The organism is Streptomyces sp. NPDC005866 (assembly GCF_040629895.1).
Classification (GTDB): Bacteria; Actinomycetota; Actinomycetes; order Streptomycetales; family Streptomycetaceae; genus Streptomyces.
Genome location: NZ_JBEXWP010000042.1, coordinates 1 through 55,104, shown reverse-complemented (window position 1 = coordinate 55,104; position 55,104 = coordinate 1). Strand labels below are relative to the sequence as shown.

The window sequence follows — 55,104 nt, the reverse complement described above, 5'->3', positions numbered from 1 at the left end:
CGCCTCAGCATGGATCCACAGCGATCAGAGCCAGCCCTTGACTAGCCCACCTGCGGCTTAACTACGCGGCATTGGCTTTAGCGCCGGGTAGTTGAGGAACCCGACGACCCCGGTGGTCGTGAACCTGATCTCCGCGCTGAAGACCCTGAAGGCCAGGTACGGCTCGAAGTTCGTCCTGTCCATGGCGCCGGAGACCTTCTTCGTGCAGATGGGCCACCAGTACTACGGCACCGGCAAGTGGGGTGGCCAGGACCCGCGCTGCGGGGCGTACCTCCCGGTCATCCACGCCCTTCGCGAGGACCTGACCCTGCTGCACGTCCAGGACTACAACTCCGGCCCGATCATGGGCCTCGACAACCAGTACCACTCCATGGGCGGCGCCGACTTCCATATCGCCATGACCGACATGCTGCTCACCGGCTTCCCGGTCGCGGGCGACGCCAACAACGTCTTCCCGCCGCTGCGCCCCGACCAGATCGCGATCGGCATGCCGGCCTCGACCAACGCGGGCAACGGCTATGTCGCCCCGTCCGAGGTCACCAAGACCCTGGACTGCCTGACGAAGAAGACGAACTGCGGCTCGTACGCGACCCACGGCACCTGGCTGGCGATGCGCGGCCTGATGACCTGGTCGGTCAACTGGGACCGGTACTCGAACTGGGAGTTCCAGAAGGGCTTCGACGCGTACTTCGGGTGAGCAGCAGTCTCAGCGCCGTCAGCAGGACGGTGCACAGGCACCAGCTGGCCGCCACGTCCAGCGGCCAGTGGTAGCCGCGGCGGACCAGCCCGTAGGAGACGGCGAGGACGACGGCCGCACAGACGGCGACGAGTGTGCGGCGGGCGGCGCGGGAGCGGAGCCAGGGGAGGAGAAGCAGGGTCGCGGAGCCGTACGCGATCGCCGCCGTCGCCGTATGGCCGGAGGGGAAGTAGCCGACCGCCGGGGGCATCACCGGGGTCCCCGGACGGGCGGTCCAGTCCTTGACCGGCACGACGAACGCCGGGACGAGAGCCATCAGGACGGCGGCCGCCGTGGGCTGCAGCCACCAGTGATCTATACCAGACTTGTGGCCGCGCCAGGCGACGTATCCGAGGACGGCCGTCAGGACCGGGACGGCGACCTGCACGTTCCCGAGGCCGGAGAGGAGCTCGGAGAACCGGTCCGGGCGGACGAGTGCGCTGCTCAGACGGCTGTCCAGGCGCAGCAGGGGGCCGTCGGCGACCACCTGCCAGGTGATCAGCGCGAAGAGAAGGGCCGGGAGACCCAGAAGGAGAAAGAGAAGAAAGGAGGTCGGCCGCCCCGGAACAGGGGGGGTCGTTCCGAGGCGGCCGTCCGGATCGGAACGCCGCGCGCCCCGGGGGGTTTGGGGCGAGCGACCGTCCGATCGGTGAGGAGATCCGGGGCCAGAGGCACCGGTTGTGTGCGCGAGGGCACGACCAGGTCGAAGCTGGGGAGGCCCCGGCCTGAAATCGCCCACAGTCCCCTGTGGGCGGGGTGTATCTCTCATCTGGTTAGAACCTACGGCAGGGTTCGGCGCGGCGACAGGCGGAATCGGGTCCCGTCATCCACCTCGCACACCTTCTTCACACGGCCTGACGGGGGCCGCCCCAGCCCCCCACATCACGCCAGGTGGGAGGGCTGGGGCGGCTGTGACACACGGGTTCGACACCCCTTTGAGGGGGCTATGAGAAACCTGTGGCTCAGATCCGGGCGAAGGCCTGCTCGATGATGTCGAGGCCCTCGTTGAGCAGGTTCTCGCCGATGACGAGCGGGGGAAGGAAGCGGAGCACGTTGCCGTAGGTGCCACAGGTCAGGACCAGCAGCCCCTCCTGGTGGCAGGCCTTGGCGAGGGCGGCGGTCGCCTCCGGGTTCGGCTCCTTGGTCGCACGGTCCTTGACCAGTTCGATGGCGATCATCGCGCCACGGCCCCGCACCTCGCCGATGACGTCGAACTTCTCCGCCATGGCGGAGAGGCGGGCCTTCATGACGGCCTCGATGTTCTTCGCCTTCGCGTTGAGGTCGAGTTCCTTCATGGTCTCGATGGCACCGAGCGCACCGGCGCAGGCGACCGGGTTACCGCCGTAGGTGCCACCGAGGCCGCCGGAGTGGGCGGCGTCCATGATCTCGGCGCGGCCCGTGACGGCGGCCAGCGGCAGACCGCCGGCGATGCCCTTCGCCGTGGTGATCAGGTCGGGAACGATGCCCTCGTCCTCGCACGCGAACCACTGACCCGTACGGCAGAACCCGGACTGGATCTCGTCTGCCACGAACACGATCCCGTTGTCCTCGGCGAACTGGCTGATCGCCGGCAGGAAGCCCTTGGCAGGCTCGATGAAGCCGCCCTCGCCGAGCACCGGCTCGATGATGATCGCGGCGATGTTGTCCGCGCCGACCTGCTTGGACATCTGGTCGATGGCCTGGGCGGCGGCCTCCGGACCCGCGTTCTGCGGCCCGGTCGGCCAGCGGTAGCCGTACGCCACCGGCACCCGGTACACCTCGGGCGCGAACGGCCCGAAGCCGTGCTTGTACGGCATGTTCTTCGCGGTCAGCGCCATGGTGAGGTTCGTACGGCCGTGGTAGCCGTGGTCGAAGACCACCACGGCCTGCCGCTTGGTGTACGCACGCGCGATCTTGACGGCGTTCTCGACGGCCTCGGCGCCGCTGTTGAACAGCGCGGACTTCTTGGCGTGGTCACCCGGGGTGAGCTCGGCCAGCGCCTCGGCGACGGCCACATAACCCTCGTACGGGGTGACCATGAAACAGGTGTGGGTGAAGTCGGCCAGCTGGGCGGAGGCCCGGCGTACGACGGCCTCGGCGGAGGCGCCCACGCTGGTCACCGCGATACCGGAACCGAAGTCGATGAGGCGGTTGCCGTCGACGTCCTCGATGATGCCGCCGCCCGCGCGGGTCGTGAACACCGGCAGCACGGAGCCGACGCCCTGCGCGACCGCGGCGGTACGGCGGGCCTGCAGCTCCTGCGACTTGGGGCCGGGGATGGCGGTGACGACGCGGCGCTCCTGCGGAAGTGCGGTCATGGGGGCTCCCTGATGAATCGTGCGTTCCGGGACGCTGTACGTGTCGTCCTGCGAACCCGGGGCGGCTCCGGCGGCGCGTGTCCGGACGCTCTCCTTCTTTCTTCGCAGGCTAGAGCCGGGTGCGGGACCTGGGCATGCTCCATGTGGGTGTTGTCAGAAGGTCACATTGTCCGCGATGGACATAGCGGGGGCGACCGGACGGCGGCGCAGCCCTGCCTGCCGAGGGCCGGTTGCCCTGCCACCTCACCGTCCCGTTTCCACGCCGTGTCAGAGGTGAACGTCCGGTCCACGCCGTGTCAGAGGTGAACGTCCGGCCATATCCGGAGCGTGTCGACCGGCTCGGCCGCGCAATCGGTGAACTCCCTTGGCCGGGGCGTTAGATTGACCGCTGAAGGTCGACGGAACGGCTGGTCAGGGAGCGAGGGCGATGGACAGCGACGGGACGCGGGACGCACGGGGCACGCACGCGAATCCTGTGCCGCGTCCGGCGGGGCCGCAGGATGCGGGCGCGGTGCCGCCGCGGCCGACGGCGCCGCCGACGGTGCCTCCGCTGCCGGACGGCTCGGCATTTCTGAACTGGCTGCGGGCGCCGCGGCCGGAGGCGGCGCCCGGGCTGTGGCGGTTCGGGTACCGGCCCCGGCCCGAGGAAGAGCCCGACCAGGCCCCGGCCCGGCAACTTCTGAGCGGGGCGCTGATCGCCTTCCTCGTGGGGTGGCTGGTCTGGTCCCTGCTGACGCACGGCTACCTGGGCGCGTGGTGGGGCCTGCCGCTCCAGCTGTTCCTCCCTGACTCGTGGCAGGGGGAGAACGGCACGATCGGGAAGACCACAGCTCAGTTCATCTATCAGGGATACACGTACCTCGTCGCCCTCACCATCATGGTCGTGGTGGGCAAGCTCGGTCGATGGGGAGAGGTGTGGAGGCGGTTCGTCGCACCTCGGTTCAAGTCTTCGGTGTCTCGCCATGAGCCCTCCCTGACCGCGGAGGAGGACCCCGCCCGGTGGCCCCACCTCCGCGCCGCCGGCGCGCACGACGCCGCCGACCGGCTGGCCGCCGAGGCGCGGGCCGGGCTGATGCGGGACGTGGACCACGCCCGGATCGCCCGGGCCTGGCAGGGCGTACGCAGCGGCCGGCACAGCATGGCGACCTTCTCCGCCGCCGTGGTCAAGGACGGTGCAGCCGCCTGCCTGCACCCCTCCGGGGAACGCGACCTGCCCGCCCGGCACGCCCAGCACGACCTGGTCACCGGTCAGGTACGGCTCGGCACGACCGCCGACGACCCCCGCAACCCCTACCTCTACCGGGGCACCGGTCTCGCCCTCGGCCCCGAACTGCTCGGCACCTCCCTGCTCGCCGTCGGCCCGGCCGGCTCCGGGAAGACCAGCGCGCTCATGCGCCCGCTCGCCGAGTCGCTGTGCCTGCACGCGCTCGCCGGCCGCGCCAGCGTGGTCGTCGTCGGCGCGGCCGGCGCCGGGCTCGGACCCGCCGACTCCTACGACGTCGTGGTCCGCATCGCCCACCCCGAGTCCGTGTACGACCTGGACCTGTACGGCGGCACCACCGACCCCGACGAGGCCGCCGCCATACTCGCCGAGGCCCTCGTCGGCGACCTCGCCCACCCGCACCCCGGCAGCGACAGCCGCCGCTCCACCACCGTCCTCGCCCAACTGCTCGGCCCGTTCAAGGCGGTCCACGGCCGCTTCCCCTCCGTACCCGAACTCCGCCAGCTCCTCGACGGCGCCTCCGGCCCCGTGGCCGCGCTCCGCAAGGCGCTGACGGCCACCGGCCACGAGTCGCTGCTGCGCGAGATCGACGCGAGGGAGCGGCAGATGGGTCAGCCCGGGGACGTGGGCACGGTCCTGGCCGACCGCATCGCGCTGCTGGACCGACCGGCCTTCGCCGGCTTCTTCGACACCTCCGGCCAGTCCCGACCCTTCTCCCTGAAGGCCCTCGACCACCCGGTCCGGGTCCGTATCGACCTGCCCGAACGCGGGCACGCGGACGCCTCCCGCATCCTCGCCCGGCTGGTGCTCGCCCAGTTCACGGCGAGCGTGACGGTACGGGACGACCGTTCGCTCTTCACCTGCCTGCTCCTGGACGACGCGACGGGTGTCGTGACACCGGAGGCGGTACGCGGCATCCAGCGTCTGCGGTCGGCCAACGCGGGCGTGGCGCTGACCCTGCGCACGCTGGACGACGTACCCCGCCCCCTGCGCGGGCCGCTGCTGGGGGCCACCGGCTGCCGTATGGCCTTCGCCGGCCTCACCCCCTGGGACGGCCAGGACTTCGCCGAGGTGTGGGGCAAGGAGTGGACCGAGACCCGGGACGTCACCGACCGCCAGATCATCGCGGAGACCCCGGCGGGCAAGGCACTGCACGTCGTACGGCGGGTCATCACCGGCAAGGCGCCCACGGCCCGCGCGGTCACCGTCCGGCAGGTGGAACGCGAGCGCTGGTCGGCCTCCGAGCTCGCCCACGGCGTGCCGGCGGGCCATGCGGTGCTCTCCCTGACAACCGTCAAGGGCGAGCACGCGCCCCCGCTGCTGGTGGACCTCAGGGGCGGCGCAGGCCGGGTCTGACCCCGGCCGGGTCTGAACACGGAGGCACAGGCGACCGTACAGTGAGGCAGAATCGATAGAGGCCGTTCATACGAGACGGCCAAAGGCCCCCTGGCGCTGTTCGCCCCCGTTCGCTCCCGTGCACCCGTGTTCACGACCGAAGAGAAGACCTGACGGCCCGATGCCCCCGACGCTCGCCTCGCTCGTCCACCATTCCGCGCTCAAACTGACCGTGCGCGCGGGCGAGGACCGCCTCGACGTGCCCGTGCGCTGGGCCCATGCCAGCGAACTCGCCGACCCCGTGCCGTACATGGAGGGCGGGGAACTCCTCCTGATCACCGCGCTGAAGCTGGACGCGGACGATCCCGAGGTGATGCGGCGATATGTGAAACGCCTGGTGGGTGCGGGTGTGGTGGGCCTCGGCTTCGCCATCGGGGTCCACTACGAGGAGATCCCCAAGGCCCTGGTCGACGCGGCCCGACAGGAGGGCCTGCCCCTGCTGGAGGTACCGCGCCGCACGCCCTTCCTCGCCATCAGCAAGGCCGTGTCGGCGGCGATCGCGGCCGACCAGTACCGGGCGGTGACGGCGGGCTTCGCCGCCCAGCGCGAACTGACCAGGCAGGCGCTGAACGCCGGGCCGGAGGGGCTGCTGGCCGCGCTCGCCTCGCAGGTCGACGGCTGGGCGGCGCTCTACGACGCCTCCGGCGCGGTCGTCGCCACGGCTCCGGAGTGGGCGGGACGCCGGGCGGCGCGGCTGACGGCGGAGGTGGAACGGCTGCGGGAGCGCCCGGCACCGGCCTCGTCGGTGGTGGGCGGCCCGGACAACGAGGACCGGGTGGAGCTGCACTCGCTGGGCACGGGCCGCAGGCCCCGGGCGGCCCTGGCGGTCGGCACCGCGGCGACCCTGGGCACGGCCGAGCGGTACGCCGTCCACTCGGCCATCGCGCTGCTGACTCTCACGACGGAACGCTCCCGTTCGCTGCATGCGGCCGAGCAGCGGGTGGGCGCGGCGGTGCTGCGGATGCTGCTCGCCGGGCAGCCGGACCACGCCCGGGGGGTCGCCGGGGATCTGTACGGCGGACTTCTCGACGCACCCTTCCGGATGATCGTCGCCGATGCGGGCGCCGAGCTGCTCGCCGGTCTTGCCGAGACGGTCGAGTCGGCCGCGGCGCGCTCCGGGGAGGCGGTGCTGGTGGTGCCGGAGGGGGAGCGGCTGGTGGTGCTGGCCGCGGACAGGGGCGCGGCGGTGGGCGCGTGCGCCGACCACGCGGCGGCGCGCGAGTCCGCGCGGGCCGTACCGGAGCAGGGCGCCGCCGAGGAGGACGACCTGGTCGTGGGGATGTCCGCCCCGTCCGGCACGATCGGCGCGGCGGCCGCCCACAAGCAGGCCGAGCAGGCGCTGTCGGTGGCCCGGCGGCGGGGCCGGGTGCTGGTCGAGCACGAGCAACTGGCGGCCGGATCGGTCCTGCCCCTGCTGGCCGACGACGCGGTGAAGGCCTTCGCGGACGGTCTGCTGAGGGCGCTGTACGAGCATGACGCGACGGGCCGCGGCGACCTGGTGGCCTCGCTGCGGGCCTGGCTGTCGAGGCACGGCCAGTGGGACGCGGCGGCCGCCGACCTGGGCGTCCACCGGCATACGCTGCGGTACCGGATGCGCCGGGTCGAGGAGATTCTGGGCCGTTCCCTGGACGACCCCGACGCCCGGATGGAGCTGTGGCTGGCCCTGAAGGCGACATCGGCGGACTGACCCGACACCGGGACTCCGCCCCCGCTCCGCGCCCTGCCAAACCGGCGCACCCCCACCCCCCACCACTACACCCCGGACAAACGCCGCTGCCCCTTCCCGCGCCTACGGTGGACCTCGCAAGCCAAGAACATCCCCACACGCGGAAGGGCCGGGACTCTCATGACCGCCACCCACGCCTTCTGGCTCGCCGGCCGTCAGGTCACCGGCGAGGACACCTTCGACGTCACCAGCCCGTGGGACGGGCGCCTCGTCGGCAAGGTCAGCGTGCCCACCGAGGCGCAGGTCGAGGAAGCCGTCGCCGCCGCGTACGCCGTACGGGACGAGTTCGCCGCCACCCCGGCACACGTCCGGGCCGCCGCCCTCGACCACGTCAGCCGGCGCCTCGTCGAGCGCACCGAGGAGATAGCCCAGCTGATCTCCGCCGAGAACGGCAAGCCCATCAAGTGGGCGCGCGGCGAGGTCGGCCGTGCAGTCTCCGTGTTCCGGTTCGCCGCCGAGGAGGCCCGCCGCTTCAACAGCGGCGAGGCCCAGCGCCTCGACACCGACCTGGGCGGCCAGGGCCGGCTCGCGCTCACCCGCCGTTTCCCGAAGGGCGTCGTCCTCGGCATCGCACCCTTCAACTTCCCGCTCAACCTCTGCGCCCACAAGATCGCCCCGGCCATCGCCGCCGGCGCCCCGATCATCCTCAAGCCGGCGCCGGCCACCCCCCTCTCCGGCCTGATCATCGGCGACCTGCTCGCCGAGACGACGGGTCTCCCGGCCGGCTCCTGGTCGATCCTGCCGGTCTCCAACGACCGCATGCCCGCCCTCGTCCAGGACGAGCGGCTCCCGGTCATCTCCTTCACCGGTTCCGAGAAGGTCGGCTACTCGATCATGGACTCGGTGCCCCGCAAGCACTGCACCCTGGAGCTGGGCGGCAACGGCGCGGCCGTCGTCCTCGGCGACTACGCGAGCGACGCCGACCTCGACTGGGCCGCGACCCGCATCGCGACGTTCTCGAACTACCAGGGCGGCCAGTCCTGCATCTCCGTGCAGCGGGTCATCGCCGACGCCTCCGTCTACGACCGTCTGCTCCCGCGTATCGTCGCCGCCGTCGAGGCCCAGGTCACCGGTGACCCCGCCGACGACAAGACCGACGTCGGGCCGCTGGTCAGCGAGGCCGCCGCCGAGCGCGTCGAGGCGTGGGTGAAGGAGGCCGTGGAGGCCGGCGCCACCCTGGTCACCGGCGGCGACCGCGACGGCGCCAGCTACGCGCCGACCGTCCTCACCGACGTCCCGGCCGACACCACCATCTCCTGCGAGGAGATCTTCGGACCCGTCCTCACCGTGCAGAAGGTCAACGGCGAGGCCGAGGCCTTCGCCGCCGCCAACGACTCCAAGTACGGCCTCCAGGCGGGCGTGTTCACCCACGACCTCCAGACCGCCTTCCGCGCCCACCGCGCACTGGAGGTCGGCGGTGTCGTCATCGGCGACGTCCCCTCCTACCGCGCCGACCAGATGCCGTACGGCGGCGCGAAGCAGTCCGGCGTCGGCCGCGAGGGCGTCAAGTTCGCGATGGACGACTACACCTACGAGCGAGTCCTGATCCTCACCGGCCTCGCCCTCTGACCTGCCACGGACAGGCCGGAACAGAACGGCCGCAGCCCGCTGTGCGGGGCTGCGGCCGTCTCCGTGACCGCTGGGGGCGGAAACCGCGCTCAAGGCCTGCCGGCGGTTCACCGCGGTCAGCGCTCCTCGGGGAACCTGTCGCCGTACATCGGCAGTCCACTCGCCGAGTTCGTGCGGGAGACCTCGTCCTCGATGATGTCCCAGTGCTCCTTGAGCAGCCCGTCCTCCATGCGGACGAAGTCGGCGGCGATCCACCGCCCCGGCTGGGCGTGCCCGGAGAACCGTCCGCGGACCATCACCATGTCGCCCTCCGCCATGACGAGGTCGACCTCGTGCCGCAATTCGTCCGGCAGGACCTTGACCAGGTTGAACAGGCCCTCGCGGCCGGGCTCGATATGAGCGCTGTGCTGGATGTAGTCCGGGGACCAGAACCTCTCGGCCGCCTCGTAGTCACGCTTGTTGAACAGCGTGTCGAACGCCTCCCGGACGATCTCCTTGTTCCGCTCTTCCACGGTCTGTCCCATGAGAACTCTCCCTTCGGATGCGATCGGCCCTGCCGCTGCGGGCGCTGACCGCGTTTTCGCGAGGCGGTCTCCTCGCACTCGGGGAGGAGCCGAGATGCCCCGGATGGCTGGGCCTCGGCCTCAGACCTGGGCCATGCCGCCGTCGACGCTCAGTTCCATGCCGGCACAGAAGCTGCTCTCGTCGGATGCCAGGAAGAGAGCGGCCGCGGCGACCTCCTCGGGGCGTCCCATGCGTCCGAGTGGGATGACCGAGGCGAAGGCCGCTCTGATGGCGTCCGCGCCTTCCTTGGAGTCCGCCTGGCTGTCCATGATCGGGGTGTCGATCGGGCCGGGGCTGAGGGTGTTGACCCGGATGCCGCGGTCCTTGAGCTCCTTGGTCCAGCTGCGGGCGTAGGAGCGGACGGCGGCTTTGGTGGCGCTGTAGGTGGTGTACCCGTCGACGCCGATGTAACCGGCGATCGATCCGACGAGGATGATCGAGCCCCCGTCGTTCATCAGCGGCAGCGCTCTTTGGGCGGTGAAGAGGGTGCCGCGGGCGTTGAGGTCGAAGGTGCGGTCGAAGCCCTCTTCCGTGATCTGCCCGAACTCCTGAGGAACGACCAGACCCGAGTTGGCAACGACGACGTCGATCCGCCCCTTCTCCGTTTCGATGGTCCGGAAGAGCCGGCCGAGGTCGGCGGCGACCGTGACATCACCCTGAACCGCCGTGACGTTCCTGCCGATCTCGTCCTTCGCCTTGTCCAGTTCGGGCCGACGCCGTCCGGTGATGAACACATGGGCGCCTTCCTCCACGAACCTCTGCGCGATCGCCAATCCGATGCCGCTGCTGCCGCCGGTGACGAGGGCGACCTTGCCGTCCAGCCTGTTCATGGCTACGACCTTTCATCGATGAGGTCGAACTCGTTGCCTTCGGGGTCGGCGAACGTCGTCCAGCGGGCGGAGCCCTGCGCCATGTCGCGGATCCGGGAGGCGCCGAGCCGGAGCAGCCGTTGTGACTCCGCCTCGAAGGCGCGGCTGAGGAGATCGAGGTGCAGCCGGTTCTTCGCCGACTTCGGCTCGGGAACCCGGTGGAAGCTCAGCCGAGGGGCGGCCCCGTCCGAGTCGAGTGCGGCGAATTCGGGGCTCGCACCCGAGGCGACGTCCCTCCCGAGTACCTCGGCCCAGAAGCGGGCGAGTTTCTCGGCATCGGCGGCGTCGACGCTCAGGCCGTAGACGGTGGTGCTCATGACTGTCGTCCTCTTCGTGCGGGTGTTCGCCGGAGTCTTCCGGTGCGGTGGTCCGGCGAACACAGGTTCAGATGGCCGTGCGGCCGCCGTCGACGGCGATGGTCGCGCCGGTGATGTAGCCGGCCTTCGGCGAGACGAGGAATGCCACGGTCTCGGCGATCTCGGCGGGCTCGGCGGCGCGCTTCATCGCGGTGGTCTCGGCGAGCGCGTCGAACAGGTCGCGGGCCTCGGGCCTGGTGTAGACCGGGCCGGGAGCGACGGTGTTGAAGCGGACGCCCCGGCCGCTGTACTCGGCGGTCCAGCCTCGGGTCAGTGCCGCCAGGGCGGCCTTGGTCGCGCCGTAGGCGGCGCCGGTGGCGAGGCCGAGGCTGCCGGCCATACTGCCGATGTTGACCACGCTGCCCGACCCCTTGGCCGCCATCGCCGGGGCGAACGCGGCCACGAGGAAGAACGGCGCGCGGACGTTGCCGGCGAACATCGCGTCGTAGTCGGAGACCTTCATCTCCTCGGTCGGGGCCCAGACGGCTCGCCCGGCGTTGTTGACCAGGACGTCGATGTCGCCGACCTCCGCGGCGAGCCGGTCGATGCCGGCCGGGTCCTCCAGGTCCGCCTCGACGAACCGGGCGTGGCCGCCGGCCGCGGTGATCTCGTCCACGGTCTCGGCGCCGCGCTGGGCGTTGCGGCCGGTCACGACGACGGACATGCCGTCGGCGGCGAGCCGTTCGGCGATCGCCCGGCCGATGCCGGAAGTGGCCCCGGTCACCAGGGCCGTAACGGGATGCGGGTCGAGCTTGTCTTCGGGCTCCACAGACATGGGATGTACCTTCCGGTGTTGTTATCCAGACCGGTCTGTCTGGCAACGTCTCCAACCTAGGCAGACCGATCTGTCTGTGTCAATGCGCGTCGGGAGCCCATTGAAGACAGACAGACCTGTCTGCTATTTTTGTACGTATGTCTGAGAAGGTGCTCTCACCACAGGAACGCAGTGCGGCGGCGCGGGCGCGACTGCTGGCCGCCGCCGACGAGCTGTTCTACGCCGAAGGTGTCCAGTCCGTCGGGATCGACCGGGTCATTCAGCACGCCGGGGTCGCGAAGGCAACCCTGTACAGCGCCTTCGGCAGCAAGGACGGCTTGGTCCGCGCCTACCTCCAGGCACGGCACACCGCCACCGTCGAGCGCATGACGCGCGAGCTCGAAGCACGGTATGAGACCCCGAAGGAGCGTCTGGTCGGCGCGTTCGAGGTGCAGGGGCTCTCGTTCACCGAGCCGGGGTTCCGCGGCTGCGCGTTCATCGGCGCGAGCGCCGATGCCCCGCCCGGCGGCGTCGTCGAAGACACGGCCAGCGACTATCGCACCTGGCTGCACGAACTCTTCTTCGGCCTCGCCCAGCAGGCAGGCGCCAAGGACGCGAAAGCACTCGCCCAGCAACTGGTCCTGCTCTACGACGGCGCCGGGATCAGCGCCTGGCTGGACCGCGACCCCAGCGCCGAAACAGCCGCCCGCACCGTGGCCGCCGCCCTGGTCGACGCCGCCGTCCCGGACTGAAGCCCGGAAGCGCCCGTACGGCGGACTACGGACGCAACGCCTTCTCGGCGCAGGCGGCCCCAAGTGCTGAGGACGGCCGCGCCTGACGGAGGTATCAGCTCTTGCCAATGGGAACCATTTTCAGATACGGTCGTCCGTGACGCACGATCGTCGTCCCTCGAAGGGGCCCGGCACCGATGCCTTCCGGTGCCGGGCCCCTTCTCCGTGCCGACCGCTCCGGACCCTCAACCGGAGAAGCCGACGTGCGCGAGCCGCAGTGGGCCGCGCAGTCCGAGGTGGACGTCATGCACGCCCTCGGCGACGATGCCGGCGGTGAGCGAGGTGTACGCATAAGGGTCCGGCGTCGGCTCGGCGAGGGTCAGCACCGCCAGCAACGGGCCGCCGTCCAGGGACCAGAAGTGGGCGCGCTGCTCGGCCAGGATCTCCGAGAGATCGTCGGTGCGCAGGAACCGCACCAGGCCCTCGGCGGACACCTCGACGGTCAGGCTCCCGACCGTCAACCGCCCTTCACCGTCAACAATCCTGACGGTCGACTCGGTGGCCGGCGGCTCGTCGAGCAGGGCGCCCGGCAGATCGTCGAGGACCGGACCGCCGAGCCGGGCACGCACCCGGACCGCGTCCGGCCCCCACGGCTCGATCCGCAGCGTCTCCTGACGGCCGCTCCACTCCAGGGCACCGTCCCGCTCACGGAAGGTGCCGACGGTGGGGGACGACTGCGCGAGACTGACCTTGGGCTGCGCTTCGGCGGACTCGGTTTCGGCAGGCTGATTCACGAGGCGTGCTCCTGAATGAGTGCAGACATGGGGGTGCCCCGGCGTGCGGGCACGGGTGGCCCCGTACCGGCGGGGCACTGCGGGGACGCGAGGGTCAGGACCCGGCCGGTGCCGGTCCCGTGCTCGCCCGTACCGTCAACTCGGGCGCGATCAGCACGACTTCGTCACTGCCCCGGTCGTCCAGCTTGGCGACCAGGTGCTCCACGGCGTACCGGCCCATCTGCTGGGCGGGGATGGCGACCGACGTCAGCCGCACCGAGGCGTGGACGGCGACCTGGTCCGGGCAGATCGCGACCACCGACACGTCCTCGGGCACGGCCCGGCCCTGCTGGCGCAGCAGCGCGAGCAGCGGCTCCACCGCGGACTCGTTCTGGACGACGAAGCCCGTGGTGCCCGGGCGCTCGTCGAAGATCCGGGCCAGCGTGACGGCCATCGCGTCGTACCCGCCCTCGCACGGCCGGCGCAGCACCCTCAGGCCCAACTCCCGGGCCCGGGACCGCAGTCCGTCGAGAGTGCGCTCGGCGAAGCCGGTGTGCCGCTCGTATACCGCGGGCGCCTCACCGATGACAGCGATGTCGTGATGGCCGAGTTTCGCGAGGTGCTCCACGCACAGCGCGCCGGTCGCCCCGAAGTCCAGATCGACGCAGGTCAGCCCGGTGGTGGAGGCGGGCAGACCGATGAGCACGGAGGGCTGGTCGGTCTGCCGGAGCAGCGGCAGCCGTTCGTCCTCCAGCTCCACGTCCATCAGGATCATCGCGTCGGCCAGCCCGCTGCCGGTGACCCGGCGCACCGCGTCGGGGCCCTCCTCGCCGGTGAGCAGCAGGACGTCGTAGCCGTGGGTGCGGGCCGCGGTGGCCACCGCGATCGCGATCTCCATCATCACCGGCACATACATGTCCGTACGCAGTGGGATCATCAGCGCGATGATGTTCGACCGGCTGCTGGCCAGGGCACGGGCGCCCGCGTTCGGGTGGTAGCCCAGCTCCCGGATGCTCTGCTCGACCCGCTGCCGGGTGGTGGTGGAGATGGACCGCTTGCCGCTGAGGACATAGCTCACCGTGCTCGCCGAGACTCCGGCGTGCTGGGCGACCTCGGCGAGGGTGACCATCCAGCTCTCCAAGCTTTGTGAAGCGCTTCGACAGTACGCATTGCTGACAAGAGTGAGTGAGGGTGCATCGACAGTAGCTTCAGTGGAGGTGGGTGTCCATAGGCTGTCGAAGCGCTTCGACAGCGAATTGACGGTGCGGCCACGGCAACCTTGCGGAGGGGTGGCGGCACAAACAGGTCGTACGGCCGTCATTCGACACCATCACGCTCGGCAAGTACCACCTCGACAACAACCTCTGGGGCCACGACAGGGCACCGACTCGGACGTCAGGCCGTACGCCAATACCGTCCTCGGCCGGCACTGTGATCGGGGCGGCTGGACACCAAGTCGTACTCGGTCGACATCGGCTGAGACCTTCTCGGGAACGGCCCGGGCGTACACCGAACGGACCGCGAGGACTGGTGGGGGCGGCCCGTTTCGGGTACCAACGATCCAGTAGCACTGATCGGTAGCGAACGGTCCTTAACATCCCCTTTTGTGGCGAGGTGAGCCTCAATGTCCGCCCCCACCACCAAGAAACCCGCCGTCACCGAGCGGGAGGCCCGTCAGGTGGCGGAGGCCGCCCGAGAACAGGACTGGCACAAGCCCAGTTTCGCCAAGGAACTGTTCCTCGGGCGCTTCCGGCTCGACCTCATCCACCCGCATCCGCTCCCGGCGGACGAGGACGTGCGCCGCGGCGAGGAGTTCCTCGCACGGCTGCGCGAGTTCTGCGAGACGAAGATCGACTCGGCCCGCATCGAGCGCGAGGCGCGCATCCCCGACGAGGTCGTCACCGGCCTCAAGGAACTCGGCGCCCTCGGCATGAAGATCGACACCAAGTACGGCGGCCTCGGCCTCACGCAGGTCTACTACAACAAGGCCCTCGCCCTGGTCGGCTCCGCGAACCCGGCGGTCGGCGCGCTGCTCTCCGCCCACCAGTCGATCGGCGTACCGCAGCCGCTGAAGATCTTCGGCACCCAGGAGCAGAAGGACGCCTTCCTGCCGCGCTGCGCCCGCACCGACATCTCGGCGTTCCTGCTCACCGAGCCGGACGTCGGCTCGGACCCGGCCCGCCTGGCCACCACCGCCGTGCCGGACGGGGACGACTACGTCCTCGACGGGGTGAAGCTCTGGACCACCAACGGCGTGGTCGCCGACCTGCTGGTGGTCATGGCGCGGGTGCCCAAGGCCGAGGGGCACAAGGGCGGTATCACGGCCTTCGTCGTCGAGGCCGGCTCCGAGGGCATCACCGTCGAGAACCGCAACGCCTTCATGGGCCTGCGCGGGATCGAGAACGGCGTGACCCGCTTCCACCAGGTCCGTGTCCCCGCCGCCAACCGCATCGGCCCCGAGGGCGCGGGGCTCAAGATCGCCCTCACCACCCTCAACACCGGCCGCCTCTCGCTCCCCGCGATGTGCGTGGGCGCCGGCAAGTGGTGCCTGAAGATCGCCCGCGAGTGGTCGGCCGTCCGTGAGCAGTGGGGCAAGCCGGTCGCGCTGCACGAGGCGGTCGGCTCCAAGATCAGCTTCATCGCGGCGACCACCTTCGCCCTGGAGGCGGTTGTCGACCTGTCCTCCCAGATGGCCGACGAGAACCGTAACGACATCCGTATCGAGGCCGCCCTCGCCAAGCTCTACGGCTCCGAGATGAGCTGTCTGATGGCGGACGAGCTGGTCCAGATCCGCGGCGGCCGGGGCTTCGAGACGGCGGAGTCCCTGGCGGCGCGCGGGGAACGCGCGGTCCCTGCCGAGCAGATCCTGCGCGACCTGCGCATCAACCGCATCTTCGAGGGCTCCACAGAGATCATGCACCTGCTGATCGCCCGCGAGGCCGTGGACGCCCACCTCTCAGTCGCCGGCGACCTCATCGACCCCGACAAGTCCTTCCAGGACAAGGCGAAGGCGGGCGCGAACGCGGGCGTCTTCTACGCCAAGTGGCTGCCGAAGCTGGTCGCGGGTCCGGGCCAACTCCCCACGTCGTACACCGACTTCAAGCACGGAGCGGACCTCTCCCCGCACCTGCGCTACGTCGAGCGGCACGCCCGTAAGCTCGCCCGCTCCACCTTCTACGCCATGTCCCGCTGGCAGGGCCGGATGGAGACCAAGCAGGGCTTCCTGGGACGGGTCGTGGACATCGGCGCCGAACTGTTCGCGATGAGCGCGGCCTGTGTCCGCGCCGAGTTGCTGCGCAGCCAGGGCGACCATGGCCGCGAGGCCTACCAGCTCGCCGACGCGTTCTGCAGGCAGGCCCGCATCCGCGTCGACGAGTTGTTCACCCGCCTGTGGTCGAACACCGACGACCTGGACCGCAAGGTCGTCAAGGGCGTTCTCGGTGGCTCCTACGAGTGGCTGGAGCGGGGGATCGTCGACCCGTCGGGCGAGGGCCCATGGATCGCCGACGCGACCCCCGGACCGTCCGCACGGGAGAACGTCCGCCGCCCGATCGGGTGACCGACGGCGCTACAGGCTGCCCGGTGGCATCAGCCACTGGGCGGGCTGGCCGGTGACCGACGCGATGGTCTCGAAGTCGTTGTCGTAGTGCAGCACGGTGAGGCCCTGTATCTCGGCGGTCGCGGCGACGAGCAGGTCGACCGCGCCCGCCGAGCGGTGGTGCCCCTTGACGGTCAGCTCCTCCTGAACATGCCATGCTCGCGTCAGCGCACGGTCGTCCACGGGTGTCCAGCTGAACAGGGTGTCCAGACGCTGGATCATCTGCTCGCGATCCTCGGCGTTCTTGGCGCTGTAGAGGAACTCGATCTCGGTGACCGGGCAGCGAGCGATGAGGCCCTCCGCCAAGGGCTTCTGCCAGTCGGCGCGTGCGGGCTCCCTGAGGATGCGGACCAGGGCGCTTGTGTCGATGAGGAATCTGGCCGTGGTCATCGACGATAGTTCGCCTTGTCCAGAAGGATGTCGAAGTCGCCCGCGTCGGCCTTTGCGGCCAGCCAGGCCAGCGCGAGAGCGCGCTTCTTGCGCTCGACGCCGTCCCGCAGGGCCGCGTTGACGGTGTCCTTCTTCGTCTTGGTCCCGAACGCTATGGCCGCCTGCGCCAGCAGTTCCTCGTCGATGTCGATCAACGTCTTGGCCATGGCGACACTCCCTGTATATCTAGCCGGGTCTTGCGTATATAGACTACTGCAGCGGCTACGAGGGGGACGCCCTGTCCTCCCGGCCACCCGTTGCGGCAACAATGGGGGAATGACCGACAGTCCTGCCAGTCCGGCCCCCCTCGCCGACCCGCACCTCGTCTACGACCCGCTCGCGGGCGACGGCCCCAAGGACGTGGTGATCCTCGGTTCCACCGGATCCATCGGCACCCAGGCCATCGACCTCGTCCTGCGCAACCCCGACCGCTTCCGGGTCACCGCCCTGTCCGCCAACGGCGGCCGGGTCGCCCTCCTCGCCGAGCAGGCGCACCGGCTGCGGGTACGGACCGTCGCGGTCGCCCGCGAGGACGTCGCACCGGCGCTGCGCGAAGCGCTGACGGATCTGTACGGCACCGGCGAACCCCTCCCCGAGATCCTCGCCGGGCCCGACGCTGCCACCCAGGTCGCCGCGTCCGACTGCCACACCGTTCTGAACGGCATCACCGGCTCCATCGGCCTCGCGCCGACCCTCGCCGCCCTGGAGACGGGCCGCACTCTCGCGCTCGCCAACAAGGAGTCGCTGATCGTCGGCGGCCCGCTGGTCAAGGCGCTGGCCAAGCCCGGCCAGATCATCCCGGTCGACTCCGAGCACGCGGCGCTGTTCCAGGCGCTGGCGAGCGGGACCCGCGCCGACGTCCGCAAGCTGGTGGTCACCGCCTCCGGCGGCCCCTTCCGCGGCCGCACCAAGGCAGAACTGGCGGACGTCACCGTCGAGGACGCCCTCGCCCACCCCACCTGGGCGATGGGACCGGTCATCACGATCAACTCCGCCACCCTGGTCAACAAGGGACTGGAAGTCATCGAGGCACACCTCCTCTACGACATTCCCTTCGATCGCATTGAGGTGGTCGTGCACCCACAGTCGTATGTCCACTCGATGGTCGAGTTCACGGACGGTTCCACGATCGCGCAGGCGACGCCCCCCGACATGCGGGGGCCGATCGCCATCGGTCTAGGCTGGCCCGAACGGGTCCCGGACGCGGCCCCCACCTTCGACTGGAGCAAGGCCTCCACGTGGGAGTTCTACCCGCTGGACAACCAGGCCTTTCCCTCCGTGAACCTCGCCCGGCACGTCGGTGAGCTCGCGGGCACCGCGCCGGCGGTGTTCAATGCGGCCAACGAGGAATGCGTCGAGGCGTTCCGGAGCGGTCTCCTGCCCTTCAACGGGATCATCGAGACAGTCACCCGGGTCGTCGAGGAACACGGCACTCCTCGTACGGGAACTTCGCTGACCGTGCCGGACGTACTCGAAGCGGAGACCTGGGCCCGGTCCCGGGCCCGGGAACTGACAGCACAGAAGGCGACCGCGGAGGCGCGTGCATGACAGCCCTGATGATGATCCTCGGCATAGTCGTCTTCGTGATCGGCCTGCTGGTCTCGATCGCCTGGCACGAACTGGGGCATCTTTCCACCGCCAAGCTCTTCGGCATCCGTGTCCCGCAGTACATGGTCGGCTTCGGCCCGACCATCTGGTCACGGCGGAAGGGCGAGACCGAGTACGGCTTCAAGGCCATCCCGGCCGGCGGCTACATCCGCATGATCGGCATGTTCCCGCCGGGCGCGGACGGCCGTATCACCGCGCGCTCCACCTCCCCCTGGCGCAGCATGATCGAGGACGCCCGCTCGGCCGCCTTCGAAGAGCTCCAGCCCGGAGACGAGACCCGCCTCTTCTACACGCGCGCCCCCTGGAAGCGCGTGATCGTGATGTTCGCGGGCCCCTTCATGAACCTCATCCTCGCGGTGGCGCTGTTCCTCACCGTCCTGATGGGCTTCGGCATCTCCCAGCAGACCACCACCGTCAGCTCGGTCTCCCAGTGCGTGATCGCCCAGAGCCAGAACCGCGACACCTGCAAGAAGACCGACGCCGCCGCCCCGGCCGCCGCCGCGGGCCTGAAGGCCGGCGACAAGATCGTCTCCTTCAACGGGGTGCAGACCACCAGCTGGAACCAGCTCTCCGACCTGATCCGCGCCACCCCGGGCAAGGAGGTCGCGATCGTCGTCGACCGCAAGGGCCAGGACGTCACCCTGCACGCGAAGATCGCCACCAACCAGGTCGCCAGGAAGGACTCCCGCGGCCAGATCGTCCAGGGCCAGTACGTCACCGCCGGCTTCCTGGGCTTCAGCGCCGCCACCGGCGTCGTCCACCAGGACCTCGGCGAGTCGGTGACGTGGATGGGCGACCGTCTCGGCGAGGCCGTCGACTCCATCGCCGGCCTGCCCGCGAAGATCCCGGCCCTGTGGAACGCGGCCTTCGACGGCGCCCCGCGCCAGCCGGACTCGCCGATGGGCGTGGTCGGCGCGGCGAGGGTCGGCGGCGAGATCTTCACCCTCGACATCCCGCCCACGCAGCAACTGGCCATGGCCCTGATGCTGGTGGCCGGCTTCAACCTCTCCCTGTTCCTCTTCAACATGCTTCCGCTGCTGCCGCTGGACGGCGGGCACATCGCGGGCGCCCTGTGGGAGTCGCTGCGCCGGAACCTGGCGAAGGTGCTGCGCCGCCCGGACCCCGGCCCGTTCGACGTGGCGAAGCTGATGCCGGTGGCTTACGTGGTGGCGGGCGTGTTCATCTGCTTCACCCTCCTCGTGCTGATCGCCGACGTGGTTAACCCGGTGAAAATCTCGTAGCCATACGACGTTCGAAGCGGCCCGGAACACTGTGTTCCGGGCCGCTTCCATTGAGTGGGTTTACGGGTGGGGGATGTGCTCGCGCCCGGCCCGGTGCCGTAATCTCGGAGTCTGGAACCGGCTTTCGACGGGACCCGGACCTAGATCCACGACTTGGGGTTGCACAGCAGATGACTGCGATTTCTCTCGGCATGCCGTCCGTTCCGACCAAGCTCGCCGAGCGCCGGAAGAGCCGGCAGATCCAGGTCGGCTCCGTGGCGGTCGGCGGAGACGCCCCGGTCTCGGTCCAGTCGATGACCACGACCCGTACGTCGGATGTCGGCGCCACCCTCCAGCAGATCGCCGAGCTCACCGCCTCCGGCTGCCAGATCGTCCGGGTGGCCTGCCCCACCCAGGACGACGCCGACGCGCTCGCCACGATCGCGAAGAAGTCCCAGATCCCCGTCATCGCGGACATCCACTTCCAGCCGAAGTACGTCTTCGCGGCGATCGAGGCCGGCTGCGCGGCGGTCCGTGTCAACCCGGGCAACATCAAGCAGTTCGACGACAAGGTCAAGGAGATCGCGGCGGCCGCCAAGGACCACGGCACCCCGATCCGCATCGGCGTCAACGCCGGTTCCCTGGACCGCCGGCTGCTGCAGAAGTACGGCAAAGCGACCCCCGAGGCGCTGGTCGAGTCGGCCCTGTGGGAGGCGTCCCTCTTCGAGGAGCACGACTTCCGGGACATCAAGATCTCCGTCAAGCACAACGACCCGGTCGTGATGATCGAGGCGTACAAGCAGCTGGCCGCGCAGTGCGACTACCCGCTGCACCTGGGTGTGACGGAGGCGGGCCCGGCCTTCCAGGGCACGATCAAGTCGGCGGTCGCCTTCGGCGCGCTGCTGTCCCAGGGCATCGGTGACACGATCCGCGTCTCCCTGTCCGCGCCTCCCGTCGAGGAGGTCAAGGTCGGCAACCAGATCCTGGAGTCCCTCAACCTCAAGCAGCGCGGCCTGGAGATCGTCTCCTGCCCGTCCTGCGGCCGCGCCCAGGTCGACGTCTACAAGCTGGCCGAGGAGGTCACGGCGGGCCTGACCGGCATGGAGGTCCCGCTGCGCGTCGCGGTCATGGGCTGTGTCGTGAACGGCCCCGGCGAGGCCCGCGAGGCCGACCTCGGCGTGGCCTCCGGCAACGGCAAGGGCCAGATCTTCGTCAAGGGCGAGGTCATCAAGACGGTCCCCGAGTCGAAGATCGTCGAGACCCTCATCGAGGAGGCCATGAAGCTGGCCGAGCAGATGGAGGCGGACGGCGCGGCTTCGGGGGAGCCCTCGATTTCGGTCGCCGGCTGAGCCCCGCAAGGGGGCGCGGGGCTGTATAGATGTGCGGCTCCCCCGCGTGGGCGCGACCAGCCCCGCACGACCCGCACCCGCGAGCTGACCAGGTTCCTCCGGGCCGGTGGGCGCTTGAAGGCGGGGTCCTGGGGTGAGAGCCCCAGGACCGGGACTGCGGCCAACGGCAGCTGCGAGCCAACGGTCACCCACACGGGGCGGCACCGCCAAGCTTCCGCAGGTACAGTGCGGAGATCAGCAGAACCCCTCAGCGTGAGGTCCCGCACGTGTTGACGCAGACCACCTCTCGGGTGCTCGGACCGAGCGACCTGGAAGCCGCGCTCGCCGTACTCGACCGCGAGCCGGTCACCAACGCCTTCGTGACCTCACGTGTCCAGGTGGCCGGCCTCGACCCCTGGCGCCTCGGCGGCGAGATGTGGGGCTGGTACGAGGACGGCATGCTCACGAGCCTCTGCTACGCCGGCGCCAACCTCGTCCCGATCTGCGCCACCCCGCGCGCGATCCGCGCCTTCGCCGACCGCGCGCGCCGGGCCGGCCGCCGCTGCTCCTCGATCGTCGGCCCCAACGAGGCCACCAGCCAGCTGTGGCGCCTGCTGGAACCGCACTGGGGCCCGGCCCGCGAAGTCCGCGCCCACCAGCCCCTGATGGTCACCGACCGCATGCCCGCCGACATCGCCCCGGACCCGTACGTCCGCCGCATCCGCAAGGACGAGATCGACACGATCATGCCGGCGTGCGTCGCGATGTTCACCGAAGAGGTGGGCGTCTCCCCGCTGGCCGGCGACGGCGGCCTCCTCTACCAGGCGAGGGTCGCCGAACTCGTCGGCTGTGGCCGCTCGTTCGCCCGGCTCGACGACAGCGGCAGGGTGGTCTTCAAGGCGGAGATCGGCGCGGCGACACCGGACGCCTGCCAGATCCAGGGCGTATGGGTCGCCCCCGAGTACCGCGGCATGGGCTTGGCGGCCCCCGGAATGGTGGCGGTGCTGCGCTACGCCCTGGCCGACGTGGCCCCGATGGTCAGCCTCTACGTCAACGACTTCAACACGGCGGCGAGAAGGACGTATCTGAGGGTGGGCTTCAAGGAAGTCGGCGCGTTCATGAGCGTCCTGTTCTGACGGTTCTCCTGCGACAGGCGCCAGCGGCAGCAACCGAAACCTCCCTGTACCCTCCCCACATGGACCTCGTGATCGGCCCCCTGGACCTCTCCTCCCACGTGGACGAGGCCCTGGCGGTCCAAGCGATCGCCTTCGGCCTGGGCCCCGACGAGGTAGCCGTACGCCGCCAGATCGTCGTCCGTCACATGCAGTACCCCGGAGCGAGGGCCCTCGGTGCGACGGCCGACGGCCTGCTCGTCGGCTTCGTCTACGGCATGCCGAACAGCCGCACCCACTGGTGGTCCACCGTCGTGGAACCCTACCTCCGCGCCCAGGGCCACGCCGACTGGCTCGACGACTCCTTCGTGATCACCGAGCTGCATGTGCACCCCCGCTACCAGAACCGTGGCATCGGCCGCCGGCTGATCACGACGATCACCGACAACGCCACCGAGCCCCGCTCCATCCTCTCCGCGATCGACACCGACAGCCCGGCCCGCGGCCTCTACCACTCCCTCGGCTATGTGGACCTGGCCCGCCAGGTCCACTTCCCGAGCGCACTCAAGCCGTACGCGGTGATGGGCGCCCCGCTGCCCCTGCGCCCCGGAGGAAGCGAACGAAGCGGTCGCCGTTAACGGATTTCCACCGGCACAGCAAGCCCGGCTAACCTCCTAGCCATCAACCTTTCCCGGCAGGAGTACGAGAACCATGGCGAACGCACCGGTCCAGCGCATGTCCCAGTTGATGGCGAAGACGCTGCGTGACGACCCGGCGGACGCCGAGGTCCTCAGCCACAAGCTCCTCGTCCGCGCCGGCTACGTCCGCCGTACGGCGGCCGGCATCTGGTCCTGGCTGCCGCTCGGCCTGAAGGTGCTGTCCAACGTCGAGCGGATCGTCCGCGAGGAGATGGACGCGATCGGCGCCCAGGAGGTGCTGCTCCCGGCCCTCCTGCCCCGGGAGCCGTACGAGGCGACCGGCCGCTGGGACGAGTACGGCGCCGAGCTGTTCCGCCTCCAGGACCGCAGGGGCGGCGACTACCTCCTCGGCCCGACCCACGAGGAGATCTTCACCCTCCTGGTGAAGGACCAGGCGTCCTCCTACAAGGACCTGCCGGTCATCCTCTACCAGATCCAGAACAAGTACCGGGACGAGGCCCGTCCGCGCGCCGGCATCCTGCGCGGCCGTGAGTTCCTGATGAAGGACTCCTACTCCTTCGACCTGGACGACGACGGTCTGGCCAAGTCGTACGCCCTGCACCGCCAGGCCTACCAGAGGATCTTCGAGCGCCTCGGCCTCGACTACCGCATCTGCGCCGCCACCGCCGGCGCGATGGGCGGCTCCAAGTCGGAGGAGTTCCTGGCTCCGGCAGAGGCCGGCGAGGACACCTTCGCCGACTGCCCGAACTGCGACTTCGCGGCCAACACGGAGGCGATCACCTACGTGCTGAAGCCGGTGGACGCCACCGGCGTGCCCGCGCTGGAGGAGATCCCGACCCCGGACACCCCGACCATCGAGACCCTCGCCGCCCACCTCGGCGTCCCGGCCTCCGCCACCCTGAAGAACCTCCTGGTGAAGGTCGACGGCGAGATCGTGGCCGTCGGCGTCCCCGGCGACCGCGAGGTCGACATGGACAAGGTCGAGGCGCACTTCGCCCCGGCCGCCGTCGAACTGGTCACCGAGACCGACTTCGCCGCCCGTCCCGACCTGGTCCGCGGCTATGTCGGCCCGCAGGGTCTCGGCGAGAAGGTGAAGTACATCGCCGACCCGCGCGTGGCCCCCGGCACCGCCTGGATCACCGGCGCCAACAAGGACGGCACGCACGCCAAGAACGTGGTGTCCGGCCGTGACTTCGAGGTCGACGAGTTCGTCGACGTCGTCGTCGTGCGTGACGGCGACCCCTGCCCGAAGTGCGGTACCGGCCTCAAGCTGGACCGCGCCATCGAGATCGGCCACATCTTCCAGCTGGGCCGCAAGTACACCGACGCCCTCAAGCTGGACGTCCTCGGCCAGAACGGCAAGCCCGTCCGCGTCACCATGGGTTCCTACGGCATCGGCGTCTCCCGCGCCGTCGCCGCCCTCGCCGAGCAGACCGCCGACGAGCACGGCCTGGTCTGGTCCCGCGAGGTCGCCCCGGCCGACGTCCATGTCGTCGCCGCCGGCAAGGCCCTGCAGACCGAACTCGCCCTGGAGGTCTCCGAGAAGCTGCGGGCCGCCGGGCTGCGCGTCCTGGTCGACGACCGGGCCGGGGTCTCCCCGGGCGTGAAGTTCACGGACGCCGAGCTGATCGGCGTACCGCAGATCCTGGTCGCGGGCCGCCGCTCCGGCGAGGGCGTCCTTGAGCTCAAGGACCGCAAGACGGGCGAGCGCGAGGAGCTGACGGTGGACGAGGCGATCGCCCGCCTGACCGCGAACTGACCCAACTCCCGCCGCGGCGGCCGCCGGTGACCCACCGGTGGCCGCCGCCGCGAAGTCCGGGTGGTGCAGGCCCCCTTGCCCTGGCCAGCCCCGGCCCCCAGGGCACCACCGGTGCCGAAATGTCCCGCTGGGCGGGCCTGATGGAGGGCCGAGGCGCCTGTCACCACCGGACGGCACGGTCCGCGGGGGCTACCCCGTCGTCGACCGCAAGCCCCCACCACCCCGCACAAGGAAACGAGCCCGCAGAGCAGCAGCGGACTGTCCGGTCCTCGCCTTGAGACTGAGGGAAGGCTGAGCGCCCCCGTAGGGGAACCGCCCTACAGCCACCCAGCGAACTCCAGCAGCAACTCGCCGTCCTTCGGCCGCCCCACGCGAAGCGCGCGCACCCCCGACTCCACAGCCCGGAACAACGTCCACCCCCGCAACCGCTCCTGATCCACCTCAAGAGACTCCGCGAGCCGTTTGATCCGCCGCCGGGTGATCGCCGCCCCCGACGGCGAGGCGATCAGATCCTCCACCCGGTCCCGCACCAGCCGCGCCAGATCGAACGCACACTCCCCGACCACCGGATCCGGCCCCACCGCCAGCCACGGCAGCCGCTCCCCGGCCAGCACCTTGCTCTGCCGAAACGTTCCATGCAGCAGCCGTCGCTCCGGCGGGGCGGCCAGCAACTCGTCCCGGGCCACGAGCGCCGCGTCGACCAGCGGTGTCATCTCCGGGTCGGCGGCCCCGCGCATCGCCGTGGCCTGCCGCCCCGTCCGCTCCGCGACCGTCTCGAAGACCGGCCCCTGGGGCGGCTCCACCCAGAGCCGCCGCAGCGTCCCCGCCGCCTCCAGCAGCGCCTTCGCCTCGGGCAGCGACCGCACCGAGACCTCCGGATGCAGCCGCTCCAGCAGCAGCACCCCGCCGGGCGCGTCGGCGTCCAGCAGTTGCACGGCCCCCAGCCCGCCCCAGTGCGCCAGCGCGGCCGCCTCGCTCTCCGGCCGGGCCCGCCGCGGCGCCAGCTTCAGCACCGCAGGTGTCCCGTCCGCCCGCCGCACCAGCAGGACGACGCTGCTGCGCCCGCCCGGCACCTGCACCCGCTCCACGGTCAACTCGCGTAGCGCGACGGCCCGATCCACCACACCCGGCAGCTTTTCCAGCCACTCGTCACCGTCCGGCGCCGCCTCACCGAGCGCCTTCACCAGGCGCCGCGGCGGTTCGAAAGCCATACGCGAGTCGTTCCCTTCCTGCGTCCTGTTCTAGTCGTGCTCTAGGGAGTTGCCGAAGCCGAAGGCGAGGCCGAGCCACCGGCCCGGCCCAGCGGCGCGTCCCGCTCGGCGAGCCCAGGGAAGGCTACGCTCTCCCCGCTCCAGCGCACCGCCCGCACCGCGGCCTCCCGCAGCGCCCCGGCCGCCGACCCGCGCCGCTCGCCGGAGGATGCCCGGACCAGGTCGGAGTACACGGCGGCCACCCGTTCCTCCAGTTCGGCGGCGAGCCGTACGGCCGTCGCCGCATCGGTGACGGCGAACGGCAGCGCGTACGCCGCGCTCGCGGCCAGGGGCACGGCGCCCAGGTCCCGCACCTCGCGGGCCAGCGCGTCCCGGCGGGACCGATGCGCGTCGTACGCGGAGCGGGCCTCGGTCAGCCGCTGCGCGCCGATCCGGCCGCCGACGACGCCGTACCCGTAGACCGCCGCGTGCTCGGCCGCCAGTGCCGCCTGGAGCGCCTTCAGCACCCCGGCTGAGGCCTCGTCGCTCACTTGTCACCCTCCGTCAGCAGGTACGCGTGCCCGGCCCCGGCCGCCGCCACCCCGGCCAGCAGCCGCGCCAGTTCGCCGGGCACGTCCAGCAGTGCTTTGGCCCGCCGGTCGGCCAGGCTGCGCTCGGCGGCGGCCAGTGAGACGAGCGCGGACCTCTCGTCGGCCGGTACCGCAGGGGAGGCCGCCGCGGACGCCGTGGCCGACGGCGAGCCCGTCGTCGTACCGGCCTCGGAGGAGTCCTCGGAAGCACTCTCGGAAGCGCCCTCCGTGAAGGCCGCCGCGTGCGCCGCCACCTGCGCCCGCAGCGGACGCAGCCGCTCCGCGAGCCCGGGGTGGGCGGCGAGGACGGCGTCGTACTGCCGGAGCAGCCCCTGGCTGTCCCGGGCCGCACGCGCGCGTGCCCGCGCGGAGGCCGACGGGCCGCCGCTGCCGGCGGAGTCGGGGCCGGCGGAGCAGCCCGCCAGCAGGGCGGCCGGGGCCGCCGAGACGATCAGGCTCCTTCTGCGTACTCCCCAGGGGGTACGCGACGGCGGGGGGAACGGCACGGCAGACGTCCTCGGGGAGCTGGATACGAAGAAATGCGAAAGGAATTGGGCACGGGTCGGACCCGTCCGTGATCACCGTACCCGCGCACTTGTCCGGAGCCACTCATCGGCACCGTGCGTACCCGGGTGGACGGCAACACACCCCGCGACCGGATACCCTTTGACCAGACACGCGACCCATCCCACAACAGCACACGCGGCCGAGGAGTCACCCGGATGAGCACGACCCAGAGCGAGAGGCTGCGAGAGCTCCTGGAACCGCTCGTCACCTCTCAGGGCCTGGATCTCGAAGAGATCGTTGTGGACTCCGTCGGACGCAAGCGGGTGCTGCGCGTGGTCGTCGACTCCGACACCGGGGCCGACCTGGACCAGATCGCCGATGTGAGCCGTGAGCTCTCGGCGAAGCTCGACGAGAGCGACGCGATGGGCGAGGGCGAGTACACCCTCGAGGTCGGCACCCCGGGCGCTGAGCGCCCCCTCACCGAGCACCGGCACTACGTGCGTGCCGTGGACCGCCTGGTGAAGTTCCAACTGGCCGAGGGCGGGGAACTGGTCGCCAGAATCCTGGGCGTCGACGACGAGGGCGTCGACCTCGAAGTACCCGGTGTGAAGGGCCGCAAGGCCACCAGCCGCAGACTCGGCTTCGCCGAGATCGACAGGGCGCGCGTGCAGGTCGAGTTCAACCGCAAGGACAAGAAGGACATGAAGGAAGAGGAGGAGGCGTAGCCGTGGACATCGACATGAGCGCCCTGCGGGGCTTGGTTCGGGAGAAGGAGATCTCCTTCGACCTGCTGGTCGAGGCGATCGAGTCGGCCCTCCTCATCGCCTACCACCGCACCGAGGGAAGCCGCCGTCACGCGCGCGTGGAGCTCAACCGGGAGACCGGGCATGTGACCGTGTGGGCGAAGGAGGACCCCGAGGACCTGGAGGAGGGGCAGGAGCCGCGCGAGTTCGACGACACCCCCTCGGGCTTCGGGCGGATCGCCGCCACCACCGCCAAGCAGGTGATCCTGCAGCGGCTGCGCGACGCCGAGGACGACGCCACGCTCGGCGAGTACGCCGGCCGCGAGGGCGACATCGTCACCGGTGTGGTCCAGCAGGGCCGCGACCCGAAGAACGTGCTCGTCGACATCGGCAAGCTGGAGGCCATCCTGCCGGTGCAGGAGCAGGTCCCCGGCGAGACCTACCAGCACGGGATGCGGCTGCGCTCGTACGTCGTCCGGGTGGCGAAGGGCGTCCGCGGCCCCTCCGTCACGCTCTCGCGCACACACCCGAACCTCGTGAAGAAACTCTTCGCGCTGGAGGTGCCGGAGATCGCCGACGGGTCCGTCGAGATCGCCGCCATCGCCCGTGAGGCCGGTCACCGGACGAAGATCGCGGTCCGCTCCACCCGTTCGGGCCTGAACGCCAAGGGCGCCTGCATCGGCCCCATGGGAGGCCGCGTCCGCAACGTCATGGGCGAGCTGAACGGCGAGAAGATCGACATCGTCGACTGGTCGGACGACCCGGCCGAGATGGTGGCGAACGCCCTGTCGCCGGCCCGGGTCTCCAAGGTGGAGGTCGTGGACATGGCGGCCCGGTCAGCCCGGGTGACCGTGCCCGACTACCAGCTGTCACTGGCGATCGGCAAAGAGGGACAGAACGCCCGTCTCGCCGCCCGTCTCACCGGCTGGCGGATCGACATCCGGCCGGACATCGAACAAGTGGCCGAATAGATCACTCTCGCCCTCGTCGGGGGTTCGCCCGGGCGAGGGGAATAGTTCCAAGCCGCAGGTGGCTTGGATTACGACAACAGCCGTTCGATCTTTGCCCCGAAGGGGTGAGGTCGGTACGGGGAGGTAGACTTAGCAGTGTCTGGCCGGACGCGCGCCCGCGCATGCCCTGAGCGCACCTGTGTGGGGTGCAGGCAGCGAGCGGCCAAGACCGAACTGCTGCGGATCGTGGCGGTCGAGGATGAATGTGTCCCCGATCCTCGCGGTACGCTGCCGGGCCGGGGTGCGTATGTACACCCCGCCCAGGTCTGTCTGGACCAGGCGGTACGCCGCCGGGCACTCCCACGGGCGCTCCGCGTCCCGGGTCCGCTGGACGTAAAGGCGTTGCGCCACTACGTCGAGCAGTAACACCGTAAGAAGCGTCGCACGGAACGTCCGTGCGGCCCTGGTACCCCGCGAGTTGGAAGTAGGTCGAGATTGCGATGAGCACTCGATGAGCACGCGATGAGTACGCCCATGAAGTAGCGACGGTCCGGACGCACCCGGACCTAAAAGGAGCGAAGTGGCTAAGGTCCGGGTATACGAACTCGCCAAGGAGTTCGGGGTTGAGAGCAAGGTCGTCATGGCCAAGCTCCAGGAACTCGGTGAATTCGTCCGTTCGGCGTCCTCGACGATCGAGGCGCCCGTTGTACGCAAGCTGACTGACGCCTTCCAGGGCGGTGGCAACGGCAAGTCCGCCGGCAAGCCCGCCCCGCGCAAGGCTGCCCCCAGGCCCGCCGCGCCCTCTCCGGCGCAGGCGGCACGTCCGGGTGCCCCGAAGCCGGGCGCCCCGCGTCCGGCCGCCCCGCAGCCGTCGGCCCCGGCACCTGCCGCGGCCTCGGCAGAGCCCACGGCTCCGGCTCCGGTCACCCCCGCGCCGGTCACCCCCGCGCCGGCCGCCTCCGGCCCGCGCCCGGGTCCCAAGCCCGCACCGCGTCCGGCTCCGGCAGCGCCCGAGTTCACGGCTCCGCCGGCGCCTCCGGCCGCCCCGCAGCAGCCGAGCCCGGCCGCCGCACAGGGCCCGCGTCCCGGTGGCGCTCCTCGTCCGGGTCAGGGTGCTCAGCGCCCCGGCGGTCGTCCCGCCCCCGGTCAGGGCCAGGGCCGCCCGGGTCAGGGCGGCCAGCGTCCCGAGCGTGCCCCCCGTCCGGGCGGTGCCCGTCCGGCCGGTCCGCGTCCGGGCAACAACCCCTTCACCTCCGGTGGCTCCACCGGCATGGCCCGCCCGCAGGCCCCACGCCCGCAGGGCGGCGCGCGTCCCGGCCCCGGCGGTCCCGGCGGTGCCCCCCGTCCGCAGGCGCCCGGCGCCCAGGGCGGCGGTCCGCGTCCCCAGGCTTCCGGCGGTTCCCGTCCGAGCCCGTCCGGCATGCCCCGCCCGCAGGGCGGTCCGCGTCCCGGCGGCGGTTCCGCGGGTCCGCGTCCGAACCCCGGCATGATGCCGCAGCGTCCCGCTGCCGGCCCGCGTCCCGGCCCCGGTGGGGGCGGCGGCGGTCGCGGTCCCGGCGGTGCGGGTCGTCCCGGCGGCGGCGCCGGTCGTCCCGGAGGCGGCGGCTTCGCCGGTCGTCCCGGTGGCGGCGGCGGTGGCGCCCGTCCCGGCGGTGGCGGCGGCGGCTTCGCCGGTCGTCCGGCCGGTCCCGGCGGCGGTGGCGGCGGCTTCGGCGGCGGTCCCGGCGGTGGCGGCGGCGGTCGTCCCGGCTTCGGCGGTCGTCCGGGCGGTCCCGGCGGCCGTGGTGGCACGCAGGGCGCCTTCGGCCGTCCCGGCGGTCCGGCGCGCCGTGGTCGCAAGTCGAAGCGGCAGCGTCGCCAGGAGTACGAGGCCATGCAGGCCCCGAGCGTCGGCGGCGTGATGCTGCCGCGCGGCAACGGCGAGACCATCCGTCTCTCCCGCGGCGCGTCGCTCACCGACTTCGCGGAGAAGATCAACGCCAACCCGGCGTCCCTCGTCGCGGTCATGATGAACCTCGGCGAGATGGTCACGGCCACGCAGTCCGTCTCCGACGCGACCCTCGAGGTCCTCGCCGGCGAGATGAACTACACGGTCCAGATCGTCAGCCCCGAGGAGGAGGACCGCGAGCTGCTCGAGTCCTTCGACATCGAGTTCGGTGAGGACGAGGGCGACGAGGAGGACCTGGTGGTCCGTCCGCCGGTCGTCACCGTCATGGGTCACGTCGACCACGGCAAGACCCGACTGCTCGACGCCATCCGCAAGACGAACGTCATCGCGGGCGAGGCCGGCGGCATCACCCAGCACATCGGTGCCTACCAGGTCGCGACCGAGGTCAACGACGAAGAGCGCAAGATCACCTTCATCGACACCCCGGGTCACGAGGCGTTCACCGCCATGCGTGCCCGTGGTGCGAAGTCGACCGACATCGCGATCCTGGTCGTCGCGGCCAACGACGGCGTCATGCCGCAGACGGTCGAGGCGCTCAACCACGCCAAGGCGGCCGACGTCCCGATCGTCGTCGCGGTCAACAAGATCGACGTCGAGGGCGCCGACCCGACCAAGGTGCGCGGTCAGCTGACCGAGTACGGCCTGGTGGCCGAGGAGTACGGCGGCGACACCATGTTCGTCGACATCTCCGCCAAGCAGGGTCTGCACATCGACGCGCTGCTCGAAGCGGTCGTCCTGACCGCCGATGCCTCGCTCGACCTGCGGGCCAACCCGAACCAGGACGCGCAGGGCATCTCGATCGAGTCCCGCCTCGACCGCGGCCGCGGTGCCGTGGCGACGGTCCTCGTCCAGCGAGGCACCCTGCGAGTCGGCGACACGATGGTCGTGGGCGACGCCTACGGTCGCGTCCGCGCCATGCTCGACGACAACGGCAACAACGTCGCCGAGGCCGGACCCGCGACGCCGGTCCAGGTCCTGGGCCTGACCAACGTCCCGGGTGCGGGCGACAACTTCCTGGTGGTCGACGAGGACCGTACGGCCCGTCAGATCGCCGAGAAGCGTGCCGCCCGTGAGCGCAACGCCGCGTTCGCCAAGCGCACGCGCCGCGTCTCCCTCGAGGACCTGGACAAGGTGCTCAAGGCCGGCGAGGTCCAGCAGCTCAACCTCATCATCAAGGGTGACGCTTCTGGTTCCGTCGAGGCTCTCGAGTCCTCCCTGCTCCAGCTGGACGTCGGCGAAGAGGTCGACATCCGGGTCCTGCACCGCGGCGTCGGTGCGGTCACGGAGTCGGACATCGACCTGGCGATGGGCTCGGACGCCATCGTGATCGGCTTCAACGTCCGCGCGGCCGGCCGCGCGGCGCAGATGGCCGAGCGCGAGGGCGTGGACGTCCGCTACTACTCGGTCATCTACCAGGCGATCGAGGAGATCGAGGCGGCCCTCAAGGGCATGCTCAAGCCGGAGTACGAAGAGGTCGAGCTCGGTACGGCGGAGATCCGCGAGGTCTTCAAGTCGTCCAAGCTGGGCAACATCGCGGGTGTTCTCATCCGCTCCGGCGAGGTCAAGCGCAACACCAAGGCGCGCCTGGTCCGCGACGGCAAGGTCATCGCGGAGAACCTCAACATCGATGGTCTGCGTCGCTTCAAGGACGACGTCACCGAGATCCGCGAAGGCTTCGAGGGCGGTATCAACCTCGGAAACTTCAACGACATCAAGATCGACGACGTCATCGCGACGTACGAGATGCGCGAGAAGCCGCGGGTGTAAGACCGACGGTTGGTGCTGGCCGACGGGAGTTCCGCTTCCGTCGGCCAGCGCTTTTGCCGCCCGCCCGGCCACCCGGCTCGGTGGGCTGAGAAGTACTGGCTCGGCCGACAACCGACCCGGGGTCCCGGGCGGGGCCCCGCGGCGTGCGGCGCAGCCCAGGGCGGGGTAAAACCCCGTCGAGCACTCCGCCGGGACGGGGTACCGTCTTCGCAGGAGCCATCGATCCCGTACCGGCGGGTGAACCGGTTACACACATGTATGTGGGGACTCTGTCCTTCGACCTCCTCCTCGGCGACATCCATTCGCTGAAGGAGAAGCGCTCCGTCGTCCGCCCGATCGTCGCCGAACTCCAGCGGAAGTACGCCGTGAGCGCGGCCGAGGTGGACCACCTGGACCTCCATCGCCGGGCCGGTATCGGCCTTGCCATGGTCTCCGGCGACGCCGCGCACCTGACCGACGTACTCGACCGGTGCGAACGGCTGGTCGCCGCCCGCCCCGAGGTGGAGCTGCTGTCCGTCCGACGGCGCTTCCACGGCGACGACGACTAGACCTGAGAACGACAAGAAGAAAGAACGGGAGACGGACCAGTGGCCGACAACGCGCGGGCTAAGAGGCTGGCGGACCTCATCCGAGAGGTGGTGGCCCAGAAGCTGCAGCGCGGGATCAAGGACCCGCGGCTCGGTACCCACGTCACCATCACGGACACCCGGGTCACGGGTGACCTCAGGGAGGCGACCGTCTTCTACACGGTGTACGGCGACGACGAGGAGCGGGCCGCGGCCGCCGCGGGCCTGGAGAGCGCCAAGGGCGTGCTCCGCTCGGCGGTCGGCGCTGCGGCGGGCGTGAAGTTCACGCCGACCCTGACCTTCGTCGCGGACGCCCTCCCGGACACCGCCAAGACCATCGAGGACCTCCTCGACAAGGCACGGCAGTCCGACGCGAAGGTCCGCGAGGTCTCCGCGGGCGCCGCCTTCGCCGGTGAACCGGACCCGTACAGGAAGCCGGGTTCCGAGGACGAGGCCGACGAGACGGACGACGCCACCGAATGACCAGCAAGCCCACCCCGCCCGACGGCCTTGTCATCGTCGACAAGCCGTCGGGCTTCACCTCGCACGACGTCGTCGCCAAGATGCGGGGCATCGCCCGCACCCGGCGCGTCGGGCACGCCGGCACCCTCGACCCCATGGCCACGGGCGTCCTCGTCCTCGGCGTGGAGAGGGCGACCAAGCTCCTCGGGCACCTCGCCCTCACCGAGAAGGAGTACCTGGGGACCGTCCGCCTCGGGCAGAACACGCTCACGGACGACGCCGAGGGCGAGATCACCTCGTCCACCGACGCCTCCAAGGTCACCCGCGAGGCCGTCGACACCGGCATCGCCAAGCTGACCGGCCGCATCATGCAGGTGCCGTCCAAGGTCAGCGCCATCAAGATCGACGGCGTACGGTCGTACAAGCGTGCCCGGGAGGGCGAGGACTTCGAGATCCCGGCCAGGCCGGTGACCGTCTCGTCGTTCACGGTGTACGACGTCCGGGACGCCGTCGCCGAGGACGGCACCCCCGTGCTCGACCTGGTCGTCTCGGTCGTCTGCTCCTCCGGCACCTACATCCGCGCCCTCGCCCGCGACCTGGGCGCCGACCTGGGCGTCGGCGGCCACCTCACCGCACTGCGCCGGACGCGCGTCGGACCGTACAAGCTGGACTCCGCGCGCACCCTCGACCAGCTCCAGCAGGAGCTGACCGTGATGCCGATCGCCGAGGCCGCCGGAGCCGCGTTCCCGCGCTGGGACGTCGACGCCAGGCGGGCGGGCCTGCTCACGAACGGGGTGCGGATCGACATGCCCGAGCAGTACGCCGGCGTCGGTCCTGTCGCCGTGTTCGACCCCGAGGGCCGCTTCCTCGTCCTGGTCGAGGAGCAGAAGGGCAAGGCCAAGAGCCTCGCCGTGTTCGGCTGAACCACCCGGTGTGCCCGTGGAGCGGCGACCACGGGGTCTGACGCCGCCACCGCTCCACGGTCCCCCCTCGGTTCCCCCACCCCTAGGGTGTATCCACCCGTCCCGGGCTATTCACCCGACCGAGCAGGCGCTCGGAGTGAACCGGGGGAGCGGAGGGGGGCGCGTTCGCCACCCGCTCTGTCCCGCTGATCATTTCGCGCCTACCGTCTCAGACAAGGGCACGGGCGGGGAGGTTCGATCATGGCGGGACGGGGCCCGCGGACCGGGAGCGGTCGCCGCACGGCGGACGGCACGCGGGAGGCGCGGCAGGACACCTGGCCGGTGCTCGGCGACCGGCTGGTCCGGGTGCGCGACCTCGCCGGGCGCCCGCGCGGCACCGGCTTCCTCGCCGACCATCACGGCACCCTGGTCACCAGCCATGAGGCCGTCGACGGGCTTGCCCGGATCGTGCTGCACGCCGCCGGTGACCGCACCTGCGTGGTTGACTCGGACGCGGTCACCCCGCTGCCCGCCCACGACCTGGCCCTGATCCGCACGGAGGGCCTCTGCGTGGATCCGCTGCCGATCACGGTACGGGAGCGGATCCCGACCGGAACCTATGTGAGGATCGCCGCCGACCGCTGGCGCGAGGCCCGGGTGCTGGCCGCGACCCAGGTGACGTACACCGCCACCGATCGCTTCCATCTCCTCGACGACGCACTGGAGTTGGCGATCGGCACGGCCGGCCGGGACGCACTGCGGCTGGGCGGCGGGGCGGCCGGGGGACCGGTCCTTGACGCGGAGACCGGCGCGGTCCTCGGCGTCCTGGGCACGGCCCTCCGGTCCGGCCAGCGGGACGTGGGCTTCGCCGTCCCCCTCCACCACCCGGCCAGCGCCCCCTTGGCCGACCTGCTGGCCCGCAACGCCGAGACCGTGCCGGCGTACGGCATCGACCTCAACCTCGCAGGCATCCTGGAACTGACAGCCACATCGGTGGGCCAGGACGGCCCCCCGGGCGCCCTGGCCGGCTACATCGGCCGGACAGGAGCGCCCCATAGGGGCGCGGGGCTGGATCAGACATGCGGCTACCGCCGCGCGGGCGCGACCAGCCCAAACGCACCCGCAGCGCCACTCTCACCCGCCGCGGCACTCTCTGCGGAATCCACCGACCCCGTTCAACCCGTCGAACGCTCGGCAACCTCAAAGGAGCTGTCGTCCTTCGCCGAAGGCACCGGCACCGTCCTGGCCCTCGTCGGCGCCCCCGGCACCGGCCGCACCACCGAACTCGCCGCCCTGGCGCACGAGGCCGCCCGGCGCAGCCTCGGGCCCGGGCAGGGGGAGCTGGACCGGGAGTCGTTCGAGGCGGTGTTCCCCTGGGGTCCCGTCCCGGCCCACCTCGGCGGCGGCTCCGGCTGGGCCTCCGCCGTCCTCACCGAGGGCCTGCTGGTCCCGGCGGGCGGCGGCTACCGCTTCGCCCACGAGGAGCTCGCCGACTGGATCCAGGGCATGCACCTGGACCTGGACGAGGCCCTGCCCGCCCCCGTCCACCGCCCCCGGGCCCCCGAGGGCGCCCACCCCCTGCCCGTCCCGCACCACCGGGTCGGCCCGGTCGTGCAGGCTCTGGTGCTCCTCGACCGCCAGTACGGCCCCGCCCAACTCGCCCCACGGCTGAATGAGCTGGCTCACGCCCTCGACCTCGACCCCGGCTCCTGGTGGGCCGCGCGGCTGCTCACGCAGACCCTGCTCCGGCTGCCCGACGCCACGCCGTACATCGGGGTGCTGCGGCTGCTCGCCGACCGGGTCGTGGGCCGGCAGCGGACCGCTCCCGCCGAGTTCGGGCCGGACTTCTGGACCGCGCTCGCCCTGCCCGACGCCGAACGCTTCGATCTGCTGCGGAGGCTGGTGCGCGCGGACGAGCCGCTGGCGGAGGCCGCGGGCATCGGGCGGTTCGGGGCCCGGCCGACGGCAGAAGAGTCCGAGGGCGCGGTCCCGCGCTACCTGGACGCCGTCGCCCGGCTGCTCGCCGCCGACCCCACCGCCGTACAGCCGTATCTCACCCGGTGGTTCGAGGGCGAGCGGCCGTTGCCCGCGATGCCGCACGCCACCGTGGCGACCGCGGCGCAGGCGCTGCTGCACACCCATCGGCACCGGGCGCTGGACGATCTCACCGAGGTGCTGGTCGATGCCGCGCACCGGCGGGGCGACGAGCTGCTCGCCGTGCTCGCCGAGGACGAGCCGTCCGCGGTGTGCCGGGCCGTCGACCGCTGGGCGCACGACGAGCGCCCGGCCCGCCGGGTGGCCGCCGTTGCCTACGGGCTGCGCGCCGCCCCACACGTCCGCAGCGAGCCCGACCGCGAACTGCTCCGCTACGCCGCGCTCGCCCTGCTCGCCCGCCCCGCCGACTGCACCCTGCACGGCGGCGCCCTCGCCCTGCTGGTCCGGGACCCACGGACCCGGGCCCGCCATCTCCCGCAGGCACTACGGCACTTCGCCACCGGCGACCCGCAGCTCTCGCCCAGCGCCCTGGTCCCCGCCCTGGCCACCCACCCCGACGACGTCCTGGAGGCCTTCCGCGCCCGGCTGCGGGAGCCGGGCGCCGGACAGGTGCTGCGCGCCCTCGCCGACGTCACCACACCGGCCCTCGCCCACCGGGTCACCGAGCTGGTCCTTGAGGCCGTCGATCTGCGGCCGGAGACCGCCGGGCAGGTGGCCGGGTTCGTCGAGCGCCGCCTCGACCACGGTGCCGGGGCCCGTGCCGTCCTGCTGCCGTTGGTCACCGGGCTGCTCGACCACGGCCCCGAGCCGGTGCGGGCGGCCCTGGCGACCGTTCTGGGCTCGGCCGGCACCCCCGCATCGCGGCCGCTGCGCCGGGAAATGCTGGAGTTCCTGCTGGACCATGAACAGGACCCGGGCGTCCTCGACGCGCTGCTGCACGCGGCCGCCGTACAGCGCGAGGACGACGGTGATCAGATGCGTGAGCTGGTCAGGCGCACCGGGCTGATGCTGGTCCGCACCCCGGACGGGGCGACCCGGTTCGACCGCGGACTGGTCGATCTGGGCCGGCACGTGCCCGGATTCGCCGCCCTGATGGCCCGCTGGCTCACGGACACCCCGGAGGAATGGGCCGCGGTGGTGGGGCCGAGCACCCGGCGGATGCTGGGGAACCTGGCCGGTGTCCGGGTGCCCGCGTGAGGCGGTGGGAGCGTGCGCCAGGTCACAGCCACCGTGCCGGTGTGAGACGGGTCCGCCAAACATGGCACCCTTAGACCTGCGTAAGACGGACAACGGACACAGGTTCGAGGAGCGGTCACAGTGCAGCGCTGGCGTGGCTTGGAGGACATCCCCGAGGACTGGGGGCGCAGCGTCGTCACCATCGGTTCTTACGACGGGGTGCACCGCGGTCACCAGCTGATCATCCGGCATGCCGTGGACCGCGCCCGTGAGCTGGGCGTTCCGGCGGTCGTCGTCACCTTCGACCCGCATCCCAGCGAGGTCGTCCGCCCCGGCAGCCACCCGCCGCTGCTCGCCCCGCACCACAGGCGCGCCGAGCTGATGGCGGAGCTGGGCGTGGACGCGGTCCTGATCCTCCCCTTCACCACCGAGTTCTCGAAGCTGTCGCCCGCCGAGTTCGTGGTCAAGGTGCTGGTCGACAGGCTGCACGCCAAGGCCGTCGTCGAGGGCCCCAACTTCCGCTTCGGCCACAAGGCCGCGGGCAACGTCGAGTTCCTCACCGAGCAGGGCAAGGTGTACGACTTCGAGGTCGAGGTCGTCGACCTGTACGTGCGCGGAGAGGCGGGCGGCGGCGAGCCGTTCTCCTCGACCCTGACCCGGCGTCTGGTCGCCGCGGGCGACGTCGCGGGCGCCCGCGAGATCCTGGGCCGCCCGCACCGGGTGGAGGGCGTGGTCGTACGCGGCGCCCAGCGCGGCCGCGAGCTGGGCTTCCCCACCGCCAACGTGGAGACCCTTCCGCACACCGCCATCCCCGCCGACGGCGTGTACGCCGGCTATCTGCACGCCCAGGGCGAGGTGATGCCGGCCGCGATCTCCGTCGGCACCAACCCGCAGTTCGACGGCACCGAACGCACGGTGGAGGCGTACGCCATCGACCGCGTCGGCCTCGACCTGTACGGCCTGCATGTCGCCGTCGACTTCCTGGCCTACGTCCGCGGCCAGGCCAAGTTCGACTCGCTCGACGCGCTGTTGGAGCAGATGGCCGAGGACGTCAAGCGGTGCCGGGAACTGGTGGCGGCCGAGGACGCCTGAGCCGAGGGCTCAGCAACGAGGGTTCAGCAAAGAGACTTCCTATTAATACGCCGAAGGGCGGCCGGTGCGGTGAGGCACCGGCCGCCCTTCGGCGTTGCGGCTACTGCTGCGGGGGCTGGGGCTGCGGCGGTTCCTGGGGGTGGGGCGGCTGCTGCGGGAAGCCGTAGCCGCTTGGCGGCGCCGGGGGAGCGGGGGGCTGGACGCCGGGCTGCGGATAGCCGTAGCCGGGCTGGGGCTGGCCCTGCGGCTGCGGGGGATACGGCTGGCCCGGCGGCTGCGGCGGGTACGGCTGGGCGCCGGGCTGGGGCTGCGGGGGGTACGGCTGCGGCTGCTGCGGGTACGGCTGTCCCGGCGCGTACGGCTGCTGCTGGCCCGGAGCCGGCGGCGGGGCGTACTGCTGGCCCGGCACCGGCTGGCCCGGCATTGGCGGGGCGGCGACCGGCGGCGGGTTGCCGTCGCTGGTCCACAGGCCGTGCATCTGCTGGTGTCGTACGAAGTCCTCGGCGACCATCGCCGCGAGGTTGAAGTACGCCTCGCGCACCTTCGGCCGCATCATGTCGAGGTCGACCTCGGCACCGGCGGACAGATGCTCGTCGAAGGGGACGACCACGACACCCCGGCAGCGCGTCTCGAAGTGCGCCACGATGTCCTCGACCTTGATCATCTTGCCGGTATCGCGCACCCCCGAGATCACGGTGATCGACCTCGAGACGAGATCGGCGTACCCGTGCGCGGACAGCCAGTCCAGCGTCGTACTGGCGCTGCTCGCACCGTCCACCGACGGCGTCGAGATGATGATCAGCTGGTCGGCGAGGTCGAGCACACCGCGCATGGCGCTGTAAAGCAGACCGGTGCCGGAGTCGGTGAGGATGATCGGGTACTGCTTGCCCAGGACGTCGATCGCGCGCCGGTAGTCCTCGTCGTTGAACGTGGTCGAGACGGCCGGGTCGACGTCATTGGCGATGATCTCGAGGCCGGACGCCGCCTGGGACGTGAACCGCCGGATGTCCATGTACGAGTTGAGGTACGGGATCGCCTGGACCAGGTCACGGATGGTGGCGCCGGTCTCGCGGCGCACGCGGCGGCCGAGCGTGCCGGCGTCCGGGTTGGCGTCGATGGCGAGGATCTTGTCCTGCCGTTCGGTGGCGAGGGTCGAGCCGAGCGCGGTGGTCGTGGTGGTCTTGCCGACACCGCCCTTGAGGCTGATCACCGCTATCCGGTAGCAGGACAGCACGGGCGTGCGGATCAGCTCCAGCTTCCGCTGCCGCTCGGCCTCCTCCTTCTTCCCACCGATCTTGAACCGGGAGGACGCGGCGGCGGGCCGGCCGCTCTTCGCCTTCTGCTTCTTGTTGAGCAGCCGGTCGGAGGAGAGCTCCACGGCCGCGGTGTAACCCAGGGGCGCGGCACCGGGGTTGGTCATCTGCCGCTGGTCGTGCTGCATGGGCTGCGGCCAGGCGGCACCGACACGCGGGTCGACCGGGGGCTGGGGGGCCTGCGGTGCCTGCTCAGGGTGCGGGGCCGCGGCGAGCGGCTGGCCGGGCTGGGCGGCGCGCGGGTCCTGGGAGGCTTGCGGCTGTCGGCCGGGCTGCGGGAAGCCGTAGCCGCCGGGCTGGGCCGGTGGCGTCGGGGGCGTCGGGGGCTGCGCGGCCGGCTGCGGGAAGCCGTAACCGCCTGGCGCGGGCGCCTGGGGTACGGGGTCGCCGGGATAGCCGTAACCGCCCTGTGCGTCGGGGGCGGCGGGCTGCGGCTGTGCGGCCGGGGGCTGGGCGCCGGGCTGGGGGAAGCCGTAACCGCCCGGTGCCGGCGGCGGCGCGGGGGTGCCCGGCTGCGGGGCCGGGGGCTGGTTCCACGCGGCGGGCGCGGGCTGCGGTGCCTGCGGCTGGAACGCGGGCTGCTGCCCGGGCACGCCCGCGGGACCCTGCGTGGGCCTCGGCTGGGGCTGCGGCTGACCGGGCGCCGGCTCCGACGGCGTCTGCTGGGCCGGCCACTGGGCGGCGGGTGCGGGGGCCGCGGGCTGATAGGACGGCGGCAACGGCGGCACCACGGCCGGCGGCGTCGGCGGGGGAGCCCAGGCGGTGGGCACGGCGGCCTCGGGAGCCGGGGGCGCGTCCTGCGGCGCGGGAGCGGCCGCTACGGCGTCCTGGGGCGCGGGGGGCGTGTCCTCGGGCTCGGCGGTGTCCTCGGCGGCTCCGGCGTCGGCGACTTCGTCGGCCGCGGAGCGCGTCTCGTCGTCGGCGCCGTCACTCTCGCCATCGTCGTCGGGGGTGGCGACCGCGTCCTGGGGCTCGTCCTCCTCGGCGTCTTCCTCGGAGGGTGCGTCCGTCTCGGCCGTACCGCTGGAATCGGCTTCGTCGAGAGGCGCCTCGTCCTCGGCACCGATCACGTCGATGCCGGCGCGCTGCGAGTCGTCCGCGTCCTCGATCTCGGGGTCGTCGGAGTCGTCGGAGTCGACCGGCAGCGCGACGTCGTCGGCTGCCGCGTGCTCCTCTTCTTCGGCTTCGTTCTCGGCGAGACTCGGCTCAGCGGCCGCGCTCCTGAGGGCGGCCGCCTGCTCGGCGACCTCCGCAATGTCACGCTTCAGCGCGACGGCGGAGAACCGCATCGTCGCCCCGCTCTCCAGGTCGCCGTTCCTCGGCTCGGGCTCCGGCGCCGGTTCTTCGGCGGCAGGCCGCTGCGGTTCGAAACCGACCGGCAACTTCGGCACGGCGGCCGCCCCGTCTGCGGGCGGTGCGGCCAGGGTGAACGGCACGGCGGGCCTAGCGGTCGGCTCAGGCGGAGCGGCCGGCGTCCCCGCGTCCGCGCTCGGGGCCGGCGGCGTGAACGGCGCCCCCGGCGTGGCAGTGGCCGGCGGGGTGAACGGCGCACCCGGAGTCGAGACGGGCGGTGGGGTGAACGGCGCCCCCGGCGTTGACGTCGGCGCGGGAGTGAACGGAGCGCCGGGCGTTGACGTGGGCGGCGGGGTGAAGGGCGCCCCAGGCTTCGCGGCAGGCGCGGACGCGGACGGAGCACCCGGCGCCGAAGCAGGCGGTGGCGTGAAGGGCGCTCCCGGCGTGGCGGTGGGTGGCGGCGTGAACGGCGCACCCGGAGTCGAGGTGGGTGGCGGCGTGAACGGCGCACCCGGTGCCGGCGAAGTCCCCGGCGCGTGCGGCGGAGGCGGCGGCGCGAACGGTGCCCCGGGCCTGGCCGTTTGGCCCCCCTGCTGGGCATGCGGAGGGGGAGTCAGCCCGGGGATCGGCGCCCCCGGCGGGAATGGTGAACGGGGCTGCGCGGCAGGCGTCGTACCGGAGCCGGAGCCGGAGCCGGAGCCCGGAGCCCCCGCTCCGCCCGCCGTGCCGGACTGGCCACCGGACCCCGAAGCACCCGCCCCCGGACCCGCACCCGCCCCCGGCCCGCCGGAACCGTCGGCGCCTCCCGGGCCGCCCGCCGCGTTCTGCGTGTACCAGGCGGGCGGCGCGTAGTCGATGGTGAACTCGCCCGTCATCTCATTGAGGGACTCCGCGTCGGGCTGGTCATCGCCGGGTGTGGCCCAGCCCCCGCGGATCCCGTCCCGATCGCTGCTCACAGTTCCTCCTGGTGTGGTCGAGCACCCTCATGCCGTGCCGGCGCGACGACCATGTCGTGTCGTTCTCAGCATCCGTATTCGTTTGAGGTAGTCCGATCCACCGGCTCTCCCCCTCGGGACGCCGACGCCTTGTTCACGGTCCGACGTCGCGCCTCCCCCTCCCAGCCTAATCACCAGGAGCCAGACCTAGGCAGGCCCGTCCGTCTCAATGCGGACGTCCGTCTGGTCACACCCTGCCCGGAACTGCTGTGCAGAGCTTCCGTATTGCCTAACAATCGATGAACAAAACGGGCAAGACCCGTCAGTTCGGGCACCAGTTGACCGCTCTGGAACCGTGCCTCGTGTTCATGATCCCCCGGCGGCGGAGGGGACAGGTGAGCGTGTGTTCGCGTGACCACAGAGGAACTGGCCCTGGAAACCTGCACATTGCGCCCGGATGCAACGGGGGACGGGCGAGTACGAGGTGAGCACGGCAAACGCCGCAGCCTTCCCGCGAGTTCTGCCGTACGCGCAACGCGAAGCGGAGAAGACATCTGGGCCGCCGGCAAGGCCGTGGCCAAGGGCATCGGCACCAGGATCGTGGGCGTCAAGACAGAACCCGGCGTCGACGACACGGCCTGGACCCTCCCACCGGACGGTCACCTCTGCGCCACCAGCGGCCACGTCACCGTCGACGGCCGCACCGCGGTCGCGGTGCAGCCGAGCAAGCGCGAGGGCACCAAGGACGCCGGCATCTGTGACGAGGTCGTCTTCGTCGACCTGAACACCGGCAAGAAGCTGTGGACCGCCCAGAGAGCTGAGCCCGGTTGTGGGGCGGCACGCGCGCGCCGCCCCACAACCGGGCCGCCGGTCACTGGGCGGCCAGGCCGCCGTTGCGCTCGTTCGGCTCCAGGTCGAACTCACCGTCCCGCGCGCCCAGCACGAAGGCACGCCACTCGGCCTCCGTGTACCGCAGCACGGTGTCCGGGTCGAGCGACGACCGCATGGCCACCGCACCCTCGGGCAGGTAGGCGATCTCGACCCGCTCCTCGTCCTGCTCGGTGCCGGGCGCGCAGTGCCACTCGACGCCCGAGATGTCGAGCGCGTAGAGCTCGTCCCGTTCCCGCTCCTTGCGCGCCTTCATCTCCTCAGCCGTCTCGCTCATCCCGCGGCGACCCCTTCCCGATGACGTACGTACGCTGTGACCGCCACACTACTGGCGGTCGTGCTGCCTTTGGCCGTCTCGTCGTTCCTGCTGCATCACCAGGACAGAGCCGCCCATCGGCACTGGTACCCTGGACGACGGCCGTTTGTGTACGCACCCCCGGAGTCCCCCGTGGACCCTGGAGGCAGCGCCCAGCGGATCTCCGCCTCCCGAGTTGTGGAAGCTCCCCCGCGATGAAGACCGGGGGCACTCGGCGGGCACTCACAGACTATGAGGAGTACGCGTGTCGCTCGACGCCGCAGTGAAGAAGCAGATCATCTCCGAGTTCGGTACCAAGGAGGGTGACACCGGCTCCCCCGAGGTCCAGGTCGCTCTGCTCTCCCGTCGGATCTCCGACCTGACGGAGCACCTCAAGACCCACAAGCACGACCACCACTCCCGTCGTGGTCTGCTGATCCTGGTCGGTCAGCGCCGTCGCCTCCTGCAGTACCTGGCGAAGAAGGACATCCAGCGCTTCCGTGCGCTGGTCGACCGCCTGGGCATCCGCCGCGGTGCGGCGGGCGCCAAGTAGGACGCCGTGGAGGGAGCGGTTCCCGGAGAGACCCGGGGCCGCTCCCTTTGCCGTACGTGCGGAAACGTGCGGAGTGTCACTCACGCTTTGTAGTGTGGTAGCACAACGCACTACGCACGACACAGAAAGACGTACGTCCGAGAACCACGGCGTACGACACAGAACGAGGAGAAGCGCACCTAAGCCGCCGCCGGTCCTCGGTAGTGGCCCCCGGGGGGAAGCGAGCCCCGGGTGCTTCGATCGAAGACCGGCCCGCACAGCACGGCGCGCTTCTCCGTAACCGTCCCCCCGCCACACGGGCTGCGAGGGACGAAAGACGACAAGTAACGGAGAAAACGCTAGTGGAGAACGAGACCCACTACGCCGAGGCCGTCATCGACAACGGCACCTTCGGCACCCGCACCATCCGCTTCGAGACGGGCCGCCTGGCCAAGCAGGCCGCCGGCTCCGCCGTGGCGTACCTGGACGACGACACCATGGTGCTGTCGGCCACCACCGCCTCCAAGAACCCCAAGGACCAGCTCGACTTCTTCCCCCTCACGGTGGACGTCGAGGAGCGGATGTACGCCGCCGGCAAGATCCCCGGCAGCTTCTTCCGCCGTGAGGGCCGTCCCTCCGAGGACGCGATCCTCACCTGCCGACTGATCGACCGCCCGCTGCGCCCGTCCTTCAAGAAGGGCCTGCGCAACGAGATCCAGGTCGTCGCCACCATCATGGCGCTCAACCCCGACCACCTGTACGACGTCGTCGCGATCAACGCCGCGTCCGCGTCCACCCAGCTGGCCGGTCTGCCCTTCTCCGGCCCGATCGGCGGCGTCCGCGTCGCACTGATCAACGGCCAGTGGGTGGCCTTCCCGACGCACTCCGAGCTCGAGGACGCCGTCTTCGACATGGTCGTCGCGGGCCGCGCCCTGGAGGACGGCGACGTCGCGATCATGATGGTCGAGGCCGAGGCCACCGACAAGACCATCCAGCTGGTCAAGGGCGGCGCCGAGGCGCCGACCGAGGAGGTCGTCGCCTCCGGTCTGGAGGCCGCGAAGCCCTTCATCAAGGTCCTGTGCAAGGCTCAGGCCGACCTCGCCGCGAAGGCCGCCAAGCCGACCGGCGAGTTCCCGATCTTCCTCGACTACCAGGACGACATCCTGGAGGCGCTGGCCGCCGCCGTCCGCCCGGAGCTCGCCTCCGCGCTGACGATCGCCGGCAAGCAGGAGCGCGAGGCCGAGCTGGACCGCGTCAAGGGTCTGGCCGCCGAGAAGCTCCTCCCGGAGTTCGAGGGCCGCGAGAAGGAGATCTCCGCCGCGTACCGTTCGCTGACCAAGCAGCTGGTCCGTGAGCGCGTCATCAAGGAGAAGAAGCGCATCGACGGCCGCGGTGTCACCGACATCCGCACCCTGGCCGCCGAGGTCGAGGCCATCCCGCGCGTGCACGGCTCGGCGCTCTTCGAGCGTGGCGAGACCCAGATCCTGGGCGTCACCACCCTCAACATGCTCCGTATGGAGCAGCAGCTGGACACCCTTTCCCCGGTGACCCGCAAGCGCTACATGCACAACTACAACTTCCCGCCGTACTCCACCGGCGAGACCGGCCGTGTCGGCTCCCCGAAGCGGCGCGAGATCGGCCACGGCGCCCTCGCCGAGCGCGCCCTGGTCCCGGTCCTGCCGACCCGCGAGGAGTTCCCCTACGCGATCCGCCAGGTGTCCGAGGCCCTCAGCTCCAACGGCTCGACGTCCATGGGTTCCGTCTGCGCCTCCACCATGTCGCTGCTGAACGCCGGTGTGCCGCTCAAGGCCCCCGTCGCCGGTATCGCCATGGGCCTGATCTCGCAGGAGATCGAGGGCGAGACGCACTACGTCACCCTCACCGACATCCTCGGTGCCGAGGACGCCTTCGGCGACATGGACTTCAAGGTCGCCGGCACCAAGGAGTTCGTGACCGCCCTCCAGCTCGACACCAAGCTGAACGGCATCCCGGCCTCCGTCCTGGCCGCCGCCCTCAAGCAGGCCCGGGACGCCCGCCTCCACATCCTCGACGTGATGATGGAAGCGATCGACAAGCCGGACGAGATGTCCCCGAACGCGCCGCGGATCATCACCGTGAAGATCCCGGTCGACAAGATCGGCGAGGTCATCGGCCCCAAGGGCAAGATGATCAACCAGATCCAGGAGGACACCGGCGCCGAGATCACCATCGAGGACGACGGCACGATCTACATCGGTGCCTCCGACGGCCCGGCCGCCGAGGCCGCCCGCGCCACGATCAACAGCATCGCCAACCCGACGATGCCCGAGGTCGGCGAGCGCTACCTGGGTACGGTCGTGAAGACGACCACCTTCGGTGCCTTCATCTCCCTGCTGCCCGGCAAGGACGGTCTGCTGCACATCTCGCAGATCCGCAAGCTGGCCGGCGGCAAGCGCGTGGAGAACGTCGAGGACGTCCTCGGCGTGGGCCACAAGGTCCAGGTCGAGATCGCCGAGATCGACTCCCGCGGCAAGCTCTCCCTGATCCCCGTGATCGAGGGCGAGGCTGACGACTCCGCCGCAGGCTCCGACGAGGACGCAAAGGACGACACCGACAAGTGACGTCGAGCAGCTCCACGACGACGGCCCGCACCTCTTCGGAGGCGCGGGCCGTCGCCCGTACCCAAACCCTGATCAAGGGCCAGAACGGCATCGGCACGGTCCGCAAGACCACCCTCCCCGGCGGCCTGCGCATCGTCACCGAGACGTTGCCCTCCGTGCGCTCCGCGACCTTCGGCATCTGGGCCCACGTCGGCTCCCGCGACGAGACCCCGTCCCTGAACGGCGCCACGCACTATCTGGAGCACCTCCTCTTCAAGGGCACCACGCGCCGCTCCGCCCTGGACATCTCCTCCGCCATCGACGCGGTCGGCGGCGAGATGAACGCGTTCACGGCGAAGGAGTACACGTGCTACTACGCGCGCGTGCTCGACACCGACCTGCCGCTCGCCATTGACGTCGTCTGCGACATGCTGACCGGCTCGCTCATCCTCGAAGAGGACGTCAACGTCGAGCGGGGCGCGATCCTCGAAGAGATCGCCATGACCGAGGACGACCCGGGCGACTGCGTGCACGACCTGTTCGCACACACCATGTTCGGCGACAACGCCCTCGGCCGTCCCGTCCTCGGCACGGTCGACACGGTCAACGCCCTCACCGCAGACCGCATCCGCCGCTTCTACAAGAAGCACTACGACCCCACCCACCTGGTGGTCGCGGCCGCCGGCAACATCGACCACAACAAGGTCGTACGACAGGTCCGCGCGGCCTTCGACAAGGCCGGCGCCTTCAGGACCGCCGAGGCGGCCCCCATCGGCCCGCGCGACGGCAGCCGCAGCATCCGCACCGCCGGACGCGTCGAACTCCTCGGCCGCAAGACCGAACAGGCACACGTCGTCCTCGGCATGCCCGGCCTGGCCCGCACCGACGACCGCCGCTGGGCCCTCGGTGTACTCAACACCGCCCTCGGCGGGGGCATGTCCTCCCGGCTCTTCCAGGAGGTCCGCGAGAAGCGCGGCCTGGCCTACAGCGTGTACTCCTACACCTCGGGCTTCGCCGACTGCGGCCTGTTCGGCCTGTACGCCGGCTGCCGGCCCTCGCAGGTCCACGACGTCCTCAAGATCTGCCGGGACGAACTGGACCAGGTTGCCGAGCACGGCCTGCCCGACGAGGAGATCGGCCGTGCCATCGGCCAGCTCCAGGGCTCCACGGTGCTCGGCCTGGAGGACACCGGTGCGCTGATGAACCGTATCGGCAAGAGCGAGCTGTGCTGGGGCGAGCAGATGTCCGTCGACGACATGCTGGCCCGGATAGCCGCGGTGACCCCGGACGACGTCCGCTCCGTCGCCCGCGACATCCTGGGACAGCGCCCGTCGCTGTCGGTCATCGGCCCGCTCAAGGACAAACAGGCCGCACGCCTGCACGACGCCGTCGCCTGACACACCACCGGTAAGGAACGAAGATGAGCAAGCTGCGCGTGGCGGTCCTCGGGGCCAAGGGCCGTATCGGGTCCGAGGCGGTCAGGGCGGTCAAGGCCGCCGAGGACATGGAGCTGGTCGCCGCCCTCGGCCGGGGCGACAAGCTGGAGGCGCTGGCCGAGTCCGGTGCCCAGGTCGCGGTCGAACTGACCACCCCCGCCTCGGTGATGGGCAACCTCGACTTCTGCGTGCGCCACGGCATCCACGCCGTCGTCGGCACCACGGGCTGGACCGACGAGCGCCTCACGCAGCTCAAGGGCTGGCTGGACCAGTCCCCGGAGACCGGCGTCCTCATCGCCCCGAACTTCTCCATCGGCGCCGTGCTGACGATGAAGTTCGCCCAGATCGCAGCGCCCTACTTCGAGTCGGTGGAGGTCGTCGAACTCCACCACCCGAACAAGGTCGACGCCCCCTCCGGCACCGCCACCCGCACCGCCCAGCTCATCGCCGAGGCCCGCCGCTCGGCAGGCATCGCCCCGGCCCCGGACGCCACGGTGACGGCGCTGGACGGCGCGCGCGGCGCCGACGTCGACGGGATCCCCGTCCACGCCGTCCGCCTGCGCGGTCTCCTGGCCCACCAGGAGGTCCTGCTGGGCGGCGAGGGCGAGACCCTCACCATCCGCCACGACTCCCTCCACCACAGCAGCTTCATGCCGGGCATCCTGCTCGGCGCCCGCCGCGTGGTCACCACTCCGGGCCTGACCTTCGGCCTGGAAAACTTCCTGGACCTGGGCTGATACGAGACCTCTGACATGCGCGCGAAGCTCTCCTACGCCCTGACGGCCGCCGTCCTGGTCTTCTACTTCGTCCTGGTCGGCAGCCGGGGCGTGATGCTCATCCAGACCGGCACGGCCCTCACCGTCACCTTCGGGGTGGCGGTGCTGATCCTGCCAGTCATCGGCCTGTGGTTCCTGTGGAAGAACACCCAGTTCGTCCGCAAGGCCAACGCCCTCGCCGCCGAACTCGACGCCGAGGGCGGCCTGCCCGTGGACGAACTGAAGCGCACACCCGGCGGCCGCATCGACCGGGACTCCGCCGACGAGGTCTTTGCCAAGCGCAAGGCCGAGACCGAGACCGCTCCCGAGGACTGGCGCAGTTGGTTCCGGCTGGCCGTCGCCTACCACGACGCCCGCGACACCCCGCGCGCACGCAAGGCGATGCAGCGCGCCATCGCCCTGCACGACGGCAGGCCGGTGGAGGCCTGAGCGGTGCCCCGCATACGCAGCAGGGGCAGGCCCGCGTCGTGCGGGCCTGCCCCTGCTGCGTGTCGCTGGACGTGTCTCAGCCGCGCCGGTACTCCGCCGCCCACGCCTCCACCGCGTCCGCCGCATGGTCGAAGGCCGACCCCCGGCCCAGGAAGTCCATCCCGTGCGTGGTCAGCAGCGGCTCCGTGTCCTCCGGCGACCGGTCCTTGCGTACGAGTGTCAGTGCCTGCCCCTGCACCGTGCGCGGCAGCCCCAGCCAGCGGACCGGCTGCTGCGCCGTGCGCACCGAGACGACCCGATTCCAGGGCACTGTCCGCGTGTACAGCAGACCGACCTGGCGCACTCCGCGCGCGCTCACCCACACACCCATGCGCAGTATCCGCAGCGCGGCGGCGATGATCAGCAGCGCGACGCCGAGGACCGCCCCGGCGGAGGACAGCGAGCCGGTCAGGGCCAGCGCGACCGCCGCGAACAGCACGAACGAGGCGAGCAGCAGCCACAGGGCGGCGCCGCCCACACGCCACGGCCCGGGCCGGTAGGGGCGCCGCCAGCGGTCCCGGTCGTCGTACGGCAGGGGGTCGTCGAGTGCCGCGTCGTAGGCGCGGTCGGCCGTCAGGAAGGGCAGGGGCACGGCTGGTCCTCACTCAATCCATGCATGGGCTGTGCCCGGTGAGGCTATCCGCCCGTGTCCCCGCTCACCACTCACGGGGGGCCGGAAGAGTCAGTGCCCCTGAGAGGCCTGCGACTGCTGGGTCTGCGTGTTGGACGGCGTGGACAGCGCCGGCATGCCCAGGACCAGGGAGCCCACCACGCCCGCCACGATGGTGAGCCCGAGCAGCCATCGCCCGGCTATCTGACTCACGGACGGCCGCTGACGGGGCGGGGGAGTGACATTGCTGCGGAAACTGTCGGCTTCGGCGAGGAAGGCGAACGGCACGGGTTCGCGCCGACGGAACATCGAGGCGTCTCCTCTCGGGAACTGAGGGGGGCAGCGATCGAACGAATCGCTCTCACCAACACAGACGAGCGAACGATGCGAAAGGTGCCCGGTTGCCCCGAATTCACAGGACTTCACCGAAGTTGGCCGAGGATGTCGCGCCCCGGCACCGAACGCCCCGATGTCGGTGCCGGGCCGTAGAGTGGGCGCCGCCCGAGAGAAGTGATGGAAGGACCCTCCGAGCCGTGACCGACACCCCCGCCGACGACCCCAAGCCCAGTTTCCGGAGCGATGTCACCGTCGAGCTGGTCAAGCACAGCGCGGCCGACTCCGACGTGCTGTGGGCCGCCCGAGTCTCGACCGCCGGCGAGCAGTCCCTGGACGAGCTGAAGAAGGACCCGGAGCGCTCCAAGGGCCTGATCAACTACCTGATGCGGGACCGGCACGGCAGCCCCTTCGAGCACAACTCGATGACGTTCTTCATCAGCGCCCCGATCTTCGTCTTCCGCGAGTTCATGCGCCACCGCGTCGGATGGTGCCTGCCGGGGGACACCATGATCCGTGTCGGCACCAGCAAGAACGGCAAAGCCAAACGCATCGCGGACGTCTATCGCGACTGGAAGATCGGTGTGCCCGATTCCATGGGGCGTACGCGCAGGCTGAAGTCCTGCGAGAACCTCCTCGCCGACACCATCAACCTGGAGACCGGGTTGGCGGAGAAGGCGCCCGTGGTTGACGTTTTCGAGTCTGGCGTGAAACCGGTCCTCAAGGTGTCGACAACGAACGGCAAGGCTCTGCGGTGCACCGCGGACCACCGTGTCTGGACGCCCGATGGCTGGGTTCGCGCCGGCGACCTGCGCGTCGGTGACCGGGTCGGGCGGCTGGGCCGCGGGGGGGTCGGAGAGCAGGTGGGCATCCCGAAGCGCCTGCGTGAGGGCATTCAGATCTGGACCACCGAGCAGCGAGCCAAGCTCGTCGCGCCTATGGACCTCTGCTACATCTGCGACGAGAAGTTCGAGGCCAAGGACCTGGAGCTGGATCACGTCGTCCCGGTGGATGCCGATCTGGCCAAGGCACTCGACGTCTCGAACCTGCGACCGGCCTGCAAATCGTGTCACCAGCGGAAGACCCACAGCGAAGGCGTGCCGATCGGAGCGCGCCGCCGCGCCCTTCAGAACGGTGTGCGCTGGGAGGGCGTCCTCTCCGTCGTCCCCGACGGGGAGGAGATGACCTACGACATCTCGATGCCGCCGCCGCACCACAACTTCATCGCGGACGGTTTTGTCGTACACAATTCGTACAACGAGGAGTCCGGACGCTACCGCGAGCTCCAACCGGTCTTCTACGTTCCCGGCGAGGACCGCAAGCTGATTCAGCAGGGACGCCCCGGCAGGTACGAGTTTGTCCATGGCACTGCCGAACAGCACGGGGCCGTCGCCGCCGCGATGGAGGAGTCCTACCGGCAGTCCTACGCCGCGTACCAGGAGATGCTGGCGGCCGGTATCGCCCGCGAGGTTGCCCGCGCCACCCTGCCCGTCGGCCTCTTCTCCTCGATGTACGCCACCTGCAACGCCCGCTCCCTGATGCACTTCCTCGGCCTGCGCACCCAGCACGAGCTGGCCAAGGTGCCGTCCTTCCCGCAGCGGGAGATCGAGATGGTCGGCGAGAAGATGGAGGCGGAGTGGGCCAGGCTCATGCCGCTCACCTACGCCGCCTTCAACGCCAACGGCCGCGTCGCGCCGTAACCCGGCCGACCTGTCGTGCGTGTTGTCGCGCGTCTTGTCGTGCTCGGCACAGATGTACGGATCAGCCTCGCGAGGTGTCCGTATTGCGGCATTTAGTGAAGTTCATCTAGCCTGATCAAACGGACCCGGCACTGCTTGAACCCCCGAGCAGGCAGTGCCGGGCTCCGCATTTGTCCGGACTTTCCCCGCCCCCCAAGGGCAGACCGTGCCGTGAGCACCGAGTAGCGTGTAACCCATGGCTCCGACCTCCACTCCGCAGACCCCCTTCGGGCGGGTCCTCACCGCCATGGTCACGCCCTTCACGGCGGACGGCGCACTCGACCTCGACGGCGCGCAGCGGCTCGCCGGCCACCTGGTGGACGCAGGCAACGACGGCCTGATCATCAATGGCACCACCGGCGAGTCCCCCACCACCAGCGATGCGGAGAAATCGGATCTCGTGCGAGCCGTGGTGGAGGCGGTCGGCGACCGCGCCCACGTCGTGGCCGGGGTCGGCACCAACGACACCCACCACAGCATCGAACTGGCCCGCCAGGCCGAGCGCGACGGCGCCCACGGCCTGCTGGTCGTCACGCCGTACTACAACAAGCCGCCGCAGGAGGGCCTGTACCGGCACTTCACGACCGTCGCCGACGCCACCGGGCTGCCTGTCATGCTCTACGACATCCCCGGCCGCAGCGGCGTCCCGATCAACACCGAGACGTTCGTCCGCCTGGCCGAGCACCCGAGGATCGTCGCCAACAAGGACGCCAAGGGCGACCTCGGCCGCGCGAGCTGGGCCATCGCCCAGTCCGGCCTCGCCTGGTACTCCGGCGACGACATGCTGAACCTGCCGCTGCTCTCCGTGGGCGCCGTCGGCTTCGTCTCGGTCGTCGGCCATGTGGTCACCCCGGACCTCAGGACCCTCGTCGAGGCCTTCACCTCCGGCGACGTGCAGAAGGCCGCGGAGATCCACCAGAAGCTGCTCCCGGTCTACACCGGCGTGTTCCGCACCCAGGGCGTCATGACGACCAAGGCCGCGCTGGCCCTCCAAGGGCTGCCCGCCGGGCCCCTGCGCGCCCCCATGGTCGAATGTTCGGCCGAGGAGATCGCCCAGCTCAAGATCGATCTTGGTGCCGGCGGGGTACAGCTCTGACAACAGACTTCGCGCGGACGTCCGCGTAGCAAGGCTTAACAACTGAATAAGGCGGGACACCGGTGCCCGCATCCCACAACGACAACTGCTTATGCACGAACGTCACGCACGCCACGTGCCCGACCGGTACGTGGCGTGCGTGGTGAGGAGAGTCTTTTGAGTCATCCGCATCCTGAACTCGGCCCGCCGCCCCAGCTCCCCGAAGGCGCCCTCCGCGTCACCCCGCTCGGCGGGCTCGGCGAGATCGGCCGAAACATGACCGTCTTCGAGTACGGCGGCCGTCTGCTGATCGTCGACTGCGGCGTGCTCTTCCCCGAGGAGGAGCAGCCCGGAATCGACCTGATCCTCCCGGACTTCACGTCCGTCCGGGACCGTCTCGACGACATCGAGGGCATCGTCCTCACCCACGGCCATGAAGACCACATCGGCGCCGTCCCCTTCCTGCTCCGCGAGAAGCCGGACATCCCGCTCATCGGCTCCAAGCTGACCCTCGCCCTCATCGAGGCGAAGCTCCAGGAGCACCGCATCCGCCCGTACACCCTGGAAGTGGCGGAGGGCCAGCGCGAGCGCATCGGCCCCTTCGACTGCGAGTTCATCGCCGTCAACCACTCCATCCCGGACGCGCTGGCCGTGGCCATCCGCACCCCGGCCGGCATGGTGGTGCACACCGGCGACTTCAAGATGGACCAGCTCCCGCTGGACAACCGTCTGACGGATCTCCACGCGTTCGCACGGCTGAGCGAGGAGGGAATCGACCTTCTCCTCAGTGACTCCACCAACGCCGAGGTCCCCGGCTTCACCCCGCACGAGCGGGACATCTCCAGCGTCCTGCGCCAGGTCTTCGGCGGCGCCCGCAAGCGGATCATCGTGGCGAGCTTCGCCAGCCATGTCCACCGCATCCAGCAGATCCTGGACGCGGCCCACGAGTCCGGCCGCCGGGTCGCCTTCGTCGGCCGCTCCATGGTCCGCAACATGGGCATCGCGCGGGACCTGGGCTATCTCAAGGTCCCGCCGGGTCTCGTCGTCGACGTCAAGACCCTCGACGACCTCCCGGACAGCCAGGTGGTCCTGGTCTGCACGGGCTCCCAGGGCGAACCGATGGCCGCCCTGTCCCGGATGGCCAACCGCGACCACCAGATCCGGATCGTCGACGGCGACACGGTCATCCTGGCGTCCTCCCTGATCCCCGGAAACGAGAACGCGGTCTACCGCGTCATCAACGGCTTGACCCGCTGGGGCGCCAACGTCATCCACAAGGGCAACGCCAAGGTGCATGTTTCCGGCCATGCCTCCGCCGGCGAACTGCTGTACTTCTACAACATCTGCCGGCCGAAGAACCTGATGCCGGTCCACGGCGAATGGCGCCATCTGCGCGCCAACGCCGAACTCGGCGCCTTGACGGGCATCCCGCACGACCGCATCGTCATCGCTGAGGACGGTGTGGTCGTCGACCTGGTCGAAGGCAAGGCCAAGATCTCCGGCAAGGTGCAGGCGGGCTATGTGTACGTCGACGGTCTCTCCGTCGGCGACGTCGGCGAGCCGGCCCTGAAGGACCGCAAGATCCTCGGCGACGAGGGCATCATCTCGGTCTTCGTCGTGGTCGACGCCTCCACCGGCAAGATCACGGGCGGCCCGTATGTCCAGGCCCGCGGCTCCGGCATCGACGACTCGGCGTTCGCGGACGTCGTCCCGAAGATCTCGGAGGTCCTGGAACGCTCGGCCCAGGACGGGGTCGTGGAGCCTCACCAGCTGCAGCAACTCATCCGCCGGACCCTCGGCAAGTGGGTCTCGGACACGTATCGCCGCAGGCCGATGATCCTCCCGGTCGTCGTGGAGGTCTGACCCCAGTACGACGCCGTGAACGGCCCCTCGTACGTCTGAACCTGGAGCGGGCCGCCTCGATTTGCATCGAGGCGGCCCGCTCCAGTAGGTTTACGGCTCCGCCCAGCCGGGAACCCCAGTGCTTCATCGACTGGATCCGGTTGCCCCGGACCGGGTGGAAATTCCGACTCAGAACTTCTGATAAAGTCGGAATCGCCGGAAAGGGAAACGCGAGAGCGTGAACCTGGAAGGCGCCGAGGAAATCGGATCGGAAAACGGTCTGATAGAGTCGGAAACGCAAGACCGAAGGGAAGCCCGGAGGAAAGCCCGAGAGGGTGAGTACAAAGGAAGCGTCCGTTCCTTGAGAACTCAACAGCGTGCCAAAAGTCAACGCCAG

At 70.8% G+C, this 55,104-nt stretch carries 44 protein-coding genes and 3 pseudogenes; 30 read left to right on the top strand and 17 right to left on the bottom strand.

Features of this window, described 5'->3' with window-relative positions; all coding sequences use genetic code 11:
* Nucleotides 1–94 precede the first annotated feature (94 nt).
* Nucleotides 95–697: pseudogene (locus tag ABZ396_RS38860) on the top strand (chitinase); the annotation flags it as partial.
* Here ABZ396_RS38860 and ABZ396_RS38855 read toward each other — a convergent pair.
* The gene (locus ABZ396_RS38855; RefSeq protein ID WP_358926329.1) at nucleotides 636–1,475 is read right to left on the bottom strand and encodes a phosphatase PAP2 family protein; all 840 of its coding nucleotides are present in this window, start codon (nucleotides 1,473–1,475) and stop codon (nucleotides 636–638) included. The pseudogene ABZ396_RS38860 and the gene ABZ396_RS38855 sit on opposite strands and share 62 nt — an antisense overlap.
* A 223-nt stretch (nucleotides 1,476–1,698) precedes the next feature.
* Nucleotides 1,699–3,033, bottom strand: a complete 1,335-nt coding sequence (gene gabT, locus ABZ396_RS38850) for a 4-aminobutyrate--2-oxoglutarate transaminase (RefSeq protein WP_358926331.1) — start codon at nucleotides 3,031–3,033, stop codon at nucleotides 1,699–1,701.
* Nucleotides 3,034–3,460: 427 nt separating this feature from the next.
* Between gabT and ABZ396_RS38845 the strand changes: the two genes are divergently transcribed.
* The 3 genes from ABZ396_RS38845 to ABZ396_RS38835 all read left to right on the top strand — a co-directional run bounded on the left by ABZ396_RS38845 (nucleotide 3,461) and on the right by ABZ396_RS38835 (nucleotide 8,945).
* Nucleotides 3,461–5,611, top strand: coding sequence for an ATP-binding protein (locus ABZ396_RS38845; protein ID WP_358926333.1), 2,151 nt, complete (start codon nucleotides 3,461–3,463; stop codon nucleotides 5,609–5,611).
* Nucleotides 5,612–5,771: 160 nt separating this feature from the next.
* Nucleotides 5,772–7,337 (top strand): PucR family transcriptional regulator, encoded by a 1,566-nt coding sequence (locus ABZ396_RS38840; RefSeq protein ID WP_358926335.1) that lies wholly within the window; start codon nucleotides 5,772–5,774, stop codon nucleotides 7,335–7,337.
* Between the two features lie 159 nt (nucleotides 7,338–7,496).
* Entirely contained in the window at nucleotides 7,497–8,945 is a 1,449-nt protein-coding gene (locus ABZ396_RS38835; RefSeq protein WP_358926337.1) for an aldehyde dehydrogenase family protein, read from the top strand.
* 116 nt (nucleotides 8,946–9,061) lie between these two features.
* Here the strand turns inward: ABZ396_RS38835 and ABZ396_RS38830 are convergent, their stop codons facing one another.
* From ABZ396_RS38830 to ABZ396_RS38815, 4 genes are all read right to left on the bottom strand, one after another.
* Nucleotides 9,062–9,469: a nuclear transport factor 2 family protein gene (locus ABZ396_RS38830; protein WP_358926339.1), complete on the bottom strand. Its 408-nt coding sequence runs from the start codon at nucleotides 9,467–9,469 to the stop codon at nucleotides 9,062–9,064.
* Nucleotides 9,470–9,589: 120 nt separating this feature from the next.
* Nucleotides 9,590–10,339, bottom strand: coding sequence for a glucose 1-dehydrogenase (locus tag ABZ396_RS38825; RefSeq protein ID WP_358926341.1), 750 nt, complete (start codon nucleotides 10,337–10,339; stop codon nucleotides 9,590–9,592).
* 2 nt (nucleotides 10,340–10,341) lie between these two features.
* A complete protein-coding gene (locus ABZ396_RS38820) occupies nucleotides 10,342–10,695 on the bottom strand; it encodes a VOC family protein (protein ID WP_358926343.1) in 354 nt (117 codons plus the stop codon).
* Between the two features lie 67 nt (nucleotides 10,696–10,762).
* Nucleotides 10,763–11,509 carry an SDR family oxidoreductase gene (locus tag ABZ396_RS38815; RefSeq protein ID WP_358926345.1) on the bottom strand — a complete coding sequence of 249 codons (747 nt, stop codon included), beginning with the start codon at nucleotides 11,507–11,509 and terminating at the stop codon, nucleotides 10,763–10,765.
* Nucleotides 11,510–11,646: 137 nt separating this feature from the next.
* Between ABZ396_RS38815 and ABZ396_RS38810 the strand changes: the two genes are divergently transcribed.
* A complete protein-coding gene (locus ABZ396_RS38810; protein ID WP_358926347.1) occupies nucleotides 11,647–12,240 on the top strand; it encodes a TetR/AcrR family transcriptional regulator in 594 nt (197 codons plus the stop codon).
* 392 nt (nucleotides 12,241–12,632) lie between these two features.
* On the opposite strand, the pseudogene ABZ396_RS38805 reads toward ABZ396_RS38810, so the two are convergent.
* Nucleotides 12,633–13,013, bottom strand: a pseudogene (locus ABZ396_RS38805) (family 31 glucosidase); the annotation flags it as partial.
* 94 nt (nucleotides 13,014–13,107) lie between these two features.
* Nucleotides 13,108–14,121, bottom strand: coding sequence for a LacI family DNA-binding transcriptional regulator (locus ABZ396_RS38800; RefSeq protein ID WP_358926349.1), 1,014 nt, complete (start codon nucleotides 14,119–14,121; stop codon nucleotides 13,108–13,110).
* Nucleotides 14,122–14,616: 495 nt separating this feature from the next.
* Here ABZ396_RS38800 and ABZ396_RS38795 point away from each other — a divergent pair, with 495 nt between their 5' ends.
* The gene (locus ABZ396_RS38795; RefSeq protein ID WP_358926351.1) at nucleotides 14,617–16,551 is read left to right on the top strand and encodes an acyl-CoA dehydrogenase family protein; all 1,935 of its coding nucleotides are present in this window, start codon (nucleotides 14,617–14,619) and stop codon (nucleotides 16,549–16,551) included.
* 9 nt (nucleotides 16,552–16,560) lie between these two features.
* Here the strand turns inward: ABZ396_RS38795 and ABZ396_RS38790 are convergent, their stop codons facing one another.
* On the bottom strand, nucleotides 16,561–16,980 hold the full coding sequence (locus ABZ396_RS38790) for a PIN domain nuclease (RefSeq protein WP_358926353.1): 420 nt from the start codon (nucleotides 16,978–16,980) through the stop codon (nucleotides 16,561–16,563).
* A complete protein-coding gene (locus tag ABZ396_RS38785; RefSeq protein WP_358926355.1) occupies nucleotides 16,977–17,186 on the bottom strand; it encodes a type II toxin-antitoxin system VapB family antitoxin in 210 nt (69 codons plus the stop codon). Before ABZ396_RS38785 ends, ABZ396_RS38790 begins: the two co-directional genes overlap by 4 nt.
* Before the next feature lie 109 nt (nucleotides 17,187–17,295).
* Here ABZ396_RS38785 and dxr point away from each other — a divergent pair, with 109 nt between their 5' ends.
* The 6 genes from dxr (at nucleotide 17,296) to ABZ396_RS38755 (ending at nucleotide 24,705) form a co-directional block, all read left to right on the top strand.
* Nucleotides 17,296–18,567: a 1-deoxy-D-xylulose-5-phosphate reductoisomerase gene (gene dxr / locus ABZ396_RS38780; RefSeq protein WP_358926357.1), complete on the top strand. Its 1,272-nt coding sequence runs from the start codon at nucleotides 17,296–17,298 to the stop codon at nucleotides 18,565–18,567.
* Between the two features lie 8 nt (nucleotides 18,568–18,575).
* Nucleotides 18,576–19,868, top strand: coding sequence for a site-2 protease family protein (locus ABZ396_RS38775; protein ID WP_358926380.1), 1,293 nt, complete (start codon nucleotides 18,576–18,578; stop codon nucleotides 19,866–19,868).
* Between the two features lie 170 nt (nucleotides 19,869–20,038).
* Entirely contained in the window at nucleotides 20,039–21,196 is a 1,158-nt protein-coding gene (gene ispG, locus ABZ396_RS38770; RefSeq protein WP_358926359.1) for a flavodoxin-dependent (E)-4-hydroxy-3-methylbut-2-enyl-diphosphate synthase, read from the top strand.
* A gap of 266 nt (nucleotides 21,197–21,462) precedes the next feature.
* Entirely contained in the window at nucleotides 21,463–22,311 is an 849-nt protein-coding gene (locus ABZ396_RS38765; protein ID WP_358926361.1) for a GNAT family N-acetyltransferase, read from the top strand.
* A gap of 59 nt (nucleotides 22,312–22,370) precedes the next feature.
* Nucleotides 22,371–22,925, top strand: a complete 555-nt coding sequence (locus ABZ396_RS38760) for a GNAT family N-acetyltransferase (protein WP_358926363.1) — start codon at nucleotides 22,371–22,373, stop codon at nucleotides 22,923–22,925.
* Between the two features lie 73 nt (nucleotides 22,926–22,998).
* Nucleotides 22,999–24,705: a proline--tRNA ligase gene (locus tag ABZ396_RS38755; protein WP_358926365.1), complete on the top strand. Its 1,707-nt coding sequence runs from the start codon at nucleotides 22,999–23,001 to the stop codon at nucleotides 24,703–24,705.
* A gap of 317 nt (nucleotides 24,706–25,022) precedes the next feature.
* Here the strand turns inward: ABZ396_RS38755 and ABZ396_RS38750 are convergent, their stop codons facing one another.
* The 3 genes from ABZ396_RS38750 to ABZ396_RS38740 are packed head-to-tail and all read right to left on the bottom strand — an operon-like array spanning nucleotide 25,023 to nucleotide 26,991.
* Complete coding sequence (locus ABZ396_RS38750) at nucleotides 25,023–25,916, bottom strand: aminoglycoside phosphotransferase family protein (protein ID WP_358926367.1); 894 nt, start codon at nucleotides 25,914–25,916, stop codon at nucleotides 25,023–25,025.
* 41 nt (nucleotides 25,917–25,957) lie between these two features.
* Nucleotides 25,958–26,446: a ferritin-like domain-containing protein gene (locus tag ABZ396_RS38745; protein ID WP_358926368.1), complete on the bottom strand. Its 489-nt coding sequence runs from the start codon at nucleotides 26,444–26,446 to the stop codon at nucleotides 25,958–25,960.
* Nucleotides 26,443–26,991 (bottom strand): hypothetical protein, encoded by a 549-nt coding sequence (locus ABZ396_RS38740; RefSeq protein ID WP_358926370.1) that lies wholly within the window; start codon nucleotides 26,989–26,991, stop codon nucleotides 26,443–26,445. The genes ABZ396_RS38745 and ABZ396_RS38740 overlap by 4 nt, the downstream gene beginning before the upstream one ends.
* A gap of 216 nt (nucleotides 26,992–27,207) precedes the next feature.
* On the opposite strand from ABZ396_RS38740, the gene rimP reads away from it, so the two are divergent.
* The 9 genes from rimP (at nucleotide 27,208) to ABZ396_RS38695 (ending at nucleotide 38,593) form a co-directional block, all read left to right on the top strand.
* Nucleotides 27,208–27,717, top strand: a complete 510-nt coding sequence (rimP, locus tag ABZ396_RS38735) for a ribosome maturation factor RimP (protein WP_358926372.1) — start codon at nucleotides 27,208–27,210, stop codon at nucleotides 27,715–27,717.
* A gap of 2 nt (nucleotides 27,718–27,719) precedes the next feature.
* Nucleotides 27,720–28,706: a transcription termination factor NusA gene (nusA, locus tag ABZ396_RS38730; RefSeq protein ID WP_358926374.1), complete on the top strand. Its 987-nt coding sequence runs from the start codon at nucleotides 27,720–27,722 to the stop codon at nucleotides 28,704–28,706.
* A 135-nt stretch (nucleotides 28,707–28,841) separates the two neighbouring features.
* Nucleotides 28,842–29,111 (top strand): YlxR family protein, encoded by a 270-nt coding sequence (locus ABZ396_RS38725; protein WP_358926376.1) that lies wholly within the window; start codon nucleotides 28,842–28,844, stop codon nucleotides 29,109–29,111.
* Nucleotides 29,112–29,265: 154 nt separating this feature from the next.
* Entirely contained in the window at nucleotides 29,266–32,400 is a 3,135-nt protein-coding gene (gene infB, locus ABZ396_RS38720) for a translation initiation factor IF-2 (protein WP_359186932.1), read from the top strand.
* A gap of 254 nt (nucleotides 32,401–32,654) precedes the next feature.
* Nucleotides 32,655–32,948 (top strand): DUF503 domain-containing protein, encoded by a 294-nt coding sequence (locus ABZ396_RS38715; protein WP_358926522.1) that lies wholly within the window; start codon nucleotides 32,655–32,657, stop codon nucleotides 32,946–32,948.
* Between the two features lie 39 nt (nucleotides 32,949–32,987).
* Complete coding sequence (gene rbfA / locus ABZ396_RS38710; protein ID WP_358926523.1) at nucleotides 32,988–33,449, top strand: 30S ribosome-binding factor RbfA; 462 nt, start codon at nucleotides 32,988–32,990, stop codon at nucleotides 33,447–33,449.
* Nucleotides 33,446–34,351, top strand: a complete 906-nt coding sequence (gene truB, locus ABZ396_RS38705; RefSeq protein WP_358926524.1) for a tRNA pseudouridine(55) synthase TruB — start codon at nucleotides 33,446–33,448, stop codon at nucleotides 34,349–34,351. The genes rbfA and truB overlap by 4 nt, the downstream gene beginning before the upstream one ends.
* Before the next feature lie 240 nt (nucleotides 34,352–34,591).
* Nucleotides 34,592–37,522: a trypsin-like peptidase domain-containing protein gene (locus ABZ396_RS38700; RefSeq protein WP_358926525.1), complete on the top strand. Its 2,931-nt coding sequence runs from the start codon at nucleotides 34,592–34,594 to the stop codon at nucleotides 37,520–37,522.
* A gap of 120 nt (nucleotides 37,523–37,642) precedes the next feature.
* On the top strand, nucleotides 37,643–38,593 hold the full coding sequence (locus ABZ396_RS38695; RefSeq protein WP_358926526.1) for a bifunctional riboflavin kinase/FAD synthetase: 951 nt from the start codon (nucleotides 37,643–37,645) through the stop codon (nucleotides 38,591–38,593).
* Between the two features lie 100 nt (nucleotides 38,594–38,693).
* Here ABZ396_RS38695 and ABZ396_RS38690 read toward each other — a convergent pair whose 3' ends face one another.
* Entirely contained in the window at nucleotides 38,694–42,155 is a 3,462-nt protein-coding gene (locus tag ABZ396_RS38690; RefSeq protein ID WP_358926527.1) for an SCO5717 family growth-regulating ATPase, read from the bottom strand.
* A gap of 850 nt (nucleotides 42,156–43,005) precedes the next feature.
* Nucleotides 43,006–43,299 (bottom strand): DUF397 domain-containing protein, encoded by a 294-nt coding sequence (locus tag ABZ396_RS38685; protein WP_123973668.1) that lies wholly within the window; start codon nucleotides 43,297–43,299, stop codon nucleotides 43,006–43,008.
* A gap of 283 nt (nucleotides 43,300–43,582) precedes the next feature.
* On the opposite strand from ABZ396_RS38685, the gene rpsO reads away from it, so the two are divergent.
* The 5 genes from rpsO (at nucleotide 43,583) to ABZ396_RS38660 (ending at nucleotide 49,069) form a co-directional block, all read left to right on the top strand.
* On the top strand, nucleotides 43,583–43,870 hold the full coding sequence (gene rpsO / locus ABZ396_RS38680) for a 30S ribosomal protein S15 (RefSeq protein WP_004924725.1): 288 nt from the start codon (nucleotides 43,583–43,585) through the stop codon (nucleotides 43,868–43,870).
* Between the two features lie 341 nt (nucleotides 43,871–44,211).
* A complete protein-coding gene (locus ABZ396_RS38675) occupies nucleotides 44,212–46,449 on the top strand; it encodes a polyribonucleotide nucleotidyltransferase (RefSeq protein WP_358926528.1) in 2,238 nt (745 codons plus the stop codon).
* The gene (locus tag ABZ396_RS38670; RefSeq protein WP_358926529.1) at nucleotides 46,446–47,825 is read left to right on the top strand and encodes a pitrilysin family protein; all 1,380 of its coding nucleotides are present in this window, start codon (nucleotides 46,446–46,448) and stop codon (nucleotides 47,823–47,825) included. Before ABZ396_RS38675 ends, ABZ396_RS38670 begins: the two co-directional genes overlap by 4 nt.
* A gap of 23 nt (nucleotides 47,826–47,848) precedes the next feature.
* Complete coding sequence (dapB, locus tag ABZ396_RS38665; RefSeq protein ID WP_358926530.1) at nucleotides 47,849–48,601, top strand: 4-hydroxy-tetrahydrodipicolinate reductase; 753 nt, start codon at nucleotides 47,849–47,851, stop codon at nucleotides 48,599–48,601.
* Nucleotides 48,602–48,616: 15 nt separating this feature from the next.
* Nucleotides 48,617–49,069: a hypothetical protein gene (locus ABZ396_RS38660; protein ID WP_358926531.1), complete on the top strand. Its 453-nt coding sequence runs from the start codon at nucleotides 48,617–48,619 to the stop codon at nucleotides 49,067–49,069.
* A gap of 76 nt (nucleotides 49,070–49,145) precedes the next feature.
* On the opposite strand, the gene ABZ396_RS38655 is transcribed toward ABZ396_RS38660, so the two are convergent.
* On the bottom strand, nucleotides 49,146–49,700 hold the full coding sequence (locus tag ABZ396_RS38655) for a phage holin family protein (RefSeq protein ID WP_358926532.1): 555 nt from the start codon (nucleotides 49,698–49,700) through the stop codon (nucleotides 49,146–49,148).
* A 90-nt stretch (nucleotides 49,701–49,790) separates the two neighbouring features.
* Complete coding sequence (locus ABZ396_RS38650) at nucleotides 49,791–50,027, bottom strand: hypothetical protein (RefSeq protein WP_358926533.1); 237 nt, start codon at nucleotides 50,025–50,027, stop codon at nucleotides 49,791–49,793.
* Nucleotides 50,028–50,251: 224 nt separating this feature from the next.
* Here ABZ396_RS38650 and ABZ396_RS38645 point away from each other — a divergent pair.
* The 4 genes and pseudogenes from ABZ396_RS38645 to ABZ396_RS38630 form a co-directional block, all read left to right on the top strand.
* Nucleotides 50,252–50,542 (top strand): annotated as a pseudogene (locus tag ABZ396_RS38645) (FAD-dependent thymidylate synthase); the annotation flags it as partial.
* Nucleotides 50,522–51,751 (top strand): FAD-dependent thymidylate synthase, encoded by a 1,230-nt coding sequence (thyX, locus tag ABZ396_RS38640; RefSeq protein WP_358926536.1) that lies wholly within the window; start codon nucleotides 50,522–50,524, stop codon nucleotides 51,749–51,751. The pseudogene ABZ396_RS38645 and the gene thyX, both read left to right, overlap by 21 nt.
* Nucleotides 51,752–51,986: 235 nt before the next feature.
* A complete protein-coding gene (gene dapA / locus ABZ396_RS38635; protein ID WP_358926534.1) occupies nucleotides 51,987–52,886 on the top strand; it encodes a 4-hydroxy-tetrahydrodipicolinate synthase in 900 nt (299 codons plus the stop codon).
* Between the two features lie 156 nt (nucleotides 52,887–53,042).
* Complete coding sequence (locus ABZ396_RS38630; protein WP_358926535.1) at nucleotides 53,043–54,728, top strand: ribonuclease J; 1,686 nt, start codon at nucleotides 53,043–53,045, stop codon at nucleotides 54,726–54,728.
* Nucleotides 54,729–55,104 lie beyond the last annotated feature (376 nt).

Excerpts from the sequence above, each read along its gene's own strand:
- gabT (WP_358926331.1), bottom strand. The coding sequence starts at position 3,033 with ATGACCGCACTTCCGCAGGAGCGCCGCGTCGTCACCGCCATCCCCGGC.
- ABZ396_RS38845 (WP_358926333.1), top strand. The coding sequence starts at position 3,461 with ATGGACAGCGACGGGACGCGGGACGCACGGGGCACGCACGCGAATCCT.
- ABZ396_RS38840 (WP_358926335.1), top strand. The coding sequence starts at position 5,772 with ATGCCCCCGACGCTCGCCTCGCTCGTCCACCATTCCGCGCTCAAACTG.
- ABZ396_RS38835 (WP_358926337.1), top strand. The coding sequence starts at position 7,497 with ATGACCGCCACCCACGCCTTCTGGCTCGCCGGCCGTCAGGTCACCGGC.
- ABZ396_RS38830 (WP_358926339.1), bottom strand. The coding sequence starts at position 9,469 with ATGGGACAGACCGTGGAAGAGCGGAACAAGGAGATCGTCCGGGAGGCG.
- ABZ396_RS38825 (WP_358926341.1), bottom strand. The coding sequence starts at position 10,339 with ATGAACAGGCTGGACGGCAAGGTCGCCCTCGTCACCGGCGGCAGCAGC.
- ABZ396_RS38820 (WP_358926343.1), bottom strand. The coding sequence starts at position 10,695 with ATGAGCACCACCGTCTACGGCCTGAGCGTCGACGCCGCCGATGCCGAG.
- ABZ396_RS38815 (WP_358926345.1), bottom strand. The coding sequence starts at position 11,509 with ATGTCTGTGGAGCCCGAAGACAAGCTCGACCCGCATCCCGTTACGGCC.
- ABZ396_RS38810 (WP_358926347.1), top strand. The coding sequence starts at position 11,647 with ATGTCTGAGAAGGTGCTCTCACCACAGGAACGCAGTGCGGCGGCGCGG.
- ABZ396_RS38800 (WP_358926349.1), bottom strand. The coding sequence starts at position 14,121 with ATGGTCACCCTCGCCGAGGTCGCCCAGCACGCCGGAGTCTCGGCGAGC.
- ABZ396_RS38795 (WP_358926351.1), top strand. The coding sequence starts at position 14,617 with ATGTCCGCCCCCACCACCAAGAAACCCGCCGTCACCGAGCGGGAGGCC.
- ABZ396_RS38790 (WP_358926353.1), bottom strand. The coding sequence starts at position 16,980 with ATGACCACGGCCAGATTCCTCATCGACACAAGCGCCCTGGTCCGCATC.
- ABZ396_RS38785 (WP_358926355.1), bottom strand. The coding sequence starts at position 17,186 with ATGGCCAAGACGTTGATCGACATCGACGAGGAACTGCTGGCGCAGGCG.
- dxr (WP_358926357.1), top strand. The coding sequence starts at position 17,296 with ATGACCGACAGTCCTGCCAGTCCGGCCCCCCTCGCCGACCCGCACCTC.
- ABZ396_RS38775 (WP_358926380.1), top strand. The coding sequence starts at position 18,576 with ATGATGATCCTCGGCATAGTCGTCTTCGTGATCGGCCTGCTGGTCTCG.
- ispG (WP_358926359.1), top strand. The coding sequence starts at position 20,039 with ATGACTGCGATTTCTCTCGGCATGCCGTCCGTTCCGACCAAGCTCGCC.
- ABZ396_RS38760 (WP_358926363.1), top strand. The coding sequence starts at position 22,371 with ATGGACCTCGTGATCGGCCCCCTGGACCTCTCCTCCCACGTGGACGAG.
- ABZ396_RS38755 (WP_358926365.1), top strand. The coding sequence starts at position 22,999 with ATGGCGAACGCACCGGTCCAGCGCATGTCCCAGTTGATGGCGAAGACG.
- ABZ396_RS38750 (WP_358926367.1), bottom strand. The coding sequence starts at position 25,916 with ATGGCTTTCGAACCGCCGCGGCGCCTGGTGAAGGCGCTCGGTGAGGCG.
- rimP (WP_358926372.1), top strand. The coding sequence starts at position 27,208 with ATGAGCACGACCCAGAGCGAGAGGCTGCGAGAGCTCCTGGAACCGCTC.
- ABZ396_RS38715 (WP_358926522.1), top strand. The coding sequence starts at position 32,655 with ATGTATGTGGGGACTCTGTCCTTCGACCTCCTCCTCGGCGACATCCAT.
- truB (WP_358926524.1), top strand. The coding sequence starts at position 33,446 with ATGACCAGCAAGCCCACCCCGCCCGACGGCCTTGTCATCGTCGACAAG.
- ABZ396_RS38700 (WP_358926525.1), top strand. The coding sequence starts at position 34,592 with ATGGCGGGACGGGGCCCGCGGACCGGGAGCGGTCGCCGCACGGCGGAC.
- ABZ396_RS38685 (WP_123973668.1), bottom strand. The coding sequence starts at position 43,299 with ATGAGCGAGACGGCTGAGGAGATGAAGGCGCGCAAGGAGCGGGAACGG.
- dapB (WP_358926530.1), top strand. The coding sequence starts at position 47,849 with ATGAGCAAGCTGCGCGTGGCGGTCCTCGGGGCCAAGGGCCGTATCGGG.
- ABZ396_RS38660 (WP_358926531.1), top strand. The coding sequence starts at position 48,617 with ATGCGCGCGAAGCTCTCCTACGCCCTGACGGCCGCCGTCCTGGTCTTC.
- ABZ396_RS38650 (WP_358926533.1), bottom strand. The coding sequence starts at position 50,027 with ATGTTCCGTCGGCGCGAACCCGTGCCGTTCGCCTTCCTCGCCGAAGCC.
- thyX (WP_358926536.1), top strand. The coding sequence starts at position 50,522 with ATGCGCCACCGCGTCGGATGGTGCCTGCCGGGGGACACCATGATCCGT.
- dapA (WP_358926534.1), top strand. The coding sequence starts at position 51,987 with ATGGCTCCGACCTCCACTCCGCAGACCCCCTTCGGGCGGGTCCTCACC.